Genomic DNA, 57,336 nt, shown 5'->3' on the forward strand with positions numbered 1-57,336 from the left:
CTGATATGGCTCAGTCGGTAGAGCGCATCCTTGGTAAGGATGAGGTCCCCAGTTCGATTCTGGGTATCAGCACCATTAAATAGAAAGCCTCCCTGAAAAGGGAGGCTTTTTTGCATCTGTCATTTTTGTGATATCCCCTTACATTCCCTATTCCCACAACCCCCTCTGCTTGCAGCCGACACTGTTTATCTGCTGATTTGAGTCCCGGTGTGTTACTCATTTGACTGTTATTGATGGTTTTATCCAGAGATTTAACCATGATTGATTGACGTAAAACGTTTTACATGTAAAATCCGGCGCGTTTTGCCTATTACGTGGAGAAAGAGCATGGCGCAGGATAACGAATACTGTTTGGGGGCGGTACCCGCCAAAGGGCGCAAAGGTGTGCTGTCGTTGATGCTGGTGATGCTCGGCCTGACCTTCTTCTCTGCCAGCATGTGGACCGGTGGTGCGCTGGGCACTGGGCTGGTGTTCGATGACTTCATCAAGGCGGTACTGATCGGCAACTTGCTGCTGGGTATCTACACCGCTTGTCTCGGTTATATCGGTGCCTCAACCGGTCTCTCTACCCATCTGTTGGCGCGCTACTCGTTTGGGGTGAAAGGTTCCTGGCTGCCATCCCTGCTGCTGGGTGGCACTCAGGTCGGCTGGTTTGGCGTGGGCGTGGCGATGTTTGCCCTGCCGGTACAGAAGGCGACTGGGATCGATGTGAACTGGCTGATCGCCATTTCGGGCATGTTGATGACGGTGACCGTCTACTTCGGGATCTCCGCCCTGATGGTGCTGAGCTTTGTGGCCGTGCCGGCCATTGCGCTGCTCGGCGGTTACTCGGTCTGGCTGGCGGTGACCTCGACCGGTGGCATGGCGGCGCTGCAGCAGGTACAACCGACCAATCCTATCGAGTTCACCACGGCGCTGACCATGGTGGTCGGTTCCTTTATCAGTGCAGGAACTCTGACCGCCGACTTTGTCCGATTTGGTCGCAAACCCTGGGGCGCCGTCATGATTACCATGGTGGCGTTTTTTTTGGGCAACACGCTAATGTTCGTCTTCGGCGCAGCCGGTGCGGCGGTGACAGGGCAGGCCGATATATCGGAAGTGATGTTGATGCAGGGTTTACTGATCCCCGCCATTCTGGTGCTGGGCCTCAATATCTGGACCACCAACGACAACGCGCTCTATGCCTCCGGCCTCGGTTTTGCCAACATTACCGGCCTCAAGAGCAAGCCGCTCAGCGTGATCAACGGCCTCATCGGTACCGCTTGCGCCCTCTGGCTTTACAACAACTTTGTCGGCTGGCTGGCCTTTTTGAGTACGGCAATTCCGCCGATCGGTGGCATTATCATCATGGATTTCCTGCTCAATCGTGAGCGTTACCGTCAATTTGCCGATCAGCAGTTCGAGACGGTGCGCTGGCAGGCGCTGGTCGCCACGGCAGTCGGGGTGGCTGTCGGCAAGTGGCTGCCGGGCATAGTGCCACTCAACGCGGTATTGGGCGCCGCCTTCACCTATTTCATTCTGGTTCGCCTCACCCAGCGGCCGGTTCTGGTACAGGAAGCTAGCAAATGCTGATTCAACATATTCGTTTGACCGATCGGGAAGGGTTGTGGCAGCTCCGTTGTCAGGATGGGGTCATCACAGCCATCGAACCCCATGACGAACATGCCGTCGCCGGTCGGGTGCTGGACGGGGAGGGCGGTCTGGCGATCGCTCCCTTTATCGAACCCCACATTCACCTCGATACCACCCAGACAGCGGGCGAGCCGAGCTGGAACCTCTCCGGCACCCTGTTCGAGGGGATCGAGCGCTGGGCCGAGCGCAAGGCGCTGCTGACCCATGAGGATGTGAAACAGCGCGCCATCCAGACGCTGAAGTGGCAGATCGCCAACGGCATCCAGTTTGTCCGTACTCACGTCGATGTCTCCGATCCCAATCTGGTCGCGCTCAAGGCGATGCTGGAAGTGCGGGAAGAGATGAAGGAGTGGGTGGAGCTGCAGATCGTCGCCTTCCCGCAGGAGGGGATCCTCTCCTACCCGAATGGCAAGGCACTGCTGGAGGAGGCGCTCAAGCTGGGTGCCGACGTGATTGGTGCGATCCCCCACTTCGAGTTTACCCGGGAATATGGGGTCGAAAGTCTGCATTACATCTTCGATCTTGCCGAGAAGTATCAGGTTTTGGTCGATGTGCACTGTGACGAGATCGATGACGAGCAGTCCCGTTTTATCGAGACGCTGGCGACCCTGGCCTACGAGCGGGGTATCGGTCATAGAGTCACCGCCAGTCACACCACCGCCATGCACTCCTACAACGGCGCTTATGCTTCCCGCCTGTTCCGGCTGCTGAAGATGGCGGACATCAACTTCGTGGCCAATCCGCTGGTGAACATTCACCTGCAGGGACGGTTCGATACCTATCCCAAACGCCGCGGCATTACCCGGGTGAAGGAGATGCTGGAGGCGAACATCAACGTCTGCTTCGGTCACGACGATGTGTTCGATCCCTGGTACCCCATGGGCACCGCCAACATGTTGCAGGTGTTGCACATGGGGCTGCATGTCTGCCAGATCATGGGCTACGAGCAGATCAACGACGGTCTGAAGCTGATCAGCAGCCACAGCGCCCGCACCCTGAACGTGCAGGATCGTTATGGCATAGAGGTGGGCAAACCGGCCAACCTGTTGATCCTGCCTGCCGACAACGGCTTCGATGCGGTGCGCCGTCAGGTGCCGGTGCGTTACTCGATCCGCCACGGCAAGGTGATTGCCCAGACCCGCCCGGCCCAGACCGAAATCGTGCTGGGTGAGCCAGAGCCCATCGATTTTCGCCGCTGAGATTTCAATCAGGCTGGATGACGATTAGTTCCGCCTCTGGGCACAAGGGCCGCCATTGCGACATAATGGCGGTCTGACCCTGAGGGAGTGACACCATGCAAACCTGGTTCTATGTTGCTGCAGGGGGCGCCATCGGCGCCTGCCTTCGTTTTGGGATTGCCGAACTGATGGCCTTGCTGCTGGGGCGCCACTTTCCTTACGGGACTCTGGTGGTCAACGTGGTGGGCTCTTTCATCATGGGGGTAGCGTTCGCCCTCATCAGCCACGGTCATGTGGTAGAACACCCGATGAAGCCGCTGCTGATGGTGGGGATCCTCGGTGCCCTGACCACGTTTTCTTCCTTTGCCCTCGATACGGTAGTGCTGGCTCAACATGGAGCCTATCTGAAAGCGCTGCTCAATATCGGTCTCAATCTCTTCCTCTGTCTGGCCATGGTGGTGCTGGGCATGCAGTTGGTTGCGAGCCGGGTTTAAGGTGTCCGGACGCCAGTGGCTCTGGTAAACTGGCGGCCATTCTTTGCTCTATGGGTGTTTAAGGGATGTCAGAACAAGCAACGACAACGCATTTTGGCTTTAAAACCGTGGCCGCGACCGAGAAGGAAACTCTGGTAGCAGGTGTCTTCCATTCGGTGGCAGCCAAGTATGATCTGATGAACGATCTGATGTCGTTCGGCATCCACCGCCTGTGGAAGCGCTTCACCATCGACTGTTCCGGTGTGCGCAAGGGCCAGAAGGTGCTGGATCTGGCCGGAGGTACCGGTGACTTGACCGCCAAGTTCTCCCGCATCGTCGGCGAGACTGGTCAGGTGGTGCTGGCGGATATCAACGATTCCATGCTGAAAGTGGGCCGCGACAAGCTGCGCAATCTGGGGGTCGCCAACAACGTCTCCTACGTGCAGGCCAATGCCGAGGCGCTCCCCTTCCCGGATAACCACTTCGATGTGATTACCATCGGTTTCGGCCTGCGCAACGTCACCGACAAGGACAAGGCGCTCGCCTCCATGTTCCGGGTGCTCAAGCCGGGTGGCCGTCTGCTGGTGCTGGAGTTCTCCAAGCCGGTCAGTGAAGTGATCGCCAAGCTCTATGATCTCTACTCCTTCAAATTGCTGCCGAAAATGGGCGAAATTGTCGCGAACGACAGTGAAAGCTACAAATATCTGGCAGAGTCCATCCGCATGCACCCGGATCAGCAGACTCTGGCAGGCATGATGGAAAATGTCGGTTTCGAGCAGGTGGAGTACTTCAATCTGACTCAGGGTGTGGTCGCCTTGCACCGCGGTTACAAGTTTTAAGGTTGCCTATGCCGATGGATGCCATGGTCACCGCGGTGATCGAAACCAGCCTCAACCAGTTGCTGGCGCTGGACAAACAGAGCCCGGAGCGGCTGCGCAAACTGGTGGGCAAGGTGCTCAAGCTGGAGCTGCGTGAACTCAAGCCGCTCTGGTTCGTCTTCTCCGAGCGTCGACTGGATGTGCTGGCCCAGCATGAAGGGGAGGCCGATGCGGTGCTCAGCCTGTCGCTGACCGCCCTCGGTCTGCTGAAAGACCCGTCCGCTCTGACCCGCTATATCCGCGAGGAGAAGCTGGATCTGAGCGGTGATCCCCAGCTGGTACAGGCATTCAGCGTGCTGCTGGGTGAGCTGGATATCGACTGGGAAGAGGAGCTGTCGCGCTATACCGGCGACGTGCTGGCCCACACCTTGTTCAGCGGTGCCCGTCAGGCGCGTCGCCTGGTCGGTCGCGAGCTGTGCCGCACCCGCAGCCAGCTGGCGGAATATCTGACCGAAGAGGCCCGCCTCGCCCCCGGCCCGCTGGAAGTGGCTAGTTTCAACGATGACGTCGAGGTGCTGGCCCAGCAGCTCAAGGCCGTCGAACTGCGGCTGGCCCGCTTCGAACAGCAGGTGACCTGATGACCCCGAAGGAGTTCAAACGCCTCTATCGCATCATCACCATCCTGCTGGAGCAGGGCATCGACGAACTGGTGCCCGCCCGCTATCAGCCCTGGCCGGGTCGTCTGGCCCGTCGTTCCCTGTTCTGGCTCAAGAACAAGCAGCCGGATCTCAGCCGCGGTGCCCGCATCCGCCTCGCCTTCGAGGCTCTTGGCCCCATCTTCATCAAGTTTGGCCAGATGCTCTCGACCCGCCGCGATCTGCTGCCGCCGGATATCGCCGAGGAGCTGGCCCTGCTGCAGGACAGGGTGCCCCCCTTCTGTGGTCAGGCGGCGCGCCAGCAGATCGAGCTGAGCCTGGGTTGTCCCATCGAAACCCTGTTTGATGACTTTGACGAGACGCCGCTGGCGTCGGCCTCCATCGCGCAGGTGCATACCGCCCGCTTGAAGGAGAGTGGCCGCGAGATCGTCATCAAGGTGATCCGTCCCGACATCGAGCCTGTCATCGAGGCTGACCTGCGGTTGATGCAGGCGCTGGCCCGTCTGGTGGCCCGCTTCGTGCCCCAGAGCGCGCGGCTGCGCCCCATCGAGGTGGTGGAGGAGTATCGCAAGACCATCCTCGACGAGCTGAATCTGATGCGCGAAGCGGCCAACGCCATCCAGCTACGCCGCAACTTCACCGGCTCCGAGGCGCTCTATGTGCCTGAAATCATCACCGACCTCTGCCGCGAGCAGGTGCTGGTGATGGAGCGCATCTACGGTATTCCGGTCTCCGATATACCGGCGCTGGAAGCCAACGGCACCAACATGAAGCTGCTGGCCGAGCGCGGGGTAGAGGTCTTCTTCACCCAGGTGTTCCGCGACAGCTTCTTCCATGCCGACATGCACCCGGGCAACATCTTCGTCTCTTACGAACATCCGGAAAACCCGCTCTGGATCGGCATCGACTGCGGCATCGTCGGTACCCTCAATCGGGAAGATAAACGCTATCTGGCGGAGAACTTCCTCGCCTTCTTCAACCGCGACTATCGTCGGGTGGCAGAGCTGCACGTGGAGTCGGGCTGGGTACCGGCAGACACCAAGGTGGACGAGTTCGAGTTCGCCATCCGCACCGTGCTGGAGCCCATCTTCGAGAAGCCGCTCTCCGAGATCTCGTTCGGTCACGTGTTGCTCAACCTGTTCAACACCGCGCGTCGCTTCCATATGACGGTGCAGCCACAGCTGGTGCTGCTGCAAAAGACCCTGCTCTATGTGGAAGGATTGGGGCGTCAGCTCTACCCGCAGCTCGATTTGTGGCAGACCGCCAAGCCGTTCCTCGAAAACTGGATGCACGAACAGGTAGGGCCCAAGTCGGTATTGAACGCCATCAAGGAGAAGGCGCCATTCTGGGCCGAGAAGCTGCCGGAGCTGCCGGAGCTGGTCTATGAGACCCTGCGTCAGACCCGTCATCAGCAGCGTCATTTCGACCAGATGTTTGCCGAGTTCCGCCGTCACAGCCGTCGGCAGGGGCAGGCCCGCTACCTCTTAGGGGTTGGAGCCAGCCTGCTATTGGCGGGTGTATTCTTGCTGACCCAAAAACAACACATTGAGTGGGGACAAGCCAGTCTCGCCGGTGCAGCCCTCTGCTGGCTGGTCGGCTGGTTGCGAACCCGTTCCCATTAATCAACAACCGCGCCGTCAGGCGCCTGTTCTGGAGAGAAAATCATGGGTGGTATCAGTATTTGGCAATTGTTGATCATTGCAGTCATCGTCGTGCTGCTGTTCGGTACCAAGAAACTGCGCGGCATTGGCGGTGATCTGGGCGCGGCGGTCAAAGGGTTCAAGAAAGCCCTCTCCGACGAGCCGGCTGATGCCAAGGCCGAGCAGAAAGATGCCGAGTTTCCCCCGAAACAGCTGAACGAAGCGGCCACTCAGAGCAGTGAGACCGCCAAACAGAAAGACAAAGACCAGGCCTAAGCCATGTTCGATATCGGTTTTTGGGAGCTGGTCGTTATCGGTGTGGTAGCACTGGTGGTACTGGGGCCCGAGCGGCTGCCGGTTGCCATCCGCACGGCTACCCACTGGATCCGCCTCATTCGTTCGACCGCGAACTCGGTCAAGTCCGAGCTGGAGCAGGAGCTCAAGTTGCAAGAGCTGCATAACGACCTCAAGAAGGCGGAACAGTTGCAGATGAGCAACCTGAGCCCCGAGCTGCAGGAGTCCATCGAACAGCTCAAGGCGGCGGCCCAGTCGGTCAATCGCCCCTATCAGGTAGAGAACGAGATCCGTCCGCCGCGCCCCGAGCCGGTCGCCCAGGCTGAGCCTGCCACGCCGGTGGAGCCTGCGGTGCAACTGAGCCACGACGTGCCGCCGGTCAATAGCCAGCGAGAGAGTGAGCCGGTGCCGGTCAGCGACTCCGCAGTAAAAGGGGAGGTGAAGTCATGAGTCAGGCCGAACAACCCCTGATCAGCCATCTGGTTGAGCTGAGAACCCGTTTGCTGCGCTCCATTACCGCCATCCTCGTGGTGTTTCTGGCGCTGATCTACTTCTCCAACAACATCTACGACTTCGTGGCCCAGCCGCTGCTCAGCCAGCTGCCGGAAGGGACCAGCATGATCGCGACGGATGTGGCGACCCCCTTCCTGACGCCGATCAAGCTGACCCTGGTGGTCTCCTTCTTCGTGGCGATCCCCTATCTGCTCTATCAGGCCTGGGCTTTTATCGCCCCCGGTCTGTACCAGCACGAACGGCGCCTGATCATGCCGTTGGTGGTCTCCAGTGCCCTGCTGTTCTATGCGGGCATGGCGTTCGCCTACTACGTGGTGTTCCCGCTGGTGTTCGGTTTCTTCACCAGCACAGCACCCGCAGGGGTGACGGTGGCGACCGATATCGCCAGCTATCTGGACTTTGTACTGACCCTGTTCTTCGCGTTCGGGGTGGCGTTCGAAATTCCGGTGGCCACCATACTGCTCTGCTGGACCGGCGTGACCACACCGCAAAACCTGAAGGAGAAACGTCCCTACGTTATCGTCGGGGTGTTTGTGGTCGGCATGCTGCTGACGCCCCCTGATGTCTTCTCCCAGACCCTGCTCGCCATCCCGATGTGGGCGCTGTGGGAGATAGGTCTGTTCTTTGCCCGCTTCTACGTGAAGAAAGAAGATGAAGAGCAACAGGAACAACCGGATGGGGAGAGCTGAGGCACTGTTCGTCACCTGTTTGCCGGACGGCGAGAGGATGACGACGTCCGCAGGAATAGCAGAACGAGGGGAGCTGAGGCTCCCTTCCTCTTTTCATGCTCCCGTTCGAGGCGTATGGTAAGACCCCATTCGGTAGATGGTTTTCAAATACCTGATATGCATTCCTTTTGTTCGGAACGTCTCATCCCATGATCGATATCGGCTTAAATCTGACCAGCAGCCAGTTCGCCGGTGAACAGCCTGAGCTGGTGGCCCGTGCCCGTGCCGCCGGGGTGGAAGCGCTTATCCTCACCGGTACCGATCTGACTGGCAGCCGCGAGAGCGCCGAGTTGGCCGCCCGCTGGCCGGGCTACTGCTTCTCCACCGCCGGGGTACACCCTCACGATGCCAAGAGTGTCGATGAGGCGACCCTGCCCGCCTTGCGCGAGCTGGCAGCCTTGCCGCAGGTGGTGGCTATTGGCGAGTGCGGTCTCGACTACAACCGCGACTTCTCCCCCCGCCCGGTGCAGGATGCGGTATTCGACGCCCAGCTGGCACTGGCTGCTGAGCTCCGGATGCCGGTGTTTCTCCACTGCCGCGATGCGCACGCCCGTTTTATCGAGATCCTCCGTCCCTGGTTGCCGAAACTACCGGGAGCCGTGCTGCACTGCTTCACCGGTTCCGACGAGGAGCTGGACGAGTGTCTGGCGCTGGGGCTGCATATCGGGGTGACCGGCTGGCTCTGCGATGAGCGCCGTGGTCAGCTGCTGCGCGAACAGGTAGCGCGTATTCCGGCCGGTCGGCTGATGATCGAGACCGATGCCCCCTATCTGGTGCCGCGGGATCTGAAACCGCGCCCGAAACGCAATGAACCCGCTTTTTTGCCGCACATCGCCCAAGTGGTGGCGGCCTGTCGTGGTGAAGCGCCCGAGGCCTTGCTGGCCCATACCCGGGCCACCTCCGCCGCGTTCTTCCAACTTCCTCTCCAGGAGTGATTCATGGCTACAACTCTTCCGGGCGCCTTTCCGGGCCGCCGCCTGCGCCGTCTGCGCAAACATGATTTCAGCCGTCGTCTGGTGCGCGAGAACGTACTGACCGTCAACGATCTCATCTATCCGGTGTTTGTGCTGGAGGGGGAGAATCGCCGTGAAGCCGTTCCCTCCATGCCGGGGGTGGAGCGTCTCTCCATCGATCTGCTGCTGATCGAGGCTGCCGAGCTGGTGGAGCTGGGCGTACCTGCCATCGCCCTGTTCCCGGTCACCCCGCTGGAGAGCAAGAGCCTGATGGCGGAAGAGGCCTACAATCCAAACGGACTGGCCCAGCGCACCGTGCGTGCCCTCAAGGCCCGCTTCCCGGAGCTCGGGGTCATCACCGACGTGGCGCTCGATCCGTTCACCACCCACGGGCAGGACGGCATTATCGATGACGAAGGCTATGTGCTGAACGACATCACCACCGAGATCCTGATCAAGCAGGCGCTCTCCCATGCCGAGGCCGGGGTCGATATCGTCGCGCCGTCCGACATGATGGATGGCCGCATCGGCGCCATCCGCGCCGCGCTGGAAGAGAATGGCTTCATCAACACCCAGATCATGGCCTACTCCGCCAAGTACGCTTCCTGCTACTACGGCCCATTCCGCGATGCGGTTGGCTCTGCCGGCAACCTCGGCAAGAGCAACAAGGCCACCTATCAGATGGATCCGGCCAACAGTAACGAAGCCCTGCACGAAGTGGCGCTGGATATTCAGGAAGGGGCCGACAGCGTGATGGTCAAGCCGGGCATGCCCTATCTGGACGTGGTTCGTCAGGTGAAGGATCAGTTCGGCGTGCCGACTTTCGCCTATCAGGTCAGCGGCGAGTACGCCATGCACATGGCGGCGATCCAGAACGGCTGGCTGAAAGAGAAGGAGACCATCATGGAGTCCCTGCTCTGCTTCAAGCGGGCCGGGGCCGATGGCATCCTCACCTACTTCGCCAAGCGCGTAGCGCAGTGGCTGAAGGAAGATGCCCGTTAAGCCGGGTTGAAGAGATAAACGAGAGGGGGAGCCGATGGCTCCCCCTCTGTCGTTATGGCTCTCTTTTGGTCACGAGCGGATGATTACAGCTTGATCCAGGCATCGCTCCAGTGGCTGCCGGTACCCGGTGCATAGTGGCCGGTCGAGCCGCCACACCAGCCGCTGTAGGGCCAGGGTTTGCACTCGTAGTCGCCACCGGCATTGCTGACCCGTTCGCCACTCTGATAAGCGGTGCCCGCAACATAGGTCGGGTAGCTGCCGTTACCACCGTCACTGTCACCACCCGGTGCCTGTTCCACCAATGCCAGGGTGAAGCGGCGCTCGAAGCCCTGTTTGCTCCCCTCAGCCATGCCCGCCAGCAACAGCTCGTAACTGCCAGCCGCTAGGCCAGACTGTGCCAGCTGCAGGGAACCCTGACCATCGATCAGGGCGCTGCCGGTGGCGACCGGATTGCCATCCTGCAACAGGGTCGCGGTGACGGTCACCGGGTTGGCGGTGGTCAGCGTCAGGCTGAAGTCGAGCGCGCCGTTGACGATGAGATATTCGGACGCCAGATCGGTGACGGTGAAGTCACTGCTGCTACCGGTCGTGGGCAGGATGAAGTCCCCGCTCAGGTAGGTCAGACCGGTCCAGCCAGAGCTGGTCAGCCAGTGTTTGCCATTGGTCTGATAGACGTTGGGCAACTGGGTGCACTGGTTGTTGTCATTGACGAAGCCGATACCGTAAAAGCCCGCCACATTCTTGTAGCAGAGCTGGCGACCATTCTGGTGCAGTACTGGCTGATCCAGCTTGCCCTTGTGGTGGAGTGACAGCCAGTCAAACTGGTTGATGGCCGAGACCAGCGGCACAAACTGGCCATCGGGCTGACGATAGCGGATCAGGGAACCGGCATCACAGAGCAGACCCTCAGCCTGCTGTTCTACGTAGCCGTAGTACTGCTCGCCATCCTGGAAGGTGAACCGGCAGAGATTGCCTTTCTCCGACTCTTTGGGGATCCAGCCCATCAGCAGTCGCTCCTGATTGGTCAGGGCCGCCAGCTGCCCGGCACTGAAGTCGCTGCCGTTGGCTACCCAGCCTTGCGGCATGGCAGAGAATTGCATGAAGTAGTGGTCGGTATAGTACATGTGGCTGTCAGCGCGATGCTTGCGAGCCCCCTGGCTGACCGAGTTGTAGCGATAGATGTCGTTTTCCGGCTTGTGGAAGCCGTTGAGATCATCGTCCAGATAGGGCAGGTCGCCCTTGCGGATATGGTAGTTGGCCATGCCCGTCATCAGGGGATGCCAGCCATGGCTGCCACGGGCAAACGCGCTCTCATGGCTGTAGGACTTCCCATCGAAGCCGTGGCCAAATTCGTGGGCAATGATGCCCCAGCTGCCGTAGTAGTGGCTGACAAAGTTAAAGGTATCGACCCCGGTGATGCCACCACTCCCCAGCCCGCCCCCCATGGCGGTGATCCCTAGGTTGAGGTAGGGGCGCGTCATCAGGCTGTGGTAGTAGTAGTCATAATCGGCTGCGGTAAAGATCCCGTTCGGCACATAGCTGTTGCCGCCATTGCCGAACATCTCGTAGCCGTTTACCGCCTTGAAGTTGTACCAGACGTGTTTGAACTCCTCGGTCGAGACCATGTAGGCCAGGTTGGTGGCGATGATTAGCCATTCGCGGGCGTAGAGGGCATTGATGGGGCGCCAGGAGCCGCTGGTGTTGGTGGCGAAGCGCACGTTCCAGCTTGGCTTGAGGCGTGCCAGCTTCTGGGCAAACGGATCCGAGCTGGAGCTGAACCTGTGCTCGAACTGGGCAGGCAGATTGATGCTGTTGTCGAGCAGGTTGTTGAGATCAAACACGCCATCGCGGCTGGCGCTGTTGAAGCGTCCCTGCTCGCCAAAGGCGCTCAGTGGCAGGGTGATTTGGGCATAGGCGGGCAGGCGATCGAGCTGGCCCAGGATCAGCCACTTGTTGATACCGTTCAGGCGTGACTCGATATTGATGTCATGCAGCTCTCTGGCGGCATAGTTGGTGATGCGCACCGTGTCGTTATCAAGCAGCTCGGTCTTGACCAGCGAATTGATGTTGACCGAACGCTGGGCGCGATCGATCAGCACCTCGTAGGGTTCGTCATTGCGCAGTATGTAGCTGACTGCGGCCGGCATCAGCTGATCGAAGATCAGCGGGCGAGCCGGCAACTGCTCGTCGGCCGTGAAGCTGATCTCCTTGCTCAGCAGCTGGTTGAAACCCAGGCCACGCTCGTTGGCGGTGACAAGCGCCGAGCCCGCCAGCTGGAGATCTTTCAGCGCCGCCACGGGCTGCTGGTTGATCTCCCGAACAGTAAAGGTCGGGTTCTTGAACTGAAAGTCGTTGGCGATCAGGGTATCGGCATCATGCCACTCGATGCGGTCCTTGAAGTTCACCACCAGCCGATCGCCATCCATGTCGATTTTTTGCAGATTGCTGTCGGCGATCACCTGCTCAGGCGCCAGCGGTGTGTTGCTGGCGATGGCATCAGCCAGTTTACGCAGGTCATAGATGTAGTAGTTTTTGCCGGCGGTGTGGGCCAGGAGATAGTCACCCACCTGATGGAGTTGCACCAGACGGTGGCTGTATTTTCCTTCAAAGGCGAGCCGACCGGCGATGGGGGTTTTGAGGCTGTTCTCCGGCGTCACATCCTGCTGGCGGTAGACCTTGATCTCGCTCAGCGCATCGGCCACCAGCACGTAATCCTGATTGGCAAAGACGGCCTGGGTGCGGTGCAGGCTGTTGCTGCCGGAATCCCGACCGGTTCCCAGGGTGGTGACATAGCGATGCTCGTCGGCCAGATCGAAGATATCGACCCGGTGCGAGTAGCGCGAGACCACGTAGAGCAGGTTGTTGCGGACAAACAATTCACTGACCTGGTTGTAGGCCGTGGCACTGCCGGTTTCGGTGCCGCGGATCTCGCCAATCTGCTGGCGGCTCGGGATATCGATAATGGCCACATGGCCCGGATTGCCGTTCTGGCTGACATAGAGCCGATCCTGATAGCGCTCGACCGCCGTGATCAGGCTGGCGTCCAGCCCCAGCTGGGCGGCCGTCAGCTCCTCACCTTTGTCCAGATATTGCAGCGAGGTGGCAAACGAGTTGACGCTGCAGGAGCTGGTCTCCATCACCACCCGGGTGCGTTCGCCATTCTGGATCTGGCCGTGGGGGAAGTACTCCAGCAGACAGCCGTTGCCGTAGTCATAGTTGCCAAAGCGCTTGTTGACCGCTACGACCCCACCGTCGTACCAGGTCAGCTCCCACTCCTCATCGAAGAAATCAAAGACGTTACGAATGGCTGTTTCGTCGAAAAAGTGGGGTTTGGGCAGATCGAACAGGATGTGGTTATCCGCTGTCAGCGGGTAGAGCAGGCCGTTGATGGCAAGGTGGCGCTTGCCATCCTTGATGATCACGTTCTGCTCGTCAGCCGCACTCTGATGCAGCGCGGCGAGACGCGCCGTCATCTGCTCGTAGTGCTCCTGATAGGTTTGTTTGAAATAGGCTTGTTCGCGCTCATCGGCCACGACATGGGCCGACAGCAGCAGTCCGAGCAGGGTGGCAAGCTTGGTGGTTCTTGGCATGGTGATTTCCTTATCTTGGTTGTTGTTGGACGTTTTTGGGTGCTTGGCAAGCATGTAAAAGAGAGGGGCTAACCCGTCCGGGTCAGTGCATCCTGCCCATCGGCAGCGTGGCCGACGGGCAGGATATGGGCGGGGGCCTGTCGGCCTCCGTTAGTGGTTGGGGCAAGGTCAGAGTTTGATCCAGGCATCGCTCCAGGCGCTGCCGGTACCCGGCGCATAGTGGCTGGTCGAGCCGCCACACCAGCCGCTGTAGGGCCAGGGTTTGCACTCATAGTTGCCACCGGCATTACTGACCCGATCACCGGCCTGATAGCTGGTGTTGGGGGCGTAGGCCGGGTAGTCACCCTCGCCACCGCCGCTGCTCTCTTCGGTCAGCGCAACCGGGAAGCGCTGCACCACCGGCTGCTGGCCGTCAGCCAGACCGGTGATGACTACTTCGTAACTGCCATCGGTGACATTGCTGCCCTGCAAAACCAGCGAGCTGGTGCCGTTAACCAGACTGGTGGTGTTGCCATAGCTGCGGCCGTTCTGCCCCAGAGTCGCGGTGATCTGCACCGGGTTGGCGGTGGTCACGTTGAAGCGGATGCTGACCTGACCGTTGACGATGGTGTACTCGCTCGCCATGGCGCTGACGGTGAAGTCGCTGCTGCCTTCGGCGGGTGGCGTTGTGCCGCCGCAGTCGCTGTCGCCCTGTACGCGCCAGACGCCCCAGTCACCCGTGGTGCCCGGCTCTTCGTTCTGGGTCCACCAGCCTGCCAGCCAGTTCTTGCCGTTGTGGCTGACGATGTCGCCGCCCACGTAGACCTTCTTGGCATCCCAGCTGTTTTCACAGACGGCGCCCTGCTCCCTGATGGTTACGTTGCGCTGCTGGGTTACCTGCTGACCGGCGCTGTCGCTCACCTGATAGGTGAGGATGTAGCGGCCGACCTTGCTGCTGTCGACGTTGCCGCTGACCTTGATTTGGGCGGTCAGGTCGCCATCTTCCTCATCGTGGGCGCTGACGCCGCTCATCGGATCGAAGGGGGTACCCAGCTCCAGCGTGGTGTCGGTGACTCCGCTGAATACCGGCTTCATGCTGTAGACCTCGATGGTACGTACCTGCTCAGTGACGTTGTTATCGCGATCGCTCACCTTGTAGGTGAGGGGGTAGAGGCCGATGCGCTGGCTGTCTACCGAGCCTTCCACCTGGATCTGGCCAGTCAGGTCGCCATCTTCCTTGTCGTTGGCGCTGACACCTGCCAGCGGATCAAAGGCGGTACCCTGCTTGATGCGGGTATCGCTCAGGCCGCTAAACACCGGCTTGCCGTTGTCGACCGGCGGCGTGATCTCCTGATCGTGGATGAAGGGGCCGTAGCTCTTTATGAAGGATTCGTTGTAGGAGTGACCGGCGGCGTTGCGGCCCATGTCCCAGTTGATGGACCAGGTCATCACGCCACGCAGCGGTTGTCCCTCGCTCTTCAGGCGGTTGAAGGCGTTGTAGAGCTTCTGCGGATCCTGCACATAGCCGGTGGCGGCGGCGTCGATGTTGGTCGGAATGCCGAACACCAGCTTGTCATGGGGGATCTTGTAGAAGCCGCGGGTACCGTTGCTCAGCGAATCCGCCATGTAGTAGATGAACTCTTCTTTCAGGGCATCGTTGTTCTGGGCAATCCAGCCGATGCCATCGATATAGATACCGTCGCCACCCTGGTTGTAGAACTGGGGATTGATCCAGTCGTAGTAGCCTTCCAGATTGCGGATATAGGGGATGTAGGCGCCAGTCTGGGTCAGATAGGGGAACTCCGGCGCCATGGTGATGAGGAAGTTTTTCCCCTGGGCGCGGTAGTGATCCTTGACCAGCCGCAGGGCCGCCGGGATCACGGTCTGGTTGTCGGCGGCAGTGATGGCGGCCTGTTCCAGGTCGATATCCAGCCCGTCGAAGCCATAGGTCTCCACCAGACGGATGATCTCGTCGGCAAAGGCCTGCTCCTGACCCTTGCGCAGCTCGATGTGCGCATCGGCACCGCCCAGCGCCAGCAGCACGGCACGGCCCTGACGGTTCAGTTCGGCGATCTGCTCGATAAACTGGCTTTCGCTCATGCCGATGGCCGGGTCGAGTTTGAAGGTGGGGATGGGATCGCTGCCATACACCTTCATGAAGGAGACATCGACCACGTTGTATTGCGGGTTGACCTGATCGAGCTTGACGCAGGGGGCGATACCGCCCTTGTAGCCCGAGCCGTCACACCAGTTGTGCCAATAGCCGACCACTACGCCGGACTGGGGGTTGACCATCGCCTGACCGGCACTGGCGGCATATGCCATGGGGGCGCCCATACCGAGCAGGCAGCCAAGCAGGGATAATTTGAGTTTGTTCATCGTCTCTCCGTACGGTGCAGATGGGGCGTCGGTTGTGACCGGACGTCCCCGGGGGCAGCCCCGCTGTCATAGGTGTTTTCCCTTAGACCGGTGGCTTTGCGTCGCGCCCTTTCGGGTCACTTTGCCTTTTTCACCCGATTTCTGTGCAGCACAGAGAATCAAGTGACCTGCATGGCAGGTTGCCTATGATAGATGCTTGAAAATAAATTAATCAATAGTTGGTTTTGATTCTAATTAACTGAAAAATATTGATAATTTGTTACAGTTACCACATTTTGTCCGTTTCCATGATTGAGCATGACGGTACTTGGCTGGCAGCTATGGCGCCGGTAAATGGCGACTTTTTGCCCCTTGAAAGTAGCGGTAAGAGCCAAAAAAGGCCCACAGATTCATTCTGTTACTGGCTGTTGATAGCAAAACTACAGCAACGGCAGAGATCCGGGTCGCAATGGCTGGAAAAGTACAGGGTTGCGGCGGATTCCCGCTTGATTATTGCGTGGCTTGGCCACATGTTAGAAAGCCATACAGAGCTGCTAAAGCGGTCTGTTCAAGACCAAACAAGAGGTAACCGGGATGAATAACCCTTTGCTGACAATGGATTCGCTGCCCCCTTTCAGCCAGATCAAGCCGGAGCAGGTTCAGCCTGCCGTGATTCAGGCGATTGCTGACTGCAAGCAGAAGATCAGCGATGTGCTGGCCCAGCGTGATCCCCATACCTGGGATAGCCTGATTGCCCCGCTGGAAGAGGTAAATGACCGTCTGTCACGGATCTGGTCACCGGTCAGCCACCTCAACTCCGTACTCAACAGCGAAGCGCTGCGCGAGGCCCATGATGCCTGCCTGCCGCTGCTCTCCGAATTCCAGACCTATGTTGGTCAGCATGAAGGGCTCTATCAGGCCTATCTGGCCCTCTCCCAGAGCGATGATTTCCCGCTGCTGAGCGGCGCCCAGCGCAAGGAGATCCAGAATACCCTGCGTGACTTCCGCCTCTCTGGCATCGGTCTGCCTGCCGAGGCGCAGCAGCGCTACGGTGAAATTCAGGCCCGCCTCTCCGAGTTGGCCTCCCGTTTCAGCAACAACGTGCTGGATGCGACCCAGGGCTGGCACAAGCTGGTGGCCGATGAGGCCGAACTGGCCGGTCTGCCCGAGAGCGTGCGTGCCGCGGCCCGCCAGATGGCTGAACTTAAAGGCAAAGAGGGGTGGCTGTTCACCCTGGATATCCCTTCCTACCTGCCGGTGATGATGTACGCGGACAACCGCGAGCTGCGCGCCGAGATGTATGAGGCCTTCACCACCCGCGCCTCCGATCAGGGCCCCAATGCGGGCAAGTGGGACAACTCCGCCATCATGAGCGAGCTGCTCACCTTGCGGCGCGAACTGGCCCAGCTGCTGGGCTTTGCCAACTATGCCGAGCTCTCCCTGGCCACCAAGATGGCGGACAAGACCGAACAGGTGGTGAGCTTCCTCACCGATCTGGCGGCCAAATCCCTGCCACAAGGCAAGGCTGAGCTGGAGGAGATCCGCACCTTCGCCGCCGAGCAGCATGGTCAGAGCGAGCTGGCAGCCTGGGATCTCGCCTACTACGCCGAGAAGCTCAAGCAGCACAAATTCGCCATCTCCGACGAGCAGCTGCGCCCCTACTTCCCCGCCAGCAAGGTGGTGAAGGGGCTGTTCGAAGTGGTGAAGCGGGTGTTCGGCATGAAGGTGCGCGAGCGCCTCGGCATCGACACCTGGCACCCGGACGTGCGCTTCTACGACATCTTCGATGCCGACGACGAGCTGCGCGGCAGCTTCTATCTCGACCTCTACGCCCGCGAGCACAAGCAGGGCGGGGCCTGGATGGATGTCTGTCTGGGTCGTCGCTACCGTCAGGATGGCTCGCTGCAAAAACCGGTGGCCTACCTGACCTGCAACTTCAACGGCCCGGTGGATGGCAAGCCTGCGCTGTTCACCCACAACGAAGTGGTCACCCTGTTCCATGAGTTTGGCCACGGCATTCACCACATGCTGACCCGCATCGATGTGGCCGGTGTCGCCGGTATCAACGGCGTGGCCTGGGATGCAGTGGAGCTGCCGAGCCAGTTCCTCGAGAACTGGTGCTGGGAGTCCGAGGCGCTGGCCTTTATCTCCGGCCATTACGAGACAGGCGAGCCGCTGCCTGCCGATCTGCTGGAGAAGATGCTGACCGCCCGCAACTTCCAGGCGGCGATGCAGATGCTGCGCCAGCTGGAGTTCGCCCTGTTCGACTTCCGCCTCCATCAGGAGTTTGATCCGGCCAATCCGGCGCAGCTTCCGGCGCTGCTGGATGAGGTGCGCAGTCAGGTGGCAGTGATGACGCCACCGGCGTTCAACCGCTTCCAGCACAGCTTCTCCCACATCTTCGCGGGCGGCTATGCGGCGGGCTACTACAGCTACAAGTGGGCCGAGGTGCTCTCTGCCGATGCCTTTTCCCGCTTCGAGGAGGAGGGGATCTTCAACCCGGCGACCGGACAATCTTTCCTGAAGAATATTCTGGAGAAGGGGGGATCGAAGGAGCCGATGGAGCTGTTCCGAGCCTTCCGTGGTCGTGAGCCCAAGGTGGATGCTCTGCTCAGACACAGTGGGATTGCCGCATGAGGCTGATGGCCACGACTGCACAGAGCCTCAAGCAGATACATTTTTGAGCCATAGTGGGATCAAGACGTGATTTCTGCGATAAAAAGGGACCTTTTGGTCCCTTTTTTCAAGGCTTTTTAATATCTTGCTGATTGCATATTTGCACAGCCTACGGCTCTTCAGTAGAGTCGTGTTCTAACCTTCAAGGAGAGAAAGCCACTTGCCATGAGGCGAGCACTCGATTCCGTCTGTCAAATCATCTCCAGTCTGGCTCACTCGAGCGGTCAGGGATATTTCGATACCTTTGTGAGTGAAATCGCCGCTGCTGTGATGGCTGATGTCGTCCTGATCGCCAGCAGGGAATCAAATGCTACCCACCTGACGGTTCAGACCGTCTATCCCTCCTCCCTTGACACCGATGCCCTGACGCTGCCACTGACTGACTCTCCCGATGCCATTACCTGGCAGGAGGGGGAAGCCTGGTTCAGCGATCGTCTGCTTCAGCTCTTTGCCAACGTTCCCCTTGCACAGGAGTGGCAACCTCAGGCCTATGCCGGGATTGTCCTCAGGAATGCAGATGGCGAGACCATAGGTATCTGCGCCCTGCTTTATCGTCAGCCGCAGGCCAATATGAGCAAGGTGATGGGGTTGCTCCGGTTGCTTGCTCCGTTGGCGGGTCGCGAGCTGGCGCTGATGCTGCAACGACAGCTGCCCTCCCCTCTGCCTGAACCGTCCCATGCATTGCAGAGCATGCTGTTCCAGGCTCCGGTGGGGATCGGCAAGCTGGACCTGGCTGGCCGTATCCTCTGGGCCAACCCGGCCATCGAGCAGATGCTTGGTTATCCCCTCGACGAGTTGCTGCAGCGATCCATCTCCGACATCAACCATCCCGAGGATTGGCAGGGCAGCCTCGTTTGCTACGAAGAGATCCGCCGTGGCGAGCGCAGCAGTTTCACCCGGGAGAAGCGCTACTTCTGCAAGGGGGGGCAGATCTTGTGGGGGCGGGTAACCGTCACCCTGATCCGTGACAAGCAGCAGCAGCCGGACTACCTGATGGTGCTGCTGGAGAATATCGATCCTCTCAAGCGCCATGCGGAGCAGCTCAAGCTCTCCCACCGGGTCTATGACAATCTCTCCGAGGCGATCCTGGTCTGTGATGCCGATAGCCGCATCATCTCGGTCAATCCGGCCTTCGAGCAGATCACCGGCTACAGCAGTGACGAGGTGCGAGGCCAGCGCCCCAGCCTGCTCAAGTCGGGGCTGCACGATCAGACCTTCTATGCCGACATGTACCATGCGCTGGAGCGGGTGGGGGTATGGCGTGGTGAGGTGTGGAACAAGCGCAAGAATGGCAAGCTCTATCCACAGCAGTTGATGATTAGCACCCTGCGGGAAGGTGGCAGGATCAGCCAGTACATCGCCATCTTCAGCGACCTCTCCCAAACCAAACTGGCCGAACAGAAGATCGCCGCACAGGCCAACTATGACAACCTCACCAGCCTGCCCAACCGCTGGCTGTTCAGTCGCTGTCTCAGCCGCTTCTGCGAGCGGGGCGAGCGCTTCGCCCTAATGGTGCTCGACCTCAACAACTTCAAGGCGGTCAACAACAGCATGGATCACCATGCCGGTGACGCCCTGTTGCGGGAGGTGTCGGACCGGCTGGTGAGCCGGGTGCGCACCGAGGACCTGGTGGCCCGCATCGGTGGTGACGAGTTCGCCTTTCTGGTGCCAGGCATCGTCACCCGTCGTCAGGCCGAGGTGTTTGCCAAGCAGGTTATCGGTAGCTTTACCCGTCCCTTCATGCTGGCCAACCAGCATCTCTATGTTACGGCAACCGTGGGGATGACCCTCTGCCCCGTCGATGGTAGCGAGAGTGACGAGCTGCTGCGCAACGCCGAACAAGCGCTGTTTGCCGCCAAGCGGCAGGGGCGGTTGATCGGTACCTACTGCTCCTCAATGCGGGAAGAGGTGCGTCAGCGCCACCAGATGCAACAGGATCTGGCGGAGGCGATCAAGCTGGAGCAGTTAACCATGGCCTACCAGCCGATCTGGGACAACCGCAGCGGTCGGGTCGCCAAGCTTGAGGCGCTGGTGCGCTGGTATCACCCCCAGTGGGGACAGGTGTCGCCAGCCGAGTTTATCCCGCTGGCGGAAGAGGCGGGGTTGATTCAGGGGCTGGGTGCGCTGGTGTTGTGGCAATCATGCCGGGATCTGGCTCGGTTGCAGCAGTCCGGCTTCCCTGATCTGCAGATGTCGATTAACCGCTCCACCATGGAGTTCCAGACTATCGACCCTGAGGCGAGCGAGTGGCTCAAGGTGATCCAGCACTTCGGGCTCGATCCTGCCGACATCGTCATCGAAATCACCGAATCTCTGCTGATGGAGAGCAGTGATCAGCACAGGGTGCGGATCGATGCCCTGCGCGAGGCGGGTTGCAAGCTGGCTATCGATGATTTCGGTACCGGCTACTCGGCCCTCAACTATCTGCGCTCTTTCCCGGTGGATCTGGTCAAGATCGACCGCTCTTTTGTGCGCCATATCCCCTTCAACGAGCAGGATCGGATGCTGCTGGACGGCATCATCAACATAGTGCACAACCTCGGTATGCAGGTGGTGATTGAGGGGGTAGAAACCCGCGAGCAACTCAACTTCCTCTGTCAGAAGGGATGTGCCTTCACCCAGGGTTATCTGCTCAGCCGCCCGCTGGCCTATGACGATCTCACCGAATATCTGCAGCTCAATGACAAGGGGATGTTTCTGCAGATCAGTTAGGGGGTTTACTCCTTCGATGTCATCTGTTCCTGTTTGGTTTTCAATGTCCGGTAATCCTCGCCGAGATAGCGCAAATAGATGCGATCCAGTACTCCCTCATCCTGCATCTGTTGCAGCGCCTTGTTGTAGGCAGGCAGCAGGTCAGCCTTCTGTTTGCCAAAACAGAGGTAGAGTGGCGTCGAATCGATAAAGGGGGTGAGGGCGCGGATCCTGACGTCCTGCTCTCTCGACAGAATGGGGGCAGAGAAGTAGTCCAGGATGATCATATCGACCCGGCTCTTTTCCAGCATCAGGAGCAGCTGTTTGTCGGAGTGAACCTTGATGGGCTCCCAGCCGGTGAAGTTCCTGATCTTGGCCGTGTAGTCATACCCCCTGACCATCCCTACTTTCAGCCCCTTGGCCATCTCCCACGAGAAGTTCTGTAACGGACTGTCGGTACGCACATAGGCGGCCAGCGGATAGAAGGCGGTGGCAAGGTCAGAGTGATAGCAACCGGGGAGAGGGGCGTTGTCGAGAATGCCATCCGCCAGCTGGGTGCTGACATATTGCTCGCAGCGTCCCCAAGGCAGTTCAAGCAGGGTGAGGTTCATGCCAAGGCGGCGCGCCACCTCTTGATGGATCTCCACCGAAATGCCCTCTTTCAGGTTGCCCTGTTCGGCATAGGAAAAGGGAGGCCAGTCTACGCCGCAGACCTTCAGGTTTGTGCCGCTCTGGGCGGCGAGGAGCAGGGCAATGAACAGGTTCATGGGATTTCCTCCCTACAGCGACTTGAAGGGGCTGTGGTACACTCGGTTCACTGAACTTAGAACGCATCCAAAGACCATGCAAATCCTCCTCGAAGACCCCGCCAAGGCCGCGCAGGCAGACGCGCTGGCCAGCCAGCTTGGCCAAATCGACCTTCCCCTGTTTGCTCTGGTGTTTACCCCGGAGCGGCTGGAGTTGCGCAAGCTGGATGAGCCCAAGCTGGGGGCCGTCTATGTGGATTTCGTCGAAGGGGCCGTCGCCCATCGCCGCAAATTTGGCGGCGGTCGTGGCCAGTCCATCGCCAAGGCAGTGGGGCTCAAGGCCGGCGCCACACCGACCGTAGTGGATGCCACTGCCGGACTGGGGCGTGATGCCTTCGTTCTGGCTTCTCTTGGTTGCAAGGTGACCCTGATCGAACGCAGCCCTGTGGTAGCCGCCCTGCTGCAGGATGGTCTGGCTCGAGCCGCCGAAGACCCGGAGATTGGCCCCTGGGTGCGCGAGCGGATGCAGTTGCTGCACGGCCCGGCGGTGGAGACCTTGCTAGGGCTAACCGAGCGGCCTGACGTCATCTACCTCGACCCCATGTTCCCCCACAAACAGAAGTCGGCGCTGGTGAAAAAAGAGATGCGGGTGTTTCAGTCGCTGGTGGGGCCGGATCTTGACGCCGATGCCCTGCTGCCGGCGGCGCTGAAGATGGCACAAAAGCGGGTAGTGGTGAAGCGACCGGACTATGCTGGCTGGCTCAATGAGCACAAACCCAGCATGGCTATCGAGACCAAGAGCAACCGCTTCGATGTCTATGTGATGGCGGCGCTGGCGGGATAACGCCGCACGCGAGGGGTAAAAGAAGAGGGCCAACCCGATGGGGTTGGCCCTCTTGCCATCTATTGGCCGTCTGACTGGGCTGGTGGAGCGAAGCGGATCAGCTTCTCCTCTCCCTGCCAGCTGAATCTCATGGTCGCCAGATCCGCCAGACTGAGTTGCTCGCCGCTGTGCAGCTGGAGATACTCTACTCCATCGCGGGCCTCTATGGTGCGGATCCGATCCGCCCACTGACGTCCGTCCCGACTGGTCAGCGCGACCGGCAACTGCCAGCTGGCGGCGATCTCCAGCCAGTCGTAGAGATCGCAACTGATGGGTTGGTAGGTGTTCATGTGCGGGTTGCCCTCTTGTCGCCGGTTACTGGAAATTGATGATGGTGGCGGGCGCCACCACCGCCTGGGCTTTCTGCACCTGTTCCAGTTGCAGCGGGTCGCCAGCCAGCGCCGGATCGTCCTCGTGGCCATTGCAGACCAGCGCCAGATCGTAGCTACCGAGATTAACAAATCCCAACTCGTAACCAAAGCCGCCACCGCTTTGCGGCAACACGGGCGCGCTGGCATAGAAGCCGTTGTCGCTGTCCGCCATGTCGGGGTAGTTGTCGTCACTTCTGGGTTGGTAGAAGTAGACGAAAGCCTTGTCGGTCAGCAGGCCGCCACACAAGCCAGCTGCTACCGTGCCCCTGACGATGGTGACCTGGGTGTTATTCACCAGCCGCACCCCTCTGGGCTTGAGCTTGTAGTACTGCTCGTGGCCGGGCAGCACCATGGCCTGGCGCAGGTCGAACTCGGTGGTGAAGGCGCTGAGGCCGTTTGCTGCGATGGTGAAGGCATCCAGCTTGAGCTCGCTGCTTGGCACTTCCAGCGGCTTGATCCCCCCATCATCCCGTTTGACGTAGGAGTAGGGGGTGCCATTCAGAAATTGGTTGCTGACCTCCCGTCCATCCAGTATCCGCAACCTCATCTGGCTGTAGTCACCGGGCATCACGCTCTGACCGGACAGCAGGGGGCGACTGGCGGATCCTTGATAACTCAGCAGGTCGATGTAGGTGAACTGCGGCCGGTCTGCACTGTCGAGCGGTATCGTCTCGCCGCTCGGGGTGCAGCCATCGTCCTGGGCCGAGGTGAGAAAACTGGCGGTGGTCCAGATCTGTTCGTTGCCGGCGACGGGGTGGATGCTGATGTTGGCGACGGCGATGCAGACCTTGCTGACCGCATCCACCGGGGCGTCGGAGAAGGCCAGCGAGAGCTGGGCTGGTTGTGGTTGGCTATTGCTGTCGCCACCACCGCCGCAGGCGGTGAGCAGGGTGGTCAGTCCGATCAGAGTCAAGGATTTCATGGCGTCCATTCCGGTTGGTTATGAAGACACCCCAACTCTAGTCGAACGTTGGTCATGAAGGGGAGGCTGGGCCCAGACGCAAGGGCGGGATCTGCCCGTCAGCCCAATAACATCAAGGTGCAGGCCTGAGTAGCACCAGTGTTGGCTGCGAAAGAGATTGTCGGAACGCCGGGGCACTGATTGGGCGTGGCCCAATCAGGCTTCCAGCAGGCGGGTGGGCCAGCCCATTTTCTGCTGGCGCTCTACCTCGAGGCGCAGCTCGCTGGCACGCAGGTAGTGTTCATCCATCCAGCCCTTGGGCAGGGTCAGGGTCAGTGACTCCTCTTCTGCCTGCAGGGTGAAGCTGGGCACTGTGCCCTGGGTGCGGCGCATGCAGAGGATCAGCGCGATGCGCAGGATACGGGCCAGCCGGATCGCCTGACGACCGGTGACTGCACCCTGTTTCTCCAGTGGTTCCAGCTTGAATTCGTCCCGCTGGTTGAACAGCAGGGCCGACAACAGCTTCTTTTGCGCAGGGGTAAAGCCCGGCATGTCGATGTTGTCGATGATGTAGGCGGCGTGTTGCGGCGCCTTCTTGTACTCGATACAGAGGCCGATCTCGTGCAGCAGGGCAGCATAACGCAAGATTGGGCGGCCGTAGCGTTTGGAGAGTCGCCAGGCCGGTTGCAGCAGGTTGAACGCCTCGACGGCGGTATCGCGCACCCGTTCGGCGTGCTCTTTATCCAGCTGATAGCGGCTGATCAGGCTGTCGGCGGTACGATCCCGGGCATCACAGTCGTGATTGTTGCCAAGCAGACCGTAGATCAGTCCTTCACGCAGGGCGCCACCCGCGAGGGTCATGCTCTCGATATCGAGGGTTTCGAAGATGGCAATCAGGATGGCGAGGCCGGAGGGGAACACTGTCAGCCGCTCGGCCGCCAGCCCTTCCAGCTGCAGCCGGTCGAGCTTGCCGCAGGCGATGGCCTGACCCATCAGCTCCTGCAGTTTCGGCAGGGTGACCCGCTCGCTCTTCCCTTGCGCCAGCATGATCTCTTGCAGCGCCTGTACCGTGCCGGAGGCGCCAACGCAGGTGCGCCAGCCAAGGGCTCGGTAATCATCCGCCACCTTCTCCAGCACCGCCTTGGCGGCAGCAATCGCCTGCTCGAAACGGGCTTCGGAGAGCTCACCATCACCGAAGTGATTGTTGAGCCAGGTGACGCAGCCCATGTGCAGGCTGTTGAGCAGTTTCGCTTCGCTGTGCTCGCCAATCACCAGTTCGGTACTGGCACCGCCGATGTCGATCACCAGCCGGTTTCCTTCCCCGGCAGAGGTCCAGGAGACCCCTTCATAGATGGTCTTGGCCTCTTCCTCGCCCGAGATGATTTCGATGCTGTGGTTGAGTACCCGTTCCGCTTCGCTGAGGAATTCGTCGACGTTGGTGGCAAGCCGCAAGGTTGCGGTGCCTACCACCCGGATGTTGTCGGCCGGGATGTCCTGCAACTGTTCGGAGAAGAGACGCAAACAGTCCCAGCCCCGCTCCATGGCGGCACGGCTGAGACGAAATTCCGGATCTAGCCCGGCTGCGAGGCGAACCTTGCGCTTGACCTTGGCGACGGTGCGCAGGGCACCGGCGACCTCGCGCACCACCAGCATATGAAAGCTGTTGGAGCCGAGGTCGATAGCGGCATAGAGAGGCGAGTTGTGCAACGGGCCTATCCTTTAGCTTTTGCGCGGCGGACGACGACGGTTGTTGCTGTTGCCACCGCCCTGGCGATCCCGCATGTTGCGGTTCACCGGCTGACGGTTGCGGAACACCCGTTTCGGCGGGGTCACGTCATCCAGCAGCGCTTCGCGATCATATTTGCTGACCGGAATGGCGTGGTGGATGTACTCCTCGATGGCCGGCAGGTTGAAGGCATAGTCTTCACAGGCCAGGCTGATGGAGTGACCGCTCTTGCCGGCACGGCCGGTACGACCGATACGGTGTACATAGTCTTCGGCGTCGTCGGGCAGGTCATAGTTGAAGACGTGGGTCACGTCAGGGATGTGCAGACCACGGGCGGCCACGTCGGTGGCGACCAGAATATCGAGCGCACCCTTGGTGAAATCCTCGAGGATCTTCATCCGCTTCTTCTGCGGCACATCACCGGTCAGCAGACCGACGCGGTGGCCGTCGTTTTCCAGCCAGGCGTGAACGTCTTCACAGACATGCTTGGTGTTGGCGAAGACGATCGCTTTTTCCGGCCACTCCTCTTCCATCAGGGAGAGCAGCAGCAACATCTTGTCTTCATTGGAGGGGTAGAACAGCTCCTCCTTGATCCGCACGCCGGTCATCTGCTCCGGCTCTACCTGCACATGTTCCGGATGGTTCATGTGTTCGTAGGCCAGCTCCTGCACACGCAGGGAGAGGGTTGCGGAAAACAGCATGCTCAGACGCTCGGTCGCGGGCGGCATGCGGCGGAACAGGAAGCGGATGTCCTTGATGAAGCCCAGATCGAACATGCGATCCGCTTCGTCCAGTACCACGACCTGAATGTTGCTCAGATCGATCACCTTGGACTTGAAGTAGTCGATGATGCGGCCAGTGGTGCCGATCAGGATGTCGACGCCCTGCTCCAGCACGGCCAGCTGCTTGTCGTAACCTTCGCCGCCGTAGGCGAGGCCGAGTTTCAGGCCGGTAGAGGCGGCAATGCTGTCGGCATCGTTATAGATCTGTACTGCCAGTTCCCGGGTGGGTGCCATGATGATGGCTCTGGGTTGATTAACCAGACGGGGCTTGGTCAGCGGGTGAGTCAGCAAATAGTTGAATGTCGCGGCCAGGAAGGCAATGGTCTTGCCGGTTCCTGTCTGGGCCTGACCGGCGAGGTCATGGCCCTCTACCAGCAGTGGCAGGGAGAGTGCCTGGATGGGGGTGCAATAGTGAAATCCCTTTGATTCCAGACCAGCCAGAACTTCGGGTTCGAGGCCCATTTGGGCGAATTTGTCGGTCGTTAAGTGTGTTTTGCTCATGGCGGTAGGTTATCAGGTTAGGCTTGCAATAATAAACAGGATCATTTCAAATAGGGCAACTATTGCCTTTATTGACGAGTCAATAAAGCCTTATTTACTGACTGGAGTTGGAGATGAGTGACAAGATTGTTCAGCTGAGCGATGCCAGCTTCGAGGCAGATGTAATCAAAGCCGATGGCGCCGTTCTGGTCGACTTCTGGGCCGAGTGGTGTGGTCCGTGCAAGATGATTGCCCCGATCCTGGAAGAAGTTGCCCAAGAGTACGAAGGTCGCGTGACCGTAGCCAAACTGAACATCGACCATAACTCTGATACTCCGCCGAAGTACGGCATTCGTGGTATCCCGACCCTCTTGCTGTTCAAGAATGGCGAAGTGGCAGCGACCAAGGTCGGTGCACTGTCCAAGACTCAGCTGAAAGAGTTCCTGGACGGCAACCTGTAATAATTAAAGAGGAGCGCATTGCAATAATGCGCTCCTTCTGTTTTATCACCTAGACGCTCATCCCGATTGGTGCTAGTTTATCGCTCGTTTGCTAACCTTTTTGCCTGACTCTTTGCTAACCACAGCCTGGCAATCAAATCCGATCAGCATCAATCCAGCAGACTGTCTCCTCATTTCAATCCTTGCTTACAGACTTTCACCACTATGAATCTGACTGAATTAAAGAACACTCCTGTGTCCGAGCTGGTCAAGCTTGGCGAATCCATGGGGTTGGAAAATCTGGCTCGGGCGCACAAGAAAGACATCATTTTTGCCATCCTCAAGGCGCACGCCAAGGGTGGCGAGGATATCTTTGGCGACGGTGTGCTGGAAATCCTGACCGATGGTTTCGGCTTCCTGCGTAGTGCAGACGGCTCCTATCTGGCAGGCCCTGACGATATCTACGTCTCCCCGAGCCAGATCCGCCGCTTCAACCTGCGTACCGGCGATACCATCTCCGGCAAGATCCGGCCACCGAAAGAGGGCGAACGCTACTTCGCACTGCTCAAGGTCAACGAGGTCAACTACGACCGCCCGGAAAACTCCCGCAACAAGATCCTGTTTGAAAACCTTACCCCTCTGCATGCCAACGAACGTCTGCGTATGGAACGGGGTAACGGCTCTACTGAAGATATCACCGCCCGTGTACTGGACCTGGCTTCCCCCATCGGTAAAGGCCAGCGTGGCCTGATCGTGGCGCCGCCCAAGGCCGGTAAGACCATGCTGCTGCAGAACATCGCCCAGAGCATCGCCTACAACCACCCAGACTGTGAACTGATCGTTCTGCTGATCGACGAGCGTCCGGAAGAAGTGACCGAGATGCAGCGCATGGTGAAGGGCGAAGTGATCGCTTCCACCTTCGACGAGCCTGCTTCCCGTCACGTTCAGGTTGCTGAAATGGTGATCGAGAAGGCCAAGCGTCTGGTCGAGCACAAGAAAGACGTGGTGATCCTGCTGGACTCCATCACCCGTCTGGCCCGTGCCTACAATACCGTTATCCCGTCATCCGGCAAAGTACTGACCGGTGGTGTGGACGCCAACGCCCTGCACCGTCCCAAGCGCTTCTTCGGTGCCGCGCGTAATGTGGAAGAGGGCGGCAGCCTGACCATCATCGCCACCGCGCTGATCGATACCGGCTCCAAGATGGATGAAGTCATCTACGAAGAGTTCAAGGGTACAGGCAACATGGAACTGCACCTCTCGCGCAAGATTGCCGAGAAGCGTGTCTACCCGGCCATCGACATCACCCGCTCCGGCACCCGCAAGGAAGAGCTGCTGACCACTGGTGACGAGCTGCAGAAGATGTGGATCCTGCGCAAGATTGTCCACCCGATGGGCGAGATCGACGGTATCGAGTTCCTCATCGACAAGCTGGCGATGACCAAGACCAACGACGAGTTCTTCGACGCCATGCGGCGCCAGCAGAAGTAAGTCCGGTCAGAAAATGACGAAACCGCGGCCCTGGTCGCGGTTTTTGTTTATCTGTTTTCCGGTTGCCCTAGTAGTATGAGATCCCGATGTCGCATGGATGGAGACGTCATGAAGCCTGTTGTCTGGTTATTGCTGGGATTGCTGAGTGCAATGCCAGTCTGTGCGCAGAGTGCTCCGGCTACGGTGACAGCCGAGACGTTGCAAACGCACCAGCGCTATCTGGCGAGCCGTCTGCAGCAAGGACAATTTGCCGCCATCGACTCTCTGCTGGCGACCCTGAGCCGCGAGCAGCGGGAGTTCCTGCTGTTGCAGCTGCTGCGGGATATTCCGGTTACCGCTCCTGCGTCCCCCGCGTTGCAACGCTGGGTCGAGGCACAGGCCGACAAGGCTCCCGAGTGGCTGCTGGAGCAGCAGGTAGACGGTTTTCTGGTGCAGCAACCTGTCTACGATTTTGCCGCGCAGGCCCGTCAGTTGCTGGGGGAGTGGCAACTGCACTCATTGGTGCAGCGCTATCAGCAGCAGCTTGCCCAAGGTAGCTTCCAGCTAAAGTCCCTCTATTACAGCAGTAACCCCGATATTGCCATGCAGCAGCAAGCCCTGTTGCTGGCCCTCGACGCCTTGCCGCAATCGATCTGGATGCGGGAGGCGCAAGCGCTGGCCAGCCGGAATATCTATCTGCCCGACAATCAGCTGTTGCTCCATCTGCTGCTGCGCACAGGTGAACCGGCGCTCTATGGCATGTTGTGGCGGCGGCCGGCAGATCAGGATGCGCTGCGCGCACTCGCCACCATCAACCGCTTCCATCATGGCAATACGGCCAGCTCCCTGCTGATTGCCGCCAGCGGCAATCCCGGTTTGAGAGAGCCGGCCCTGCGCCAACTGAGCGCGCTCTCCCCCTTGCCGCCGCAGGCCCAGAAATACCTGCTGGCGGAACTCTCCAACCGTCAATACGGGGCGCTGGTGGCCGGTCTGTTGATGGAGGTGGACGAGCCCCAGCTGCTCTCTGCGCTGGCCAGACGCCTCGGCCAGCGTGACATGCCACCCATTGCACCGAGTCTGCTGCCCGATTCGGGTACACCCGATGGGCAGCCAGGGTTATAATGCGTGACCTCCTGAACCCGGTTGGGAACTTGCATGAAATACAAGGATTTGCGTGATTTCATCGCGCAGCTGGAACAAAACGGACAACTCAAGCGCATCACCCGCGAGATAGATCCCTATCTGGAGATGACCGAGATCAGCGATCGCACCCTGCGTGCGGGTGGCCCGGCTCTGCTGTTCGAAAATCCCAAAGGCTACACCATGCCGGTGCTGACCAACCTGTTCGGTACCCCGGATCGGGTTGCCATGGGCATGGGGCAGCCCGATGTGGGCGCCCTGCGTCAGGTCGGGGTCTGGCTCTCCTATCTCAAGGAGCCCGAGCCGCCCAAGGGATTCAAGGAGCTGATGGAGAAGCTGCCGATCTTCAAGCAGGTGCTCAACATGCCGACCAAGCGGCTCTCTTCCGCCCCCTGCCAGCAGGTGGTGCAGGAGGGAGATGCGGTCGATCTCGACCAGATCCCGATCCAGCACTGCTGGCCCGGCGATGTGGCACCGCTGGTCACCTGGGGCCTCACCATCACCCGTGGCCCCTACAAGAAGCGCCAGAACCTCGGCATCTATCGCCAGCAGAAGATCGCCAAAAACAAGCTGATCATGCGCTGGCTGGATCATCGTGGCGGTGCCATCGATTTTCGCGAGTGGCAGGAGTCCCATCCCGGTGAGCGATTCCCGGTGGTGGTGGCACTTGGCGCCGATCCCGCGACCATTCTCGGCGCGGTGACGCCGGTGCCGGATACTCTCTCCGAATATGCCTTTGCCGGTCTGCTACGTGGCAGTCGTACCGAGGTGATCAAGGCCATCAGCTGCGATCTGGAGGTGCCCGCCAGCGCAGAAATCGTGCTGGAAGGCTATCTGGAACCGGGCGAAATGGCGCCGGAAGGGCCCTATGGCGACCACACCGGTTACTACAACGAGGTGGACGAGTTCCCGGTCTTCACCATCACCCACATCACCAAGCGGCGCGATGCCATCTATCACAGTACCTACACCGGCCGTCCGCCTGATGAACCGGCGGTGCTGGGTCTGGCGCTGAACGAGGTGTTCGTGCCGCTGCTGCAGAAGCAGTTCCCCGAGATTGTGGACTTCTATCTGCCGCCGGAGGGGTGCTCCTACCGGATGGCGGTGGTGACCATCAAGAAACGCTACCCGGGCCATGCCAAGCGGGTGATGCTGGGAGTCTGGTCATTCCTGCGCCAGTTCATGTACACCAAGTTCGTGGTGGTGTGTGACGATGACGTCAACGCTCGCGACTGGAAGGATGTGATCTGGGCCATCACCACCCGGATGGACCCGGCACGGGACACCACCTTGATCGAGCACACCCCGATCGACTATCTGGACTTCGCCTCGCCGATCTCCGGCCTCGGCTCCAAGATGGGGCTGGATGCCACCAACAAGTGGCCGGGCGAGACCAATCGGGAGTGGGGTCAGCCCATAGTGCAGGATGAGGCGGTGAAGCAGAAGGTCGATGCCATCTGGGATGAGCTCAATATCCTCGGATGAGGCAAACATGACAGCTTTGCTGCAAAAAGTGATGCGATCCGCACTGATTTGAGTATTCTCGACTGACGGGGCCAGGGCTGCTGGTCGTCACTCCATAGTGAAACAATGAGCGAAGCGGGCCGAGCGAGCCCGCCACAAGGACAAGAATGCAACGTATCAAATGCCGCGTAGAGGAACTGCGCGAATATGTCGACACCATCTGGCATGTGGCCCTGACGCCGCAGCAAGCGATCAGCTTCAAGCCGGGCCAGTATCTGCTGGTGGTGATGAGCGATTCGGACAAGCGCCCCTTCTCCATCGCCAACTCGCCGACCCGCCCGGGCGTGCTGGAGCTGCAGATCGGCGCCACTCCCGAGAACGCCTACGCCGGTCAGGTGCTGGCCCGCATGCGCGAGCAGGGGGAGATCGAGGTTGAATTGCCGGCTGGCAAGGCGTTCCTGCGCGATGAATCCCCCCGTCCGCTGATCCTGATGGCGGGCGGCACCGGTTTCTCTTACGCCCGCTCCATTCTGGAGTACCTGATCGACACGGGCAGCAAGCGTCCGGTGTTCTTCTACTGGGGTGTGCGTCAGGCTCACTGGCTTTACGAACTGGAGCAGATGCAGCAGTGGGAGCGTGACTATGCGCCGCTCACCTTTATTCCGGTGGTGCAGGAGCCTGACGCCGACTGGACCGGCAAGAACGGACTGGTGCACAAGGCGATCATGGATGACTTCGTCAGCCTCCACGACTACGACATCTATGTCGCCGGCCGTTTCGAGATGGCGGGTGCCGCGCGTGAGGAGTTCAAGATCCTTGGCGCCGAGCCGGAGCGCATCTTTGGTGATGCCTACGAATTTATCTGACGGGATCCCCGCTTGGATGACGCAGCCCCCGGTTTTGCCGGGGGCTTTTTTTGTGGCTGCCGCAGTACCTGATCGTACCGAATGGTTGGATTATCGCGGCGTTATCCCATTATTTTTCAATATTTTGGCTATGAATGGCTACTAATCTGGCTTGGCTGGTGGCATCTTTGTTTGGATTGACAAGAGTATCCATAGAGCAAGCACAAGGAGGCGCAGTGTTAAGCAAAGAGGCAAGGGGGCAGCCCGGGTATGATCGGGAGGCACCCTGCGCGACTGAGCTGGCCGCCATGCCGGAACCCTCCTCCGGTGGTGATGCGTTTGCCCGTTTGCAGGCTGATATCGCCGCGCTAAAGCATGACAATGGTCTGTTGCAGGAGAAGCTCAATGCCGCCCTCGATGGCACCGGCATTTGCCTCTGGCAGGGCACCATTCCCACCGGTGAGCTGCGGGTCTTCAATCTGCAGAACTTTCAGGCCGGTGACATGGCCCCTCATTTCGATCAGTGGAGCGCCAAGCTCCATCCCGACGATCGCGCCCATGCCATGGGCAGCTACTTTGCCCACCTTGAGAGGAAAACGCCCTTCTACGAAGCTGAATACCGCACCATCAGCCCGGGCGGGGAGATCACCTGGCTGTGGGATCGTGGTCGCGTCGTGGAGTGGGATGATGAGGGCAGGCCATTGCGGATCATGGGCTCCCATATCGATATCACCCAGCGCAAGGCTTATGAGCAGCGGCTGGCAGAGCGTGCCAACTGCGATGCGCTCACCGGCCTGCTCAACCGGCAGGGATTTGGCAAGGCGTTCGCTCTACAGCCGCCACAAGGGACGGGGGCACTGCTCTTTATCGATCTGGATGACTTCAAGGGGATCAATGACCAGTTGGGCCACGCTTGTGGTGATCAGGTACTGCAGCAGATGGCGGAGTGGTTGCGTCTCATTATGCCGGGTTCTGCCCTGTGCGGCCGTTACGGCGGTGACGAGTTTGTGGTTTATCTGCATCGTGATGTATCAAACCATGCTCTGGCTCATCTGGCCGATGCCCTGATCTGCCGGATGCATGGTTACGTGCCCAAACCCGGTTGCCCGCAGCGGGTGGGGCTGAGTATCGGCATCGCCCTGTGGGAGGAGCAACCATTGAGCTTCCGACAGGCATTGGAGGTGGCCGACCGGGCCATGTACGAGGCCAAGGCGCGCGGCAAGCGGGCCTGGTATCTGCTTCAGGTGTGATGCTTTTTACAGGTTCAATACAAAGCAAAAACCCCAGCTGAGCTGGGGTTTTCGTTATTCGCCTTTGGCGCCGAGCTGCTGCTCGAGCTGAGCCAGCTTGCTTTCGAGGGCGGCCAGTTTTTCCCGGGTACGCAGCAGCACCTTGGTCTGCACGTCGAACTCTTCACGGCTGACCAGATCCAGCTTGCCCAGCTGCGCTTGCAGTACCTGACGCATCTTCTTCTCGGCCTCTTCACCCATGCTGCGAATGCCGGGTGGCAGGGAGTTGTGCACCTGCTTGGCGATCTCTTCCAGTTTCTTCGGGTCGATCATGATGTCCTCCTTAAGCGTTGGCGGACATTCTACCGACAATTCCCTCACTTTGCCGAGATCGCGGCGGCTTTTTAGTCGTGATGGTGCCCGCTGGCTGGTCGGGTCTGGTTAATCACTCACTGTTGTTACCCTTGCGCCCCTTTGTTGACGTAAAACCTTGATTCTCTCCACAAACCTGAGCAGAAGATGACCAACATGAGTCTCGTTGGTTGTTGGTTTTATGTTAACGTCTTGCAGTCGCGGTCGTGATGGCCTCGTTGGCTGGTGATGGATAACAACCCTATAAAAAGAGAATAAAAAATGAAGAAGAAGCTAATTTATGCAGCTGTTGTCAGCGCTCTGCTGAGCGGATGTGGTGGAGATGACAACAAGGGAGATACTACCAGCTCCCTGGACTATGCCCTGAGTGGAGCCAATGGACTTCGCCCGAGTGTGCTGGCCCCCCGCGCCAGCGATGGTACCCTGAAGTTTTCGACAGAAACTGCTGATCTGTCGAACCCGGTATCTGCCCTCTCCACCCTTGATGGCTGGTCAACCACCCAACCCGTCCAGCTGGTACCGGCGACCGTGACCGGTGTCTCTGTGCCGGCCCCGGCGGCCAGCGAGTATGTCTCTGCCGTTGCGCCCCTCTACCTGCTGGAGCTGGTACTGGATCCGGTGACTCAGCGACCCGTTGGAGTGAAGAACAATAAGCCTCTGACCTATGGCACTGACTTTGTGGTGAGTGATGGTGGCGGCAAACTCAATCTGGTTCCGCTCAAGCCGCTCAATCCCTCTTCCTACTACATGATCGTGGCGACCGACTCCCTCAAGGACAGTCGTGGTACGCCGCTCAAGGCCGGCGGTGATTACAGCAACTTCAAATCGACGGCTGGTGCAACCGCGCAGGAGCAGACCATCAGCAGCCTGATTGTGCTGCAGGAAGCGTTGTTCAAGGCCGCTACCGGGATTACCGGCGATCGGGTGATTTTCTCCGACTGGTTTGCCACCCAATCTGGCGCCGATGTGCTGCTGGCTGTGAAGGGAGCTGCGGCCACCGTGTTGCAGAGCCCGACCCTGGATGCCGCATCGTTGTGGAAGCAGGACGCCAAAGGCAACACCAGCCTGCCGGGGACCTATACGATTGATGCGCTCAATGGCGGGGTGGATTTTCTGACCCAGCTGGCGAACGAGCCATTCTTGCCGCAGAAAGATCGTGATGCGATTGCTGCCGCTGTGGCGGCTAATGGCACCCTAAATGGAGTCGCAGCGGTAACCAAGGTTTATACCGGCACCGTCAAACTCCCTTACTTCCTCTCAACCCCGGCGATAGCCGGCTCCTGGGACAAGGCCAAGACCCAATCTTGGCATGGCGCCATTCCCAGCCTCTATGCCATCGCCAATGCGTTGAAAGCGGGTGATACCGAGGTGATCGGTGGGCTGGTCGGGGCGGGTGTGGACCCAGTACTGCTGGGTGAGCTGATCGCCGATCCGAGCCGTCAGGCCGATCTGCTGAGGGAGGCGAGCAAGCTGATCGGGGTGACCCTCACCTCGGGTGGCAAGCCGCTGGATGCCGAGCGCAATATCGGTCGTTTCAACCCGCTGCCGACCCTGACCGAAGTACAATCTGTACCGCTGCGGATCTTTGCCCCCACCACTGACCTCAGCACTGTCACCGATGTGATCATCTATCAGCACGGGGTCACCTCCATCAAGGAGAACGCCTATGCGCTGGCGCTGAGCCAGATAGGTGCCGGGTTAGACCCATCAGTGAACAAGGTGGTTGCTGTGGTGGTGATCGATCACCCGCTGCACGGTGAGCGTGGCTATGCCCTGAGCGGCAGCATGGATACCGTCACCACCTCCGAGAACCCGACTCCCTATCTGAATTTGGGTTATCTGACGGTGGCGCGGGACAACCTGAAACAGAGCGTGGCCGATCTGCTTGGCCTTCGCCTGGCTGTCGGTCTGGCCAATGCCAAGGGGCTGGGTGGCCAATTGGGTGGTGCTGGTCTAAAGGTGCATTTCCTCGGTCACTCACTCGGTGCCATTACCGGGGCCAATCTGCTGGCTGTCGCCAACCAGACCACCGGCAGTGCTCAGGCTGATGCCCTGTTCAAGTTCGATACCGGCGGTCTTGCGATGCCGGGTGGCGGCATCGCCCCGCTGCTGCTCAACTCGCCGAGCTTCGGGCCGACCATCAAGATGAGCGTGCTCACCTCGGGCAGTCCTGAGTTGAAGGCCGGGTTTGAGGCTTATGCTCCCGGTTGCCAGACGGCGGTGCCGACCTGTTTCGTGAACGAGTTCCTGCCCAGTCTGGATGCGGCTACTCAGGCGGGGGCTGCGAGCACCTTGCAGAGCTATACCTTTGCCGCCCAGTCAGTGCTGGACTCTGCGGACCCGATCAATCTGGGCAGTGGCGTCGCCAAGAGCTTCCCGCTGTTCGCCACCGAAATTGTTGGTGATGGGGCGCTCAGCTTACCGGATCAGGTGATCCCCAACAGCATCGCCTCCGCGCCTTTGGGTGGTACCGAGCCGCTGTTCCGGGTACTGGGTTTGCAAGAGCTGAAGGGTTCCGGCGTGCTCCCGGCGGGTCACCATGCTGCGCGCTTCCTGAAAGGGGGCCATAGCTCGCTGCTGGCCCCTGACGAGAACTTTGATCCGACTGGCGCGGTCACCACCGAGAGCCAGACCCAGTTCGCCAGCTTCTTTATGAGTGGCGGTGCGGCGGTCAAGGTGACTGACGACACCCTGCTCAAGCAGTAACTGCGCAGACCATAAGCAAACGCCGCCCTTCGGGGCGGCTTTCTCGTTTCTGCAACTGCTGAATAATCAGGTCGGCTGGTGGTTGCGATCCAGCCAGCCTTGCAGCAGGCCGGCCAGCAGACCGGTCAGGTGGGCGATGTTGGCGGTGCTGGTTCCGAGCATGTCGAAGAAGCCGAGCACCATCCAGAACAGCATAAAGCCCATCAGCGCCGGTGGCAGAGTCAGGCCACAGGCCGGTTGCAGCTTGCTGCGCAGCCAGCAGTAGCCGAGCAGGGCATAGACCACGCCGGAGAGGCCGCCAAACAGCGGGCCGCTGGCGAAGAACTCGGCGATATTGGGCAGGGCGGCGCCCACCAGCAGCAGGATCAGCAGCTTGCCGCTGCCGAGGCGCTGTTCGATCTGGCCGCCGAGATACCACCACCAGAGCAAGTTGAACACCAGATGGAGCACCGAGAAGTGGATCAGGGCGGGGGTGAAATAACGCCATGCCTGCCAGTCGGTGAACTGGGCCAGCGTCGGGTGGAATGCCAGTTCATCGTAGATGGGCAGGCCGATGGCCTCGATCCCGTAGATGGCGAGACAGGCGATGATAACCACCAGCGTCAGTGGCCCCGCCTGATGGAGGAAATCGGTGATGGGGTCCGTCATCCCCTTGCTGTAGTCGATGCGAGCATCGGCGCGGCCGGATTGCCAGGAGGCTTCCATATAGCGCGGGTGGCCCGGCTCGGCCAGAAAGCGCTTCACCTCCAGCTGGGCCTGAGCGAGGCGTTGCTCGTCCGCCAGCCAGATGGTGACCCCCAGCTCGGACTGGGTCAGCTCGCAGGAGATCCCTAGCGTCGCCAGATAGTCCACCAGCGCCTGCGCCATGCGGGCGTTGTCGAGCACCAGCAGCTGGATCATGCCTCGCCTGCCTCGCCTGCCTCGCCTGCCTCGCCTGCCTCGATGGGAAACTCCCTGCGCCACGCCTCGAAGCCGCCATCCAGACTGTAGACCTCGTCATAACCCTGTTGCAGCAGGTATTGGGCCGCCCCTTGACTGCTGTTGCCGTGATAGCACATCACGATGACCGGGGTATCGAAATCCACTTCATTCATAAAGCGCACCAGGGTGCCATTGGTGAGGTGGAAGGCGCCGACCGCGTGGGCCGCTTCAAAGGATTGCGGGTCGCGAATATCCACCAGACGGGCTTCACCCGCGCTCAGTTTCTGGTGGGCATCATGGGCATTGATATAGGCAAACTGGTCCATCGGGATGTCCTGCGAATAGGTTGATTACGGGCCAGTGTACCGCAAGCTTGGGCGCAAACTAACCCCACAAAAGATAAGGGAGCCAGCGGCTCCCTTGTTGATATGGCATGCGGGTCAGTGGGTTAACCGCCCAGATAGGCCTGCCGCACTGCCGGGTTGGCCAGCAGGGCGGCGCCCGTGTCTTGCAGCACCACGTGGCCGTTCTCCAGCACATAACCGCGGTCGGCCAGCTTGAGCGCCTGGTTGGCGTTCTGCTCCACCAGAAAGATGGTCATCCCCTTCTGGCGCAACTGCTCAATGGTGTCGAAGATCTGCTGGATGACGATGGGGGCCAGCCCCAGCGAGGGTTCATCCAGCAGCAGCAGGCGTGGTTTGCTCATCAGGGCACGGCCGATGGCCAGCATCTGCTGCTCGCCGCCGGACATGGTGCCCGCCCGTTGTTGCAAGCGTTCGTGCAGGCGCGGGAACAGGGTGAACACCTGATCCAGCAGGCCATGCTGCTCGGCCTTGTCGACGAAGAAGGCGCCCATCAGCAGGTTCTCCTCCACCGTCAGGCGGGCGAAGATGCGGCGCCCCTCCGGCACCACGGCGATATCCTTGCGCATAATGCGGGCGGTGGTGAGGGAGCTGATCTGTTCCCCCTCAAACCAGATGGAGCCGCTGCTGGGCTTGGGTTCACCGCAGAGGGTCATCAGCAGGGTGGTCTTGCCCGCGCCGTTGGCGCCGATCAGGGTGACGATTTCACCCTCTTTCACCTCGACGCTGATATCGTGCAGCGCCTGAATTTTGCCGTAGTGGGTCGATACGTTGCGAAGTTCTAACATCTTTTTGTCCTTACGACTCGCCCAGATAGGCCTTGATCACTGCCGGATTGTTGCGGATTTCGTCCGGCTTGCCGTGGGCCAGCGGGGTGCCCTGACTGACTACGAAGATGCGGTTGGAGATACCCATCACCAGCTTCATATCGTGTTCGATCAGCAGCACCGAGACCCCGAATTCGTCTCGCAGGCTCATGATGAGCTCGTCCAGCTCGTCGGTCTCCTTCGGGTTGAGACCGGCGGCCGGTTCGTCCAGCATCAGCAGCTCGGGACGGGTCGCCATGCAGCGGGCGATCTCGAGGCGGCGCTGCTGACCGTAGGCCAGATTACCGGCGGCGCGGTTGGCAAGATCCTTGAGGCCCACTTTATCCAGCCAGAAGGCGGCCCGCTCCAGCCCCTCCTGCTCGGCACGGCGGAAGGCCGGGGTCTTGAACAGGCCGGCGATAAAGCTGGTGTTGAGGTGCTGGTGCTGGGCAACCAGCAGGTTCTCCACCGCCGTCATCTCCTTGAACAGCCGCACGTGCTGGAAGGTACGCACAATCCCCTTGCGTGCGATGAGGTGGCCGGGCAGCCCCTGGATTTCCTCACCCTTGTAACGGATGGTGCCGCCGCTCGGACAGTAGAAACCGGTCAGGCAGTTGAAGATGGTGGTCTTGCCCGCGCCGTTGGGGCCGATGATGGAGATCACCTCACCCTTGTCGATATCCAGCTTGACCCCGTTGACGGCCAGCAGGCCCCCGAAGCGCATCGATAGATCAGAAACTTCCAATAACTTCTGATGTGTACTCATTTCTTCAACTCCAGATGCGGACGGGTCATCGGCAGCAATCCCTGTGGCCGCCAGATCATCATGAACACCATCAAGAGGCCGAACATCAGCATGCGGTACTCGTTGAATTCGCGGGCCAGCTCCGGCAGTACCGTCATCACGATGGCAGCCAGCACCACCCCGATCTGCGAGCCCATGCCACCCAGCACTACGATGGCAAGCACGATGGCCGACTCGATAAAGACGAAGGATTCCGGGCTGATAAAGCCCTGCCGCGAGGCAAAGAAACTCCCCGCGAAGCCCGCGAAGGTAGCGCCTATGGTGAAGGCGGTCAGCTTGATGATGGTAGGGTTGAGCCCCAGCGATTTGCAGGCGATCTCGTCTTCCCGCAGCGCTTCCCAGGCGCGGCCCAGCGGCATGCGCAGCAGGCGGTTGATGACGAACAGGGTCACCACCACCAGCACCAGCGCCATCAGGTAGAGGAAGATCACCTTGTGGTTGGCGTTGTAGGTAATGCCGAAGAAGTTGTGGAAGGTATCAAAGCCCCCATCCTTGACGGTGCGGTTGAACTCCAACCCCCCCAGCGTCGGCTTGGGGATGCCGGAGATCCCGTTCGGGCCGCCGGTCAGGGTGGTCATGTTGTTGAGCAGGATGCGGATGATCTCGCCAAAACCCAGGGTGACGATGGCCAGATAGTCCCCCCGCAGCCGTAGCACCGGGAAACCGAGCAGGAAGCCGAAGGTAGCGGCCATCAGCCCGGCGATGGGCAGGCACTCCCAGAAGCTCAGCCCGAAGTAGGTGTTGAGCAGAGCATAGCTGTAGGCGCCGACCGCATAGAAGCCGACATAGCCGAGATCGAGCAGGCCGGCGAGGCCGACTACCACGTTCAGCCCCAGCCCCAGCATGATGTAAATCAGGGTGAGGGTGGCGAGATCGATGGCGCCGCGAGAGGCCATAAAGGGCCAGCTCACCGCGAACAGCAGCACCAGCACGGCGGTGAGGTTATAGAGCTTGGGCGCCTCTTCCGGGCTCGGCAGCACCAGCTTGGTAAAGCCGACCGAGAAGCCGCTGATGGAGGCCTGAAACAGCTTGGCGATCTGGCCGCGCAGCATCTGGAACCAGAAAACGAGGGTGGCGCCCCCCAGTAGCCAGGCCAGCGACACATCGAGGCGGCTCACTACCTGCAGGCTGGCGCCATCGGTCTCCAGCTTGAAGCCGAGCAGCCAGAAAGATAGCACCAGCAACACCAGGCTGGCGATACAGGCGTGGATAAATTGATGTTTCATCACACTTTCTCCACTTCCGGACGACCCAGGATGCCAGTCGGCATAAAGAGCAGCACAAAAATGAGCAGGGCAAACGCCATCACATCTTTGTACTCGGTGCTGAGATAACCGGCGGTGAGCGCTTCAACCACGCCGAGCAGCAGGCCGCCCAGTACGGCGCCCGGAATGCTGCCGATACCGCCCAGCACTGCGGCAGTGAAGGCCTTCAGACCGGCCATAAAGCCGAGGTAGGGGTTGATGACGCCGTAATACATGCCGAGCAGCACCCCGGCGACGGCGGCCAGCGCGGCCCCCAGCACGAAGGTGATGGAGATGACCACGTGGGTGTCGATGCCCAGCAGGTTGGCCATCTTGATATCTTCCGAACAGGCGCGGCAGGCGCGGCCCATGCGGGAGCGGCCGATGAACTGGGTCAGCGCCAGCATGGTGATGAAAGTCACCACGAAAATGATCAGCTGCATATAAGAGAGGCTGGCCTGAAAACCATCCTCCCCCCCCAGGGTCCAGCCACCGGAGATCAGGCTGGGCATGGCGATATCCCGCGAGCCCTGAGCCATGCGCATCATGTTCTGCAAGAAGATCGACATGCCGATGGCGGAGATGAGGGGGATCAGCCGGTTGCCACCGCGCAGTGGCCGGTAGGCGACTCGCTCGATGCTCCAGCCATAGGTGCCGGTGATGATGATACTGACCAGGAAGGCGCCCCCCAGCAGTAGAAAGGTGCTGTCGATGCCCATCATCATGAGCCCCGCCATCACCATAAACGCGACATAGGAGCCGATCATGTAAACCTCGCCGTGGGCGAAGTTGATCATGCCGATGATGCCATAGACCATGGTGTAGCCAATGGCGATCAACGCATAGGTGCTGCCTATGGTTAATCCGTTCAGCAGTTGCTGAACGAGATAAAGGAGGTGTTCGGACATACTGCGTTCCCTGTACTTGCCCGCAAAGAGAGGAGGGGGTGAGCGTACTCACCCCCGATCGGCAGATTATTTGACTTGGCTGGAAGTACCGTCAGCGTGCCACTGGAACACACCAAATTCGAAGCCTTTCAGGTCACCGTTAGGTGCCCAGGTCAGGGGGCCCATCACGGTATCGATCGGTGCGGCCTTGATGGCGGCGGCAACGGCGGCCGGGTCATCTTCACCCGCCTTGGCGATACCGGCAGCCAGGCTCTGCACCGCGGCATAGGTGGTCCAGACGAACGGGCCGGAGGAGTCCTGACCCTTGGCCTTGAACGCCGCCACCAGCGGGGCGTTGGCAGGCACCAGATCGTATTTGTTCGGCAGGGTCACCAGCAGGCCTTCGGAAGCCGGGCCGCCGATGGCGGAGATATCCTTGTTACCGACCCCTTCCGGGCCCATGAACTTGGCTTTCAGCCCCTTCTCGCCAGCCTGACGCAGGATCAGGCCCAGCTCAGGGTGATAGCCGCCGTAGTAGACGAAATCGACGTTCTCTTTCTGCAGCTTGGCGATCAGGGCGGAGAAGTCCTTGTCACCGGCGGTGATCCCTTCATAGGCCACCACCTTCACGCCAGCCTTGTCCAGTGCTGCTTTGACGCTGGAGGCGATCCCTTCACCGTACTGCTTCTTGTCGTGGATAACGGCGACGCGCTGGGGTTTGACCTGCTCGATGATGTACTTGGCGGCAGTCGGGCCCTGATCGCTATCCAGACCGATGGTGCGCAGAGTCAGCTGGTAACCGCGCTCGGTTATCTTGGGGTTGGTGGAGGCGGGGGTGACCATCAGGATCCCCTCGTCTTCATAGATGTCGGAGGCGGGCAGGGTATTGTCGGAGCAGAGGTGGCCGACCACGAACTTGACGCCATCATTCACCACCTTGTTGGCGATGGCTACCGCCTGCTTGGGATCACAGGCATCGTCATAGATGACGGCTTCGATCTGCTTGCCATTGATACCGCCAGCCTTGTTGATTTGCTCGACCGCCATCTTGCCGCCGGTGAACTGCATGTCCCCGTACTGGGCAACCGGGCCGGTGAGCGGGCCTGCGATACCTATCTTGATGGTGTCTGCCGCGTGTGCGATGGAGATCGATCCAAACAGAGCCAAAGAAACCGCTGCGCTTACTGTAATTTTGCTCAACTTATGCATTGATTCGTCCCTTAATCAGTGGATTGTTTCATTTACGAGTGCCATTCCGGATCGACATCCCGTGCATCCGGCTATAGGTATGGTTCTATCATTCCTCACGGGGCAATAACAAGCTGTTAAAGATACTAACCAGAGGGGGTGGGGTGGGCTTATTTTGAAATAAATGACCTGTCATTTGTGTTGAATTGGAATTTAGTATCGATTCTTCGCCTTAACATCTTGGTAACCAGAGGTGATTATGATGAAGCACAGAGGATTAGTCTGGTGATATTTTACTCTGATGGTGCTCCCATTTTGACCATTAATCGTTTGCGCAAACAGAAATGAGCGCCTAAATTAGCCGGCATTGACAATTCCGTGGCAGAGCCCGTTAAAACCAAGCCTTTATTCGGGAAATCTGCTAATGTTCCGCCTTTGACAGTCAGGAGACAGAGATGGCCACTATCAAGGATGTCGCCTCGCGCGCAGGCGTATCCATCTCCACCGTCTCACATGTGCTCAACCACACTCGGCGGGTCAGCGAAGACGCGACCCAGAAAGTGATTGAGGCGGTGGCAGAACTCAACTACGCGCCCAACTCGGTAGCGCGCAGTCTTAAGATAAATTCGACCAAGACCATTGGCATGCTGGTGACCACCAGCGTAAACCCCTTCTTCGCGGAAGTGGTGCAAGGGGTTGAAGCGTACTGCTTCGAACAGGGCTACAGCCTGATCCTCTGCAACACCGAAAACCAGCCGCCTCGCCAACAGCATTACCTGAGAATGCTGATGGAAAAACGGGTGGATGGTCTGCTGGTATTGGGGACCGATATCGACACCCCGTTGCGCGACATGCTGCGCATCCACAAGAACGTGCCGCAGGTGGTACTGGATTGGGGGACGGAGTGCGATTTCGCCAACGTCATCAACGACAATGCCCGCATCGGCGCTCGCATGGCCGTACGCCATCTGCTGGAGCTGGGGCACCGCGACATCGTCTGCATCACTGGCCAGCTCTCCAAGCCGACCACTCAGCAGCGACTGGACGGGGTACGTGATGCGCTGGGCGAGCACGGTCTGACCCTTAAAGATGAACAGGTCTTTGAAGGGGACTACGAGAGCCAGAGCGGCTTCGATGCCATGCAGCGCATCCTGGCCCTGCAGCCTCGTCCGACTGCGGTCTTTGCCTTCGATGACCCCATGGCGATCGGCGCGATTTGCGCTGCCTGGGAAGCGGGAGTCAAGGTGCCGGACGATATCTCCATCATCGGCTACGACGATGTGGAGATGGCGCGCTTCTCCAGCCCGCCGTTGACCACCATCCGTCACCCTAAGGCCGAACTGGGCCAGCTGGCGGTGAAGCATCTGGTCAGCCGGATCCGCAACAAGGAGCTGGAAGTGGAATCGATGACGGTACAGCCCGAGCTGATCGTCCGTCGCTCGGTCAAACCGTTGCGTTAATCCGCGCCCGTTGCCAACACGAAAAACCCCCTCTGTCACGAGGGGGTTTTTGTTTATGGGTGGTTTATTTCAGTTCCGGCCAGTAGGCTTTGTTGGCCTCTATCAAGTCATCGAGAATGGACTTGGCCACCGAGGCGCTAGGTACTGTCTTGGAGAGGGTGATGGCTTGCCACAGCTTCTGGTAAGAGTGCTCGACCCAGGCTTCGACCACCAGTTTCTCGACCGCAACCTGCTGGCCCATCATGCCCTGCTGGAACAGCGGAATGCTGCCCACCTGCAACGGCTCTGGCCCGCTGCTGCCGACCAGGCAGGGGATCTCGACCATGGCTTCCGGGTCAAAGTTGGGGATAGCGCCGCGATTGGGTACGATCAGCAGCATCCGCTCCTGAGTGTTGAAGGCGATGGCGGTTGCCAGATCCACGATATAGGAGGCGTGTTCATCGATCTCCAGCTCGCCAGCTGCTGAGTTGCCTGCCTTGACGATCTCGGTGCAAGCGGTAAAGACCTGCTTCTCGCGGTGCTCCATTACTTCGTTGGCGCGAGTGTGTTCCGGGTTGGAGTGGGCCACCACATAGTCCGGGTAGAGGTAGTACTTCAGATAGGTGTTGGGCAGGGTATCCGGGTCGAGCGCCCATACATCCTTTGCCTTGGCGAAGGTATCGTTCCAGCTGGCTTCGGCATGACTGGCGCTGTTGGGCACATAGCCGTGGCGGGCAACGTGCCCCTTGATCTTCGGCATCAGGTCGTTGCCTTCCAGATCCTCGATGCGGGTCCACCAGCCAAAGTGGTTGAGGCCGTAGTAGCGTACCCGCATCTCTTTGCGGGATTTGAGACCGGCAATCTGGGCCATGCGCCCCTCGATCCCGATCGGCATGTCGCAGATGTTGAGAATTTTGGCGTTGGGACGCAGGCGACGGGTCGCTTCGGCGACGATGGCGGCCGGGTTGGAGTAGTTGAGCATCCAGGCATTGGGTGAGTACTGCTCCATATAGTCGACCAGCTCCAGCACCCCGCCGATGGAGCGCATGCCGTAGGCGATACCGCCCGGGCCGCAGGTCTCCTGACCGACCACCCCATGACGCAGCGGGATCTTCTCGTCCAGCTCGCGCATCGGATATTTGCCAACCCGGATATGGGCCATGACGAAATCTACATCGCTAAACGCTGCTTTGGGGTCGGTGCCATAGCTGAAGGCGATCTCGGGAGCCTTCTCTTTCAGCAAGATTTTGCAGGCTTCGGCAATGATCTCCTGACGGGCACCATCGTTGTCGTAGAATTTGATCTCCTTGAGCGGGAAGCGATGCTGATTTTCCAGCAACATCAGAACGATACCTGGAGTAAAAGTGCTACCACCACCGGCAATGACTACAGAGAATTTTTTCATGATCATGACTCCATTACTAAAGACGATTGTTGATGACTGTTGTTCATAATCGATTCCATATTTTCACGTACCTGAGGTACATGCAGACCGATAATTACCTGGATACTATCGCCATGGCGGACGACCCCATGGGCACCCAATTTAATAAACTCCTCATCTGCTGCTGCCAGTTTGCTGTTAGCCAACGATATTCTTAAGCGGGTGGCACAATTATTCAGGCTGCGTATATTATTGACTCCGCCAAGCGCTTCGATAATTTGTGCTGCACTATCACTGCCACGCTGTTTTTTGGCTGCCTGATAATCTGACTTGGAATAAAGCTTTATTTCACTGTCTTCCCGGCCCGGTGTTTTAAGATTGAGCCGGATAATCAGTGCGCGGAATATCAGGAACCAGATGCCGGTAAAGACCAATCCGATAGCGATCTGGGTGAACATCATTCCCGCATGGTTGTGGAACATGGGTATCCAGTTCTGCGGCAGGAACTGGTCGAGCAGACCTCCACCCATGTTGCCGACCACACCAAACAGGTACATCACAGTCGACATGGTGGCTGCCAGCAGGGCGTGGATGGCAAACAGCAGCGGCGAGATGAAGAGGAAGGTGAACTCCAGCGGCTCGGTGATACCGACCAGAATGGCGGTCAGGGTGGCCGGGATCAGCAGGCCTGCCACCTTGGCCTTGTTCTCTTTGGCTGCCGTGGCATAGATGGCCAGAGCAATCCCCATGGCACCGAAAATCTTCGAGTTGCCGTGCAGGGCGAAGCCACCCTGAGGGAACTGTTCAATCAGCGGGCGAGTGCTCTGGCTGAACTCCAGCATGTGCTGCGCCCAGTAGAGCTGAATGCCTCCCTCTACTGCCGCTGGGCCGAAGATGAAGGGGCCGTAGATAAAGTGATGCAGGCCGGTCGGGATCAAAATCCGCTCGAGGAAGGTGTATACCCACACCCCGACCGGACCCGAGACCAGCATGAAATTCTGCAGGGAGGCGATGCCCATCTGTACTTTTGGCCAGCCGAGCAGTGTCAGCCAGGCACAGGGGATCATCACGAAGAAGGCGACAATGGTGACAAAGGAGCTGCCCTGAAAGATGCCGAGAAAGACCGGCAGTTGGCGATCAAACAGGCGGTTGTGCAGTGCCGTCACGATGCCGGAGATGACGATGGCTCCTATGATGCTGGTATCCAGGGTTTTGATCCCCGCTACCATGGCGAGGCCACTTTCACCCCCTACATCCTGACTGAAGTCGACCCCGAAATAACTGCCCCAGGTCATGCCCATGGCGTTGATAAAATAGTTCCAGGTCATGAAACTGACCAATACAGCCAGACAGGCTCTGGCTTGTGCCTTATTTGCCAGACCGATTGGCAGGCCAATCGCAAATATAAGCGGCATATTCCTGAATACTGTCCAGCCACCTTCTTCAATAATATGGATGATCTGGAAGAATAATCCTTGTGGGTTTGCCAGTGATTCACCGACAAACATCGGGTTTTTCAGCATAATTGCAATGCCTACTACCATACCTGCAAAAGGAAAAAGCAGTACAGGAGTGAACATTGCTCCGCCAAAACGTTGAATTTGACTGAGCATATATTGTCCCTTGGTTGAAATAGCTAATCGAATCCTTGCCGGTGTTGCCTGATGCAAATTAGCAACGATAAAAAGAGACCTCATGAAATATCTTGGAATAATGTGATCTGACGCATGCAGTTATTTAGACAAAGATGTCTAACTTTTGCGATATTGTTGTACCTCTTGGTTTTGTGATGTTCTTGCAGCTTTAGTTTAAATTTAAGTTATTGTTTTTATGCAATTTATCCACTTGCTTAAGAATAAGATGGTTGGCGTTGTGACCACAGGAGATGTCTAGCAGTGATCTATAAATCGGTGGCTGATCGACTCAGGATCAGGGTAAACGGTGCCGAGTGTCGGGTGGGAGATGTGTTGCCGGGCGAAAAAGCGCTGGCAGAACAGTATGGCGTCTCCCGCATGACCATCCGCAGAGCGGTAGATATGTTGATCGAGTGGGGATTAGTCGAGCGGCGCCACGGCAGCGGCACCTATGTGACGAAAAAGGATGTTCAGCATGAGACCAAAGGTCTGAGCGGGTTTACCGAACTGATGCGCGAGCAGGGGCGCACATTGACCAGCCAGGTACTGGAGTTTCGTACCATGCCCGCGCCACCGGCCATCGCCAGTCAGCTGAGGGTTAAGGTGAATGAACCCGTCTATTACTCAAGCCGGATCCGCTCGGTGGATGGTCGGGCTCTGCTGCTGGAAGAGAGCTATATGCCGGTCAGACTGTTTCGCAATCTGTCGGTCGCCCATCTGGAAGGGTCCAAATTCGACTACATCGAACGGGAGTGCGGCATCGCGATTGCGGGCAACTATGAGTGCTTCAGTGCCGTGCTGGCGGATCGGGTTACTGCCGAGCAGCTCCATATCGAGCAGGGAGCCCCTATCCTGCGGCTCACCTCACTCTCATACAGCGAGAGCGGAGAGTTCCTCAACTACTCCATCATGTTCCGTAATGCCAACGACTATCACGTTGACTACCACCTCCACCGTGCCCGCGGCTAGTTCCTGGCTGGTGAGGCGGCGTGTCGTTGAAAGAGGGGAGAGCCTGCGAGGGAGGCATTGGCCATAACTCCTCCCTCGGCCCATGCAGATCAAAATAATCAACTCAAATGTTAGTTATCCTTGCTGCCGGATCCGGATGTAGGCAGTGGGGGATGCATGAGCGTGATTGAAGCGATAACCATGGTGGCCGGTATGGTTTATCTGGTGCTGTTGGCGTGGCAGGTACGCACCGGCTGGCCGGGGCGTCTTGCGCTCGGCCTGCTGGGGCTGGTCTGGTTGCTGGTGGCGGATAGCCTGCTCTGGCTCGCACTGGGGACGGTCACCGCCGTGCTTGCCCCCCGGCACCAGAGGCGGCCGCTGCCCGCCCTAGAAGCGCTCGACAGCCAGTGGCTGCGGGCGCGCACTCGCCATCTGCTGCTGCTCTGCTGGGGGCTGGTCACAGTGCAATACAGCCTGCATATCTGGCAGTTGGGACAGGGGATGAGCCCCTGGCTGGTGCGCCCGGACGTGGTGGATGCCTTCCTGCCCATCGCCGGTGGCCTCGGGCTGCGGGCCTGGTTCGCGCAGGGGTTGGTGGATCCCCACCATCCGGCGGCCACCGTCACCGTACTGGTACTCTCCCTGTCGGCCCTGCTGCTGGGGCGGGCGTTCTGTGCCTGGTTCTGTCCGCTCGGGCTGGTGGGGGAATGGCTACATGGCCTGCGCCACCGGTTGCTGCCGGGGGAGTGGAGCCCGCCGCGCTGGCTGGATCTTGCCCTGCGCACCCAGAAATTTCTGGTGCTCGGCTTTCTGCTCTTCATCATCCTGCTGGCGGTGCCGGCTGCTGCCCTGCCCGGCTACTTCACCAGCCCCTACCATCAGGCGGCGGATATGAAGATGGGGGCTTTCTTCTTCAACCTGACCCTGATCTCGGGTCTGTGCCTCGGCTGGGTGTTGCTGCTTACCGCGACCTTTCGTCAGGGATTCTGCCGCTACCTTTGCCCCTATGGCGCCTGGCTCGCCCTGCTGGGGCTACTGACGCCGCTGCGCATTCGCCGCGACCCGGCCCGCTGCCTGCGAAGCCAGGGTCACGGCTGTGACAAGTGCAGCCGGGCCTGTCCATCGCGCATTGCGGTGCACCAGCTTATCGCGGTACGCAGCCTGGAGTGCACCGGCTGCCTGAGCTGCGTGGCCGCCTGCCCCAAGCGGGTCGAGGCCCTGCACCTTGGCAGCAAGGTGCATCGGCTCGCACCAAGCCGTTTGCTGGGGCTGCTCTGCCTGTTGCTGCTGGTGCTGCCGTTGCTTGCGTATGGCCTGCTGGAGATCTGGGTCAGCCAGACGCCGCTGGCGATACGGGCTCACCTGTTGCAACTGTTGCCACAGCTGACCCATTAACCGGGGAGGGTGACTGTGTGACCATGGCGCAAGGTCACAGGGTATGCACATGGACACCCTCGGGTGTCCGTTTTCTTATTCGGGTGGGAGTGGGCTGAGGGGTCAGTGCAGACCGACTGGCTTACAAGCTGGCGAAATCTACTTCCGGCAGGGTTTCAAAGCCGGGGCGGGCAAACAGATAGCCCTGCATCAGGCTGATGCCCATCTCCCGCAGGCAGGCCATCTCTTCGCGGGTCTCGATCCCCTCCGCCAGCGGGGTGATCTTCAGCTCCGCAAACAGTGCCAGACAGTGGCGCACTATGGCTTGCCGGGTCGGGTCATGGTCGATGCCGCGCAGCAGGTGCATATCGAGCTTGACGATGTTGGGGTGAAAATCGGCCAGCAGGTTGAGGCCCGAGTAACCGGCGCCAAAGTCATCGATCGCCGTTTTGAAGCCGAGCGCCTGATAGTGATCGACGATGCCGCGAAGATGCTGGCTATCCTGCACCTGCTCCACCTCGGTCAGCTCGAACATGATCTGCTCGATGGGGAAGAGGTGCTCGCGGGCTGCCTGCAGGGTGGTGCGGATGCAGCGTTCCGGACGGTAGACCGCATTGGGCAGAAAGTTGATGCTCAGCATGCCCCGCATATCGAGCCGGGCGGCCAGCGCGATGGCCTTGATGCGGCACAGTTGATCGAAGCGGTAGCGGTTGTCGTCGTTGACCCGGGCAATCACGCTCTGCGCCGGCTCGTTGTTGAGCCCTCGCACCAGCGCCTCGTAGCCGAAAATAGTGCGCTTGCTGCAATCGACGATGGGCTGAAAAGCCATGGTGAAGTCGAAGTCTAGATCCACCTGCTCCTGACACTGCTGGCAGATTGACGGGGCGGGGGCGGCAGGTATGTTCATGACGTTCCTCTGATTGGCCGTGGCGGCGCTGGGCACTGTCTCAAATGATAACAGCTCATTGCCCCCTGTAGGTTCGATTAGCGCAGCGTAATCGGACGAACGAGAGGCTTTGGTTGCGGTTGTTGCCGTGAAGCCGGGGCGGCCAGCCGGAGTTGGAAATTCGGCTGGCGGTTATGGCGGGAGAGCCTATTTACGCGAACGTCCGATTACGCCTGACGGCTAATCGAACCTACCGAGGTGATAATTCTTCGCTAATTAAGCCTGTAGCTTTATTATTAGCATTGCTAAAATATGGAACGAAGTCTATGGGAAAGCGAAATTTTATTATTGTGATGTTTTGTGTGTTGGTTTTGGTTAGTGCTCCCTTACTTCTCTACATCTATATATTTGCACCAATCTCACATTATTCATTATCTACATCTGATCAAGCGTGGTCGAATTTTGGTAGTTTTATTGGCGGCACAATAGGAACTATTTTTTCTTTTTTGACATTCCTTGGCGCTGCGTTTGCAGTTTACTATCAAAAGAAGCAATTAGATGTACAGAAAGCCACAATGAAATTAGAAGAAATTCTTAGTTTGCTTTCTAGGCATTCTGAACGATTAGATGTGTTAATTTATACTAGTCCACAGTTATACCCTCATCAATATATAGAACTAAATGAGCTTGACCCCAAAATGAAAGCTTATATAGAAGGTAGCTTTATTAGCATATTGGCAGCGTTGGGTACGTTATCACTGAGCAAGAAGTATAACAAAACGTTTAATGTGCCTGACTCAAATGTACCAGATGGTTTTATATCTGGCTTTTTACAACAAAGTGCCTCATTAATAAACGTTGAGTTAAATAGCTATGGCCATTTGTTATCTATATATAAAAATAGTGATGGTGATCATGAGCTTGTTGGTTTTTATGAAGGCAAGTATTCAGCGTTAATTTGTTGGTTGAATGTAGTTGGATTGCTCAATGCGCCATTAATTAATGATCATGTTGATTTTATTGTATTAGAGAATGTCCTCGTAGGTAATAATTTTAAAGATTATTCATCTTCTATTTAAAAGTTATTTTTATAAAAAACGGCGCCTCGCGGCGCCGTTTTTAATATCACTGACTCAACCAGAATCACTGCAGCAGGGAGATATCCGCGACTTGCAGGAACAGGTTGCGCAGGTTGTTCAGCAGTGCCAGACGGTTGGCCTTGAGGGCTTCGTCGTCGGCCATCACCATCACCTCGTTGAAGAAGGTATCGACCGGCTCGCGCAGGGCGGCCAGACGGGTGAGGGCAGCCTGATAGTCACCGGCGGCGAACAGCGGGGCCAGTTCGGCTTGCAGTTCGGCAACCTGGGTGGCCAGAGCCTTCTCGGCGGCATCGACCAGCAGTTCCGGTTTAACGGCAGTCGGCAGTTCGCCTTCGACCTTGGCCAGAATGTTGCTCACGCGCTTGTTGGCGGCAGCCAGTGCCAGTGCGGCATCCAGCGTGCGGAAGTGGCTGACGGCCTTGACGCGACGATCGAAGTCGAGCGGACGGGTCGGGCGGCGGGCCAGTACGGCCAGCACCACGTCGGCACCGATGCCTTCGTCCTGATAGGCGGCGCGGAAGCGGCCCAGCATAAAGTCGACCACGTCGGTAACGACGGTTTTGTTGGTCAGCTTGTCGCCGTAGACGCGTACCGCTTCTTCAACCAGTTCAACCAGATCCAGATCCAGCTGCTTCTCGGTCATGATGCGCAGGGCACCGATGGCGGCGCGACGCAGGGCGAACGGGTCCTTGTCACCCTTCGGCAGCATGCCGATGCCGAAGATACCGGCCAGGGTGTCGAACTTGTCGGCCAGCGCGACGGCGCAGGCCACCAGACCGGACGGCAGGGCATCGCCGGCAAAGCGCGGCATGTACTGCTCGTTGAGGGCCACGGCCACTGCTTCATCTTCGCCATCGTGACGGGCGTAGTGCATCCCCATGACACCCTGGGTGTCGGTGAACTCGCCAACCATGTTGGTCATCAGGTCACACTTGGAGAGCAGACCGGCACGCTTGGCCTGAGCCACGTCGGCACCGATGCGCTCGGCGATAAAGCCGGCGACGGTCTCGATACGCTCGACCTTGGCCTTGACGGTGCCCAGCTGTTGCTGGAACAGCACGGTTTCAAGGCGCGGCAGGCGGGAGGCCAGAGTCTGCTTGAGGTCGGTCTTGAAGAAGAACTCGGCGTCAGAGAGACGGGGGCGAACCACCTTCTCGTTGCCGCTGATGATCTGGCTCGGGTCCTTGGACTCGATGTTGGTGACGAAGATGAACTTCGGCAGCAGCTTGCCGTTCTTGTCGTAGACCGGGAAGTACTTCTGGTCACCCTTCATGGTGTGCACCAGTGCTTCAGCGGGAACGGCCAGGAACTTCTCTTCGAAGTTGGCGGTCAGCACCACAGGCCACTCGACCAGTGCGGTCACTTCTTCCAGCAGGGCGTCGTCCAGATCGGCCACGCCACCGAAGGCGGCAGCGGCCGCTTCGACGTCAGCCTTGATCTTGGCCTTGCGCGCCATGAAGTCGGCAATCACCATGCCGCGCTCCTGCAGGATCTGCGGGTACTGGCTGGCGTTGTCGATGGTGAACTCGCTCTCGCCCATAAAGCGGTGACCGCGGATGGTGCGGGCAGAGTCGATACCCAGAATGTGAGCGGGAACCAGCTCCCCATCCAGCAGCAGGGTCACGGTGAAGACCGGACGCACGAACTGGATGGTCTTGTCGCCCCAGCGCATCATTTTCGGGATCGGCAGCTTGGCCAGCGCGGAGGCGACCAGCTCGCCCAGCAGATCGACGGCCGGACGGCCTTCGACCTTGGCGGTGTGAACCAGCCACTCACCCTTGTCGGTGACCAGACGCTCGGCCTGCTCAACGGTGATGCCGTTGCCACGGGCCCAGCCTTCGGCTGCCTTGGTCGGCTTGCCTTCGGCATCGAACGCCTGCGCTACGGCCGGGCCGCGCTTCTCGACGCTCTTGCTCGGCTGTTCGCCGGCCAGCTCGCTCACCTTGAGGGCCAGACGGCGCGGTGAGGCAAACCACTCGACGTCGCCAAAGGCCAGGTCGGCCTTGGTCAGTTCGGCTTTGAAGTTGTCGGCAAAGGCTTCGGCCAAGGAGCGCAGGGCTTTGGGCGGCAGCTCAGCAGTACCGATCTCTACCAGAAATGTATGTTGTGCCATGTCCGTTCCTTAACCTTGCTTGTTCTCACTGCGCTGACACATCGGGAAGCCCAGCGCTTCGCGGGAGGCGTAGTATGCCTCTGCCACGGCCTTGGTCAGGGTGCGAATGCGCAGGATGTAGCGCTGACGCTCGGTGACCGAGATGGCCTTGCGGGCATCCAGCAGGTTGAAGGAGTGAGCGGCTTTGAGAATGCGCTCGTAGGCAGGCAGCGGCAGCGGTTTTTCCAGTGCCAGCAGATTCTGGGCTTCCTTCTCGTACTGCTCGAAGCAGTGGAACAGGAACTCCACATCGGCGTGTTCGAAGTTGTAGGTGGATTGCTCCACTTCGTTCTGGTGGAACACGTCGCCGTAGGTGGTCTTGCCCAGCGGGCCGTCAGACCAGACCAGATCGTAGACGCTGTCCACGCCCTGGATGTACATGGCCAGACGCTCGAGACCGTAGGTGATCTCGCCGGTGACCGGCTTGCACTCGAGGCCGCCAACCTGCTGGAAGTAGGTGAACTGGGTCACTTCCATGCCGTTCAGCCACACTTCCCAACCCAGACCCCAGGCACCCAGAGTCGGGTTTTCCCAGTTGTCTTCCACGAAGCGGATGTCGTGGATTTCAGGATCCATGCCCAGCTCTTTCAGGGAGCCCAGATAGAGTTCCTGAATGTTGTCGGGGGAAGGCTTGATGATCACCTGGAACTGGTAGTAGTGCTGCAGGCGGTTCGGGTTTTCACCGTAGCGGCCGTCGGTCGGACGGCGGGACGGTTGCACGTAAGCGCAGGCGATGGGCTCCGGGCCCAGGGCACGAAGACAGGTCATGGGGTGGGAAGTACCGGCACCCACTTCCATATCCAGCGGCTGAATGATGGTACAGCCCTGGCGGGACCAATAGTCCTGCAGCTGCAGGATCAGGCCCTGAAAGGTTTTGACATCGAATTTTTGCATAATTTTTTTCGCGCGAAGTGAAAATCAGAGCAAGATTTGCTGAATGTGAACCGAGGGAGTATACCGTCTGGCATGGTCGGATAATAGGCGAAATTGCAGCGGATTCGCGGGATGGTGCTGCGCCCTGGCTGGTCGGGCAGGCTGTCCGGTATATGATGTGAGCAGTGCCGCCTGCAGAGTGGGTAGGGTCGGGCAAACCGCTGAAATAACGAGGGAGAGGAAATGGAACTGCGCTGCGCCTGGGTGACCAAAGACCCGGAATACATTGAATACCATGACAAACAGTGGGGCAGGCCGGTCTATGACTCGCGTGAGCTGTTTACCAAGCTCTGCCTCGACGGCCAGCAGGCGGGGCTGTCGTGGATCACCATCCTCAAGCGCACCGAGAGCTACTACCGCGCCTATGCGGACTTTGATCCGGTGCAGATTGCCCGCTTCGACGAGCAGGATGTGGAGCGGCTGATGCAGGACAGCGGCATTATCCGCAACCGGCTCAAGGTGCAGTCGATCATCAGAAATGCCCGCGCTTATCTGGCGTTGCAGGAGCAGGGGATCGACTTCGCCGACTACCTGTGGGGCTTTGTTGGCGGCGCCCCCATCGTCAACCAGCGGCAGGGCAACGGCGATATTCCTGCGACCTCGCCGGAGTCGGATGCCATGTCGAAAGCGCTCAAGAAGCTCGGCTTCAACTTCGTCGGCAGCACCATCTGTTACGCCTTTATGCAGGCGGTGGGAATGGTGAACGATCATCTGGTCAGCTGTCCTTGCCACGCCGAGTGTCAGTTACCGCGCTGACAGCCCGCCGGTTGGCCAAAAAAACATCACTCTCGCCGTTGATTCAGGCTTGCGTCAGACAATGGCGTGCCAGCGCGTTACAATCCGGCCCCCGGCATGGTGCCGGATTGTTTTCACAGAGGTTTTTTCATGCGAGCCAAGATCCTGGTGCCAGCTCTGGCACTGACCGTTGCCCTGAGCGGCTGTACCACCAACCCCTACACAGGTGAATCCCAGACCTCCAAAGGTGCCTGGGGCGCGCTGGCTGGCGCCGCTGCCGGTGCGGCCGTAGGTGCGCTCTCTTCCAGCAAGGGTGACCGCAAGAAGGGCATCCTGACCGGCGTTGCTGCTGGAGCGGCGCTGGGTGGCGGTATCGGCTACTACATGGACGTGCAGGAAGCCAAGCTGCGCGAGAAGCTGCAGGGCACTGGCGTCAGCGTGACCCGCAATGGCAATGAGCTGATCCTCAACATGCCGAACAACGTCACCTTCGACAGCTCCAGCTCCCAGCTGAAAGCGGCCGGTGCCAACACCCTCTCCGGCGTGGCCATGGTGGTTGCCGAGTTCGACAAGACCCGCCTGAACGTGGTCGGTCACACCGACAGTACCGGTTCCCGCGACCTGAACATGAAGCTCTCCCGCGATCGTGCCGATGCCGTTGCCGCCCAGCTGATTGGTCAGGGCGTAGCAGGTAGCCGCATCTCCACCACCGGCGTAGGCCCGGATCAGCCGGTTGCTACCAACAGCACCGCCGCTGGCAAAGCCCAGAACCGTCGCGTGACCATTACCCTGACCCCGACCGCCTAAGTCGCTCAGGTTTCGGTAACGAAAAGGCCCCGCCAGTGATGGCGGGGCCTTTCTATTGGTGCCGAGGCGAGCAATGGTGCCTTGTTGTTTGCTCCCTTCTCCCCTCGTGGGAGAAGGGGCGGGGATGAGGGGGATAAGCGCCTCTTAGACAGCGGCAGTCAGCTGTACTTCGACCTTGTAGCCTTCGTGGGCGAGGCGGGCTTGTACGCAGGCGCGCACGGGTGCGGTGCCAGCCGGGATCCAGGCATCCCACAGCTCGTTGAAGGCAGCGATGTCCTGAATGTCTTTGAGATAGATATTGGCCATCAGGATCTTGTCGACGCCGGAGCCGTTGGCTTCCAGCAGGCGTTGCAGGCTCTCAAGCACTTCGCGGGTCTGCTGGTGGATGTCGGCCTCTTCGCTGACGGGCACTTCCACCACGTAGAGGGTGCCATTGTGGATGACCACGTCTGACCAACGCTGGGTGGTGCCGATTCGGGTAATGGTTGTCATGGAGTGCTCCGGTACGGGGGCTTATTGACCCTTGCGGATCAGATAGCGGTAGGGGGCCTGCTCTGTCTCGCTGGCGACCAGGGTGTGATCCATAAAGCGGCAGAAACTGGGGATGTCGCGGGTGGTTGAAGGATCGTCGGCACTGACCAGCAGGGTCTCGCCATCCGCCATCAGCCGCACTTTCTTGCGAACCATCATAACGGGTTCCGGGCAACGAAGCCCGATTGCGTCCAACTCGTGGGTTGCGCCGCAGAATAAATCACTCATCTATTATCAACCTTCAACCTATTCGGCTGCCAATGATACTCAGGGCTAAAAAATAATCAAATAAACGCCCCATCAACCAGCATATGTAACCGAAATGTTATTCTGCCCTATCCAGCTTGCGCCGGACGAGTAATATAAAAATTGAACCATATTCAACAAGGAGGTGAATATGCAGGTCTCCTACGGCAGATTACAGGCCTATGCAGGCATGGGGTTCTTGTCCTTCGCCATGATAG

50 protein-coding genes and 1 riboswitch (1 of these 51 only partly in view) are annotated in these 57,336 nt (G+C 59.2%); of the genes, 28 read left to right on the forward strand and 22 right to left on the reverse strand.

What is annotated here, in order from left to right; genetic code table 11:
- Window positions 1-327: 327 nt before the first annotated feature.
- The 11 genes from codB (at window position 328) to hemB (ending at window position 9,887) form a co-directional block, all read left to right on the forward strand.
- A complete protein-coding gene (codB, locus tag G5332_RS18290; protein WP_216952449.1) occupies window positions 328-1,572 on the forward strand; it encodes a cytosine permease in 1,245 nt (414 codons plus the stop codon).
- Window positions 1,566-2,831: a cytosine deaminase gene (locus G5332_RS18295; RefSeq protein ID WP_216952447.1), complete on the forward strand. Its 1,266-nt coding sequence runs from the start codon at window positions 1,566-1,568 to the stop codon at window positions 2,829-2,831. The genes codB and G5332_RS18295 overlap by 7 nt, the downstream gene beginning before the upstream one ends.
- A gap of 95 nt (window positions 2,832-2,926) precedes the next feature.
- Window positions 2,927-3,304, forward strand: a complete 378-nt coding sequence (gene crcB, locus G5332_RS18300) for a fluoride efflux transporter CrcB (protein WP_005339378.1) — start codon at window positions 2,927-2,929, stop codon at window positions 3,302-3,304.
- A 65-nt stretch (window positions 3,305-3,369) separates the two neighbouring features.
- Window positions 3,370-4,122, forward strand: coding sequence for a bifunctional demethylmenaquinone methyltransferase/2-methoxy-6-polyprenyl-1,4-benzoquinol methylase UbiE (gene ubiE / locus G5332_RS18305; RefSeq protein WP_005342396.1), 753 nt, complete (start codon window positions 3,370-3,372; stop codon window positions 4,120-4,122).
- Window positions 4,123-4,130: 8 nt separating this feature from the next.
- Complete coding sequence (locus G5332_RS18310) at window positions 4,131-4,739, forward strand: ubiquinone biosynthesis accessory factor UbiJ (RefSeq protein ID WP_005339380.1); 609 nt, start codon at window positions 4,131-4,133, stop codon at window positions 4,737-4,739.
- Window positions 4,739-6,379, forward strand: a complete 1,641-nt coding sequence (gene ubiB, locus G5332_RS18315) for a ubiquinone biosynthesis regulatory protein kinase UbiB (RefSeq protein WP_005339383.1) — start codon at window positions 4,739-4,741, stop codon at window positions 6,377-6,379. Before G5332_RS18310 ends, ubiB begins: the two co-directional genes overlap by 1 nt.
- Before the next feature lie 42 nt (window positions 6,380-6,421).
- Window positions 6,422-6,673 (forward strand): Sec-independent protein translocase subunit TatA, encoded by a 252-nt coding sequence (gene tatA, locus G5332_RS18320; RefSeq protein ID WP_005339385.1) that lies wholly within the window; start codon window positions 6,422-6,424, stop codon window positions 6,671-6,673.
- A gap of 3 nt (window positions 6,674-6,676) precedes the next feature.
- Window positions 6,677-7,141, forward strand: coding sequence for a Sec-independent protein translocase protein TatB (gene tatB, locus G5332_RS18325; RefSeq protein WP_115522059.1), 465 nt, complete (start codon window positions 6,677-6,679; stop codon window positions 7,139-7,141).
- Window positions 7,138-7,893, forward strand: coding sequence for a twin-arginine translocase subunit TatC (tatC, locus tag G5332_RS18330; protein WP_058058793.1), 756 nt, complete (start codon window positions 7,138-7,140; stop codon window positions 7,891-7,893). The genes tatB and tatC overlap by 4 nt, the downstream gene beginning before the upstream one ends.
- Window positions 7,894-8,081: 188 nt before the next feature.
- Entirely contained in the window at window positions 8,082-8,867 is a 786-nt protein-coding gene (locus G5332_RS18335; RefSeq protein WP_421249957.1) for a TatD family hydrolase, read from the forward strand.
- Between the two features lie 3 nt (window positions 8,868-8,870).
- Window positions 8,871-9,887, forward strand: coding sequence for a porphobilinogen synthase (gene hemB, locus G5332_RS18340; protein WP_005339394.1), 1,017 nt, complete (start codon window positions 8,871-8,873; stop codon window positions 9,885-9,887).
- A gap of 83 nt (window positions 9,888-9,970) precedes the next feature.
- Here the strand turns inward: hemB and G5332_RS18345 are convergent, their stop codons facing one another.
- Complete coding sequence (locus tag G5332_RS18345) at window positions 9,971-13,477, reverse strand: hypothetical protein (RefSeq protein ID WP_421173150.1); 3,507 nt, start codon at window positions 13,475-13,477, stop codon at window positions 9,971-9,973.
- 168 nt (window positions 13,478-13,645) lie between these two features.
- Complete coding sequence (locus G5332_RS18350; RefSeq protein WP_421173149.1) at window positions 13,646-15,835, reverse strand: immunoglobulin-like domain-containing protein; 2,190 nt, start codon at window positions 15,833-15,835, stop codon at window positions 13,646-13,648.
- 50 nt (window positions 15,836-15,885) lie between these two features.
- A riboswitch (cyclic di-GMP riboswitch) is annotated at window positions 15,886-15,971 on the reverse strand.
- Between the two features lie 437 nt (window positions 15,972-16,408).
- Here G5332_RS18350 and prlC point away from each other — a divergent pair.
- Both prlC and G5332_RS18360 read left to right on the forward strand, forming a co-directional pair.
- The gene (gene prlC, locus G5332_RS18355; protein ID WP_421173148.1) at window positions 16,409-18,451 is read left to right on the forward strand and encodes an oligopeptidase A; all 2,043 of its coding nucleotides are present in this window, start codon (window positions 16,409-16,411) and stop codon (window positions 18,449-18,451) included.
- A gap of 204 nt (window positions 18,452-18,655) precedes the next feature.
- On the forward strand, window positions 18,656-21,202 hold the full coding sequence (locus G5332_RS18360; protein WP_216979821.1) for a putative bifunctional diguanylate cyclase/phosphodiesterase: 2,547 nt from the start codon (window positions 18,656-18,658) through the stop codon (window positions 21,200-21,202).
- A gap of 5 nt (window positions 21,203-21,207) precedes the next feature.
- Here G5332_RS18360 and G5332_RS18365 read toward each other — a convergent pair whose 3' ends face one another.
- Window positions 21,208-21,948, reverse strand: a complete 741-nt coding sequence (locus G5332_RS18365) for a substrate-binding periplasmic protein (RefSeq protein ID WP_042081324.1) — start codon at window positions 21,946-21,948, stop codon at window positions 21,208-21,210.
- 76 nt (window positions 21,949-22,024) lie between these two features.
- On the opposite strand from G5332_RS18365, the gene G5332_RS18370 reads away from it, so the two are divergent.
- Window positions 22,025-22,771, forward strand: a complete 747-nt coding sequence (locus G5332_RS18370) for a class I SAM-dependent methyltransferase (protein WP_216952437.1) — start codon at window positions 22,025-22,027, stop codon at window positions 22,769-22,771.
- Window positions 22,772-22,830: 59 nt separating this feature from the next.
- Here G5332_RS18370 and G5332_RS18375 read toward each other — a convergent pair whose 3' ends face one another.
- The 4 genes from G5332_RS18375 to rhlB all read right to left on the reverse strand — a co-directional run bounded on the left by G5332_RS18375 (window position 22,831) and on the right by rhlB (window position 27,091).
- On the reverse strand, window positions 22,831-23,100 hold the full coding sequence (locus G5332_RS18375) for a Rho-binding antiterminator (protein WP_266135500.1): 270 nt from the start codon (window positions 23,098-23,100) through the stop codon (window positions 22,831-22,833).
- 25 nt (window positions 23,101-23,125) lie between these two features.
- Window positions 23,126-24,103 (reverse strand): DUF4382 domain-containing protein, encoded by a 978-nt coding sequence (locus G5332_RS18380; protein ID WP_266135501.1) that lies wholly within the window; start codon window positions 24,101-24,103, stop codon window positions 23,126-23,128.
- 195 nt (window positions 24,104-24,298) lie between these two features.
- Entirely contained in the window at window positions 24,299-25,789 is a 1,491-nt protein-coding gene (gppA, locus tag G5332_RS18385; protein WP_421210052.1) for a guanosine-5'-triphosphate,3'-diphosphate diphosphatase, read from the reverse strand.
- 12 nt (window positions 25,790-25,801) lie between these two features.
- Entirely contained in the window at window positions 25,802-27,091 is a 1,290-nt protein-coding gene (gene rhlB / locus G5332_RS18390; RefSeq protein ID WP_005339414.1) for an ATP-dependent RNA helicase RhlB, read from the reverse strand.
- Between the two features lie 113 nt (window positions 27,092-27,204).
- Here rhlB and trxA point away from each other — a divergent pair, with 113 nt between their 5' ends.
- The 6 genes from trxA (at window position 27,205) to G5332_RS18420 (ending at window position 33,679) form a co-directional block, all read left to right on the forward strand.
- Entirely contained in the window at window positions 27,205-27,531 is a 327-nt protein-coding gene (gene trxA, locus G5332_RS18395; protein ID WP_005339416.1) for a thioredoxin TrxA, read from the forward strand.
- Between the two features lie 204 nt (window positions 27,532-27,735).
- Window positions 27,736-29,001: a transcription termination factor Rho gene (gene rho / locus G5332_RS18400; RefSeq protein ID WP_005342418.1), complete on the forward strand. Its 1,266-nt coding sequence runs from the start codon at window positions 27,736-27,738 to the stop codon at window positions 28,999-29,001.
- A 108-nt stretch (window positions 29,002-29,109) separates the two neighbouring features.
- A complete protein-coding gene (locus tag G5332_RS18405; protein ID WP_421249955.1) occupies window positions 29,110-30,102 on the forward strand; it encodes a hypothetical protein in 993 nt (330 codons plus the stop codon).
- 33 nt (window positions 30,103-30,135) lie between these two features.
- The gene (gene ubiD, locus G5332_RS18410; protein WP_421249954.1) at window positions 30,136-31,605 is read left to right on the forward strand and encodes a 4-hydroxy-3-polyprenylbenzoate decarboxylase; all 1,470 of its coding nucleotides are present in this window, start codon (window positions 30,136-30,138) and stop codon (window positions 31,603-31,605) included.
- Between the two features lie 146 nt (window positions 31,606-31,751).
- A complete protein-coding gene (gene fre / locus G5332_RS18415) occupies window positions 31,752-32,450 on the forward strand; it encodes an NAD(P)H-flavin reductase (protein WP_257701113.1) in 699 nt (232 codons plus the stop codon).
- A 215-nt stretch (window positions 32,451-32,665) separates the two neighbouring features.
- Window positions 32,666-33,679, forward strand: a complete 1,014-nt coding sequence (locus tag G5332_RS18420) for a GGDEF domain-containing protein (protein WP_374996239.1) — start codon at window positions 32,666-32,668, stop codon at window positions 33,677-33,679.
- A gap of 54 nt (window positions 33,680-33,733) precedes the next feature.
- Here the strand turns inward: G5332_RS18420 and ubiK are convergent, their stop codons facing one another.
- Window positions 33,734-33,991 (reverse strand): ubiquinone biosynthesis accessory factor UbiK, encoded by a 258-nt coding sequence (gene ubiK / locus G5332_RS18425; protein WP_005339429.1) that lies wholly within the window; start codon window positions 33,989-33,991, stop codon window positions 33,734-33,736.
- Between the two features lie 300 nt (window positions 33,992-34,291).
- Between ubiK and G5332_RS18430 the strand changes: the two genes are divergently transcribed.
- Window positions 34,292-36,736, forward strand: a complete 2,445-nt coding sequence (locus G5332_RS18430) for a VolA/Pla-1 family phospholipase (RefSeq protein ID WP_421231679.1) — start codon at window positions 34,292-34,294, stop codon at window positions 36,734-36,736.
- Between the two features lie 66 nt (window positions 36,737-36,802).
- Here G5332_RS18430 and glpG read toward each other — a convergent pair whose 3' ends face one another.
- The 7 genes from glpG to G5332_RS18465 all read right to left on the reverse strand — a co-directional run bounded on the left by glpG (window position 36,803) and on the right by G5332_RS18465 (window position 42,970).
- Window positions 36,803-37,636, reverse strand: coding sequence for a rhomboid family intramembrane serine protease GlpG (gene glpG, locus G5332_RS18435; protein ID WP_236297786.1), 834 nt, complete (start codon window positions 37,634-37,636; stop codon window positions 36,803-36,805).
- Complete coding sequence (gene glpE / locus G5332_RS18440; protein ID WP_421311510.1) at window positions 37,633-37,983, reverse strand: thiosulfate sulfurtransferase GlpE; 351 nt, start codon at window positions 37,981-37,983, stop codon at window positions 37,633-37,635. Before glpE ends, glpG begins: the two co-directional genes overlap by 4 nt.
- Window positions 37,984-38,105: 122 nt before the next feature.
- Window positions 38,106-38,807, reverse strand: a complete 702-nt coding sequence (locus tag G5332_RS18445; RefSeq protein ID WP_236297787.1) for an ABC transporter ATP-binding protein — start codon at window positions 38,805-38,807, stop codon at window positions 38,106-38,108.
- A gap of 10 nt (window positions 38,808-38,817) precedes the next feature.
- Window positions 38,818-39,591, reverse strand: coding sequence for a high-affinity branched-chain amino acid ABC transporter ATP-binding protein LivG (gene livG / locus G5332_RS18450; protein WP_110304531.1), 774 nt, complete (start codon window positions 39,589-39,591; stop codon window positions 38,818-38,820).
- Window positions 39,588-40,856: a high-affinity branched-chain amino acid ABC transporter permease LivM gene (locus tag G5332_RS18455; RefSeq protein ID WP_162515240.1), complete on the reverse strand. Its 1,269-nt coding sequence runs from the start codon at window positions 40,854-40,856 to the stop codon at window positions 39,588-39,590. The genes livG and G5332_RS18455 overlap by 4 nt, the downstream gene beginning before the upstream one ends.
- Window positions 40,856-41,782: a high-affinity branched-chain amino acid ABC transporter permease LivH gene (gene livH / locus G5332_RS18460; RefSeq protein ID WP_005339439.1), complete on the reverse strand. Its 927-nt coding sequence runs from the start codon at window positions 41,780-41,782 to the stop codon at window positions 40,856-40,858. Before livH ends, G5332_RS18455 begins: the two co-directional genes overlap by 1 nt.
- Before the next feature lie 66 nt (window positions 41,783-41,848).
- Window positions 41,849-42,970 (reverse strand): branched-chain amino acid ABC transporter substrate-binding protein, encoded by a 1,122-nt coding sequence (locus G5332_RS18465; protein WP_005342436.1) that lies wholly within the window; start codon window positions 42,968-42,970, stop codon window positions 41,849-41,851.
- 434 nt (window positions 42,971-43,404) lie between these two features.
- Here G5332_RS18465 and G5332_RS18470 point away from each other — a divergent pair, with 434 nt between their 5' ends.
- On the forward strand, window positions 43,405-44,409 hold the full coding sequence (locus tag G5332_RS18470) for a substrate-binding domain-containing protein (protein ID WP_005355925.1): 1,005 nt from the start codon (window positions 43,405-43,407) through the stop codon (window positions 44,407-44,409).
- Between the two features lie 64 nt (window positions 44,410-44,473).
- Here the strand turns inward: G5332_RS18470 and G5332_RS18475 are convergent, their stop codons facing one another.
- Entirely contained in the window at window positions 44,474-45,799 is a 1,326-nt protein-coding gene (locus G5332_RS18475; RefSeq protein ID WP_421173139.1) for a 6-phospho-alpha-glucosidase, read from the reverse strand.
- On the reverse strand, window positions 45,796-47,385 hold the full coding sequence (locus tag G5332_RS18480) for an alpha-glucoside-specific PTS transporter subunit IIBC (protein WP_216954471.1): 1,590 nt from the start codon (window positions 47,383-47,385) through the stop codon (window positions 45,796-45,798). The genes G5332_RS18475 and G5332_RS18480 overlap by 4 nt, the downstream gene beginning before the upstream one ends.
- Before the next feature lie 282 nt (window positions 47,386-47,667).
- Here G5332_RS18480 and G5332_RS18485 point away from each other — a divergent pair, with 282 nt between their 5' ends.
- The gene (locus G5332_RS18485; protein ID WP_216979828.1) at window positions 47,668-48,375 is read left to right on the forward strand and encodes a GntR family transcriptional regulator; all 708 of its coding nucleotides are present in this window, start codon (window positions 47,668-47,670) and stop codon (window positions 48,373-48,375) included.
- 156 nt (window positions 48,376-48,531) lie between these two features.
- Window positions 48,532-49,749, forward strand: a complete 1,218-nt coding sequence (locus tag G5332_RS18490; protein ID WP_216979829.1) for a 4Fe-4S binding protein — start codon at window positions 48,532-48,534, stop codon at window positions 49,747-49,749.
- Between the two features lie 121 nt (window positions 49,750-49,870).
- Here G5332_RS18490 and G5332_RS18495 read toward each other — a convergent pair whose 3' ends face one another.
- Complete coding sequence (locus G5332_RS18495) at window positions 49,871-50,635, reverse strand: EAL domain-containing protein (RefSeq protein ID WP_421249952.1); 765 nt, start codon at window positions 50,633-50,635, stop codon at window positions 49,871-49,873.
- A 152-nt stretch (window positions 50,636-50,787) separates the two neighbouring features.
- Between G5332_RS18495 and G5332_RS18500 the strand changes: the two genes are divergently transcribed.
- Window positions 50,788-51,693, forward strand: coding sequence for a hypothetical protein (locus G5332_RS18500; protein WP_421249951.1), 906 nt, complete (start codon window positions 50,788-50,790; stop codon window positions 51,691-51,693).
- Window positions 51,694-51,757: 64 nt separating this feature from the next.
- Here the strand turns inward: G5332_RS18500 and glyS are convergent, their stop codons facing one another.
- Both glyS and glyQ read right to left on the reverse strand, forming a co-directional pair.
- Window positions 51,758-53,827: a glycine--tRNA ligase subunit beta gene (glyS, locus tag G5332_RS18505; protein WP_005339462.1), complete on the reverse strand. Its 2,070-nt coding sequence runs from the start codon at window positions 53,825-53,827 to the stop codon at window positions 51,758-51,760.
- A 9-nt stretch (window positions 53,828-53,836) separates the two neighbouring features.
- Window positions 53,837-54,760 (reverse strand): glycine--tRNA ligase subunit alpha, encoded by a 924-nt coding sequence (gene glyQ, locus G5332_RS18510; RefSeq protein ID WP_005339464.1) that lies wholly within the window; start codon window positions 54,758-54,760, stop codon window positions 53,837-53,839.
- Window positions 54,761-54,982: 222 nt separating this feature from the next.
- On the opposite strand from glyQ, the gene G5332_RS18515 reads away from it, so the two are divergent.
- Both G5332_RS18515 and G5332_RS18520 read left to right on the forward strand, forming a co-directional pair.
- Window positions 54,983-55,555, forward strand: coding sequence for a DNA-3-methyladenine glycosylase I (locus G5332_RS18515; protein WP_064339030.1), 573 nt, complete (start codon window positions 54,983-54,985; stop codon window positions 55,553-55,555).
- A gap of 129 nt (window positions 55,556-55,684) precedes the next feature.
- Window positions 55,685-56,341: an OmpA family lipoprotein gene (locus G5332_RS18520; RefSeq protein WP_005339468.1), complete on the forward strand. Its 657-nt coding sequence runs from the start codon at window positions 55,685-55,687 to the stop codon at window positions 56,339-56,341.
- Window positions 56,342-56,485: 144 nt separating this feature from the next.
- Here G5332_RS18520 and G5332_RS18525 read toward each other — a convergent pair whose 3' ends face one another.
- Both G5332_RS18525 and tusA read right to left on the reverse strand, forming a co-directional pair.
- Window positions 56,486-56,833 carry a RidA family protein gene (locus G5332_RS18525; protein WP_201991043.1) on the reverse strand — a complete coding sequence of 116 codons (348 nt, stop codon included), beginning with the start codon at window positions 56,831-56,833 and terminating at the stop codon, window positions 56,486-56,488.
- A 21-nt stretch (window positions 56,834-56,854) separates the two neighbouring features.
- Window positions 56,855-57,100 (reverse strand): sulfurtransferase TusA, encoded by a 246-nt coding sequence (tusA, locus tag G5332_RS18530; protein ID WP_005339470.1) that lies wholly within the window; start codon window positions 57,098-57,100, stop codon window positions 56,855-56,857.
- A gap of 169 nt (window positions 57,101-57,269) precedes the next feature.
- Here tusA and G5332_RS18535 point away from each other — a divergent pair, with 169 nt between their 5' ends.
- On the forward strand, window positions 57,270-57,336 hold the start of the coding sequence (locus tag G5332_RS18535; protein WP_005339471.1) for a hypothetical protein. 125 nt of this gene lie beyond the right edge of the window; the window shows 67 of its 192 coding nt (coding positions 1-67); it begins with the start codon at window positions 57,270-57,272; its stop codon lies off the right edge, out of view.

It is taken from the genome of Aeromonas sp. 603757 (assembly GCF_049171255.1).
GTDB classification, from domain to species: domain Bacteria; phylum Pseudomonadota; class Gammaproteobacteria; order Enterobacterales; family Aeromonadaceae; genus Aeromonas; species Aeromonas veronii_A.

Excerpts from the sequence above, each read along its gene's own strand:
- G5332_RS18380 (WP_266135501.1), bottom strand. The coding sequence starts at position 24,103 with ATGAAATCCTTGACTCTGATCGGACTGACCACCCTGCTCACCGCCTGC.
- G5332_RS18465 (WP_005342436.1), bottom strand. The coding sequence starts at position 42,970 with ATGCATAAGTTGAGCAAAATTACAGTAAGCGCAGCGGTTTCTTTGGCT.
- G5332_RS18520 (WP_005339468.1), top strand. The coding sequence starts at position 55,685 with ATGCGAGCCAAGATCCTGGTGCCAGCTCTGGCACTGACCGTTGCCCTG.
- tusA (WP_005339470.1), bottom strand. The coding sequence starts at position 57,100 with ATGAGTGATTTATTCTGCGGCGCAACCCACGAGTTGGACGCAATCGGG.
- G5332_RS18335 (WP_421249957.1), top strand. The coding sequence starts at position 8,082 with ATGATCGATATCGGCTTAAATCTGACCAGCAGCCAGTTCGCCGGTGAA.
- G5332_RS18350 (WP_421173149.1), bottom strand. The coding sequence starts at position 15,835 with ATGAACAAACTCAAATTATCCCTGCTTGGCTGCCTGCTCGGTATGGGC.
- G5332_RS18475 (WP_421173139.1), bottom strand. The coding sequence starts at position 45,799 with ATGATCATGAAAAAATTCTCTGTAGTCATTGCCGGTGGTGGTAGCACT.
- fre (WP_257701113.1), top strand. The coding sequence starts at position 31,752 with ATGCAACGTATCAAATGCCGCGTAGAGGAACTGCGCGAATATGTCGAC.
- glyQ (WP_005339464.1), bottom strand. The coding sequence starts at position 54,760 with ATGCAAAAATTCGATGTCAAAACCTTTCAGGGCCTGATCCTGCAGCTG.
- trxA (WP_005339416.1), top strand. The coding sequence starts at position 27,205 with ATGAGTGACAAGATTGTTCAGCTGAGCGATGCCAGCTTCGAGGCAGAT.
- G5332_RS18470 (WP_005355925.1), top strand. The coding sequence starts at position 43,405 with ATGGCCACTATCAAGGATGTCGCCTCGCGCGCAGGCGTATCCATCTCC.
- G5332_RS18445 (WP_236297787.1), bottom strand. The coding sequence starts at position 38,807 with ATGTTAGAACTTCGCAACGTATCGACCCACTACGGCAAAATTCAGGCG.
- tatC (WP_058058793.1), top strand. The coding sequence starts at position 7,138 with ATGAGTCAGGCCGAACAACCCCTGATCAGCCATCTGGTTGAGCTGAGA.
- G5332_RS18515 (WP_064339030.1), top strand. The coding sequence starts at position 54,983 with ATGGAACTGCGCTGCGCCTGGGTGACCAAAGACCCGGAATACATTGAA.
- G5332_RS18345 (WP_421173150.1), bottom strand. The coding sequence starts at position 13,477 with ATGCCAAGAACCACCAAGCTTGCCACCCTGCTCGGACTGCTGCTGTCG.
- G5332_RS18490 (WP_216979829.1), top strand. The coding sequence starts at position 48,532 with ATGAGCGTGATTGAAGCGATAACCATGGTGGCCGGTATGGTTTATCTG.
- livG (WP_110304531.1), bottom strand. The coding sequence starts at position 39,591 with ATGAGTACACATCAGAAGTTATTGGAAGTTTCTGATCTATCGATGCGC.
- G5332_RS18310 (WP_005339380.1), top strand. The coding sequence starts at position 4,131 with ATGCCGATGGATGCCATGGTCACCGCGGTGATCGAAACCAGCCTCAAC.
- G5332_RS18370 (WP_216952437.1), top strand. The coding sequence starts at position 22,025 with ATGCAAATCCTCCTCGAAGACCCCGCCAAGGCCGCGCAGGCAGACGCG.
- G5332_RS18365 (WP_042081324.1), bottom strand. The coding sequence starts at position 21,948 with ATGAACCTGTTCATTGCCCTGCTCCTCGCCGCCCAGAGCGGCACAAAC.
- ubiE (WP_005342396.1), top strand. The coding sequence starts at position 3,370 with ATGTCAGAACAAGCAACGACAACGCATTTTGGCTTTAAAACCGTGGCC.
- tatA (WP_005339385.1), top strand. The coding sequence starts at position 6,422 with ATGGGTGGTATCAGTATTTGGCAATTGTTGATCATTGCAGTCATCGTC.
- G5332_RS18375 (WP_266135500.1), bottom strand. The coding sequence starts at position 23,100 with ATGAACACCTACCAACCCATCAGTTGCGATCTCTACGACTGGCTGGAG.
- rhlB (WP_005339414.1), bottom strand. The coding sequence starts at position 27,091 with ATGAGCAAAACACACTTAACGACCGACAAATTCGCCCAAATGGGCCTC.
- G5332_RS18405 (WP_421249955.1), top strand. The coding sequence starts at position 29,110 with ATGAAGCCTGTTGTCTGGTTATTGCTGGGATTGCTGAGTGCAATGCCA.
- glyS (WP_005339462.1), bottom strand. The coding sequence starts at position 53,827 with ATGGCACAACATACATTTCTGGTAGAGATCGGTACTGCTGAGCTGCCG.
- G5332_RS18495 (WP_421249952.1), bottom strand. The coding sequence starts at position 50,635 with ATGAACATACCTGCCGCCCCCGCCCCGTCAATCTGCCAGCAGTGTCAG.
- livH (WP_005339439.1), bottom strand. The coding sequence starts at position 41,782 with ATGTCCGAACACCTCCTTTATCTCGTTCAGCAACTGCTGAACGGATTA.
- G5332_RS18430 (WP_421231679.1), top strand. The coding sequence starts at position 34,292 with ATGAAGAAGAAGCTAATTTATGCAGCTGTTGTCAGCGCTCTGCTGAGC.
- crcB (WP_005339378.1), top strand. The coding sequence starts at position 2,927 with ATGCAAACCTGGTTCTATGTTGCTGCAGGGGGCGCCATCGGCGCCTGC.
- G5332_RS18360 (WP_216979821.1), top strand. The coding sequence starts at position 18,656 with ATGAGGCGAGCACTCGATTCCGTCTGTCAAATCATCTCCAGTCTGGCT.
- G5332_RS18480 (WP_216954471.1), bottom strand. The coding sequence starts at position 47,385 with ATGCTCAGTCAAATTCAACGTTTTGGCGGAGCAATGTTCACTCCTGTA.
- G5332_RS18525 (WP_201991043.1), bottom strand. The coding sequence starts at position 56,833 with ATGACAACCATTACCCGAATCGGCACCACCCAGCGTTGGTCAGACGTG.
- ubiK (WP_005339429.1), bottom strand. The coding sequence starts at position 33,991 with ATGATCGACCCGAAGAAACTGGAAGAGATCGCCAAGCAGGTGCACAAC.
- codB (WP_216952449.1), top strand. The coding sequence starts at position 328 with ATGGCGCAGGATAACGAATACTGTTTGGGGGCGGTACCCGCCAAAGGG.
- rho (WP_005342418.1), top strand. The coding sequence starts at position 27,736 with ATGAATCTGACTGAATTAAAGAACACTCCTGTGTCCGAGCTGGTCAAG.
- ubiD (WP_421249954.1), top strand. The coding sequence starts at position 30,136 with ATGAAATACAAGGATTTGCGTGATTTCATCGCGCAGCTGGAACAAAAC.
- prlC (WP_421173148.1), top strand. The coding sequence starts at position 16,409 with ATGAATAACCCTTTGCTGACAATGGATTCGCTGCCCCCTTTCAGCCAG.
- G5332_RS18455 (WP_162515240.1), bottom strand. The coding sequence starts at position 40,856 with ATGAAACATCAATTTATCCACGCCTGTATCGCCAGCCTGGTGTTGCTG.
- G5332_RS18295 (WP_216952447.1), top strand. The coding sequence starts at position 1,566 with ATGCTGATTCAACATATTCGTTTGACCGATCGGGAAGGGTTGTGGCAG.
- hemB (WP_005339394.1), top strand. The coding sequence starts at position 8,871 with ATGGCTACAACTCTTCCGGGCGCCTTTCCGGGCCGCCGCCTGCGCCGT.
- ubiB (WP_005339383.1), top strand. The coding sequence starts at position 4,739 with ATGACCCCGAAGGAGTTCAAACGCCTCTATCGCATCATCACCATCCTG.
- tatB (WP_115522059.1), top strand. The coding sequence starts at position 6,677 with ATGTTCGATATCGGTTTTTGGGAGCTGGTCGTTATCGGTGTGGTAGCA.
- glpG (WP_236297786.1), bottom strand. The coding sequence starts at position 37,636 with ATGATCCAGCTGCTGGTGCTCGACAACGCCCGCATGGCGCAGGCGCTG.
- glpE (WP_421311510.1), bottom strand. The coding sequence starts at position 37,983 with ATGGACCAGTTTGCCTATATCAATGCCCATGATGCCCACCAGAAACTG.